The sequence below is a fragment of the Desulfuromonas acetoxidans DSM 684 genome (genome assembly GCF_000167355.1).
Classification (GTDB): Bacteria; Desulfobacterota; Desulfuromonadia; order Desulfuromonadales; family Desulfuromonadaceae; genus Desulfuromonas; species Desulfuromonas acetoxidans.
Genome location: NZ_AAEW02000004.1, coordinates 173015 through 230685 on the forward strand (window position 1 = coordinate 173015; position 57671 = coordinate 230685).

At 53.9% G+C, this 57671-nt stretch carries 51 protein-coding genes (2 of these 51 running past the window's edge); 19 read left to right on the forward strand and 32 right to left on the reverse strand.

Features of this window, described 5'->3' with window-relative positions:
• The 9 genes from topA to DACE_RS04515 all read left to right on the forward strand — a co-directional run.
• Nucleotides 1–295: the end of a type I DNA topoisomerase gene (gene topA / locus DACE_RS04475; RefSeq protein ID WP_005998667.1), read on the forward strand. 2138 nt of this gene lie to the left of the window's left edge; the window shows 295 of its 2433 coding nt (coding positions 2139–2433); its start codon lies beyond the left edge, outside the window; it ends in the stop codon at nt 293–295.
• Nucleotides 296–415: 120 nt separating this feature from the next.
• Nucleotides 416–1759: a methylenetetrahydrofolate--tRNA-(uracil(54)-C(5))-methyltransferase (FADH(2)-oxidizing) TrmFO gene (gene trmFO / locus DACE_RS04480; protein ID WP_040366241.1), complete on the forward strand. Its 1344-nt coding sequence runs from the start codon at nt 416–418 to the stop codon at nt 1757–1759.
• Nucleotides 1749–2363, forward strand: coding sequence for a Maf family protein (locus DACE_RS04485; protein ID WP_005998671.1), 615 nt, complete (start codon nt 1749–1751; stop codon nt 2361–2363). The genes trmFO and DACE_RS04485 overlap by 11 nt, the downstream gene beginning before the upstream one ends.
• A gap of 11 nt (nt 2364–2374) precedes the next feature.
• Entirely contained in the window at nt 2375–3067 is a 693-nt protein-coding gene (locus tag DACE_RS04490) for a YggS family pyridoxal phosphate-dependent enzyme (RefSeq protein ID WP_005998673.1), read from the forward strand.
• Nucleotides 3068–3071: 4 nt separating this feature from the next.
• A complete protein-coding gene (locus DACE_RS04495; RefSeq protein WP_005998675.1) occupies nt 3072–4460 on the forward strand; it encodes a sodium-dependent transporter in 1389 nt (462 codons plus the stop codon).
• A complete protein-coding gene (locus DACE_RS04500; RefSeq protein ID WP_155808989.1) occupies nt 4430–5089 on the forward strand; it encodes an HAD-IA family hydrolase in 660 nt (219 codons plus the stop codon). Before DACE_RS04495 ends, DACE_RS04500 begins: the two co-directional genes overlap by 31 nt.
• Nucleotides 5086–6363, forward strand: a complete 1278-nt coding sequence (locus DACE_RS04505; RefSeq protein ID WP_005998679.1) for a hypothetical protein — start codon at nt 5086–5088, stop codon at nt 6361–6363. Before DACE_RS04500 ends, DACE_RS04505 begins: the two co-directional genes overlap by 4 nt.
• A gap of 196 nt (nt 6364–6559) precedes the next feature.
• Complete coding sequence (locus DACE_RS17025) at nt 6560–9322, forward strand: bifunctional diguanylate cyclase/phosphodiesterase (RefSeq protein WP_005998682.1); 2763 nt, start codon at nt 6560–6562, stop codon at nt 9320–9322.
• A gap of 81 nt (nt 9323–9403) precedes the next feature.
• Nucleotides 9404–10954: a DUF342 domain-containing protein gene (locus DACE_RS04515; RefSeq protein WP_005998684.1), complete on the forward strand. Its 1551-nt coding sequence runs from the start codon at nt 9404–9406 to the stop codon at nt 10952–10954.
• A 1154-nt stretch (nt 10955–12108) separates the two neighbouring features.
• Here the strand turns inward: DACE_RS04515 and proC are convergent.
• On the reverse strand, nt 12109–12915 hold the full coding sequence (gene proC, locus DACE_RS04520) for a pyrroline-5-carboxylate reductase (protein ID WP_005998687.1): 807 nt from the start codon (nt 12913–12915) through the stop codon (nt 12109–12111).
• 238 nt (nt 12916–13153) lie between these two features.
• Between proC and DACE_RS04525 the strand changes: the two genes are divergently transcribed.
• The 3 genes from DACE_RS04525 to speA all read left to right on the forward strand — a co-directional run bounded on the left by DACE_RS04525 (nt 13154) and on the right by speA (nt 16551).
• Entirely contained in the window at nt 13154–13627 is a 474-nt protein-coding gene (locus DACE_RS04525) for a pyruvoyl-dependent arginine decarboxylase (RefSeq protein ID WP_005998689.1), read from the forward strand.
• A gap of 16 nt (nt 13628–13643) precedes the next feature.
• Nucleotides 13644–14486, forward strand: a complete 843-nt coding sequence (gene speE / locus DACE_RS04530) for a polyamine aminopropyltransferase (RefSeq protein WP_005998691.1) — start codon at nt 13644–13646, stop codon at nt 14484–14486.
• A 166-nt stretch (nt 14487–14652) separates the two neighbouring features.
• Entirely contained in the window at nt 14653–16551 is a 1899-nt protein-coding gene (gene speA, locus DACE_RS04535; RefSeq protein ID WP_005998693.1) for a biosynthetic arginine decarboxylase, read from the forward strand.
• 85 nt (nt 16552–16636) lie between these two features.
• On the opposite strand, the gene DACE_RS04540 is transcribed toward speA, so the two are convergent.
• From DACE_RS04540 to DACE_RS04645, 21 genes are all read right to left on the reverse strand, one after another.
• Nucleotides 16637–17845 carry an EAL and HDOD domain-containing protein gene (locus tag DACE_RS04540; RefSeq protein ID WP_005998695.1) on the reverse strand — a complete coding sequence of 403 codons (1209 nt, stop codon included), beginning with the start codon at nt 17843–17845 and terminating at the stop codon, nt 16637–16639.
• Between the two features lie 116 nt (nt 17846–17961).
• Nucleotides 17962–22803, reverse strand: a complete 4842-nt coding sequence (locus DACE_RS04545; protein ID WP_005998697.1) for a DUF6701 domain-containing protein — start codon at nt 22801–22803, stop codon at nt 17962–17964.
• Entirely contained in the window at nt 22796–23188 is a 393-nt protein-coding gene (locus tag DACE_RS04550; RefSeq protein WP_005998699.1) for a hypothetical protein, read from the reverse strand. The genes DACE_RS04545 and DACE_RS04550 overlap by 8 nt, the downstream gene beginning before the upstream one ends.
• A gap of 30 nt (nt 23189–23218) precedes the next feature.
• On the reverse strand, nt 23219–24112 hold the full coding sequence (locus DACE_RS04555) for a PulJ/GspJ family protein (RefSeq protein ID WP_005998701.1): 894 nt from the start codon (nt 24110–24112) through the stop codon (nt 23219–23221).
• Complete coding sequence (locus DACE_RS04560) at nt 24105–24587, reverse strand: prepilin-type N-terminal cleavage/methylation domain-containing protein (RefSeq protein ID WP_005998703.1); 483 nt, start codon at nt 24585–24587, stop codon at nt 24105–24107. The genes DACE_RS04555 and DACE_RS04560 overlap by 8 nt, the downstream gene beginning before the upstream one ends.
• Nucleotides 24572–25039: a pilus assembly FimT family protein gene (locus tag DACE_RS18790; RefSeq protein WP_005998704.1), complete on the reverse strand. Its 468-nt coding sequence runs from the start codon at nt 25037–25039 to the stop codon at nt 24572–24574. Before DACE_RS18790 ends, DACE_RS04560 begins: the two co-directional genes overlap by 16 nt.
• Before the next feature lie 101 nt (nt 25040–25140).
• Nucleotides 25141–25677, reverse strand: coding sequence for a type II secretion system protein (locus tag DACE_RS18795; RefSeq protein ID WP_005998707.1), 537 nt, complete (start codon nt 25675–25677; stop codon nt 25141–25143).
• A gap of 20 nt (nt 25678–25697) precedes the next feature.
• The gene (locus tag DACE_RS17040; protein ID WP_005998709.1) at nt 25698–26207 is read right to left on the reverse strand and encodes a prepilin-type N-terminal cleavage/methylation domain-containing protein; all 510 of its coding nucleotides are present in this window, start codon (nt 26205–26207) and stop codon (nt 25698–25700) included.
• Nucleotides 26208–26319: 112 nt separating this feature from the next.
• Nucleotides 26320–26748 carry a type II secretion system protein gene (locus DACE_RS18800; RefSeq protein ID WP_005998712.1) on the reverse strand — a complete coding sequence of 143 codons (429 nt, stop codon included), beginning with the start codon at nt 26746–26748 and terminating at the stop codon, nt 26320–26322.
• Between the two features lie 151 nt (nt 26749–26899).
• Nucleotides 26900–28132, reverse strand: coding sequence for a type II secretion system F family protein (locus DACE_RS04585; protein ID WP_005998713.1), 1233 nt, complete (start codon nt 28130–28132; stop codon nt 26900–26902).
• 20 nt (nt 28133–28152) lie between these two features.
• Entirely contained in the window at nt 28153–29880 is a 1728-nt protein-coding gene (locus DACE_RS04590) for a GspE/PulE family protein (protein ID WP_005998715.1), read from the reverse strand.
• A gap of 1 nt (nt 29881) precedes the next feature.
• Complete coding sequence (locus DACE_RS04595) at nt 29882–31174, reverse strand: tetratricopeptide repeat protein (protein WP_040366197.1); 1293 nt, start codon at nt 31172–31174, stop codon at nt 29882–29884.
• A complete protein-coding gene (locus DACE_RS04600; RefSeq protein WP_005998720.1) occupies nt 31171–32076 on the reverse strand; it encodes an ExeA family protein in 906 nt (301 codons plus the stop codon). Before DACE_RS04600 ends, DACE_RS04595 begins: the two co-directional genes overlap by 4 nt.
• A 71-nt stretch (nt 32077–32147) precedes the next feature.
• On the reverse strand, nt 32148–33809 hold the full coding sequence (mshL, locus tag DACE_RS04605; protein WP_005998722.1) for a pilus (MSHA type) biogenesis protein MshL: 1662 nt from the start codon (nt 33807–33809) through the stop codon (nt 32148–32150).
• A gap of 5 nt (nt 33810–33814) precedes the next feature.
• The gene (locus tag DACE_RS17050) at nt 33815–34174 is read right to left on the reverse strand and encodes a hypothetical protein (protein WP_005998724.1); all 360 of its coding nucleotides are present in this window, start codon (nt 34172–34174) and stop codon (nt 33815–33817) included.
• Nucleotides 34167–34859 carry a type 4a pilus biogenesis protein PilO gene (gene pilO, locus DACE_RS04620; protein WP_005998726.1) on the reverse strand — a complete coding sequence of 231 codons (693 nt, stop codon included), beginning with the start codon at nt 34857–34859 and terminating at the stop codon, nt 34167–34169. The genes DACE_RS17050 and pilO overlap by 8 nt, the downstream gene beginning before the upstream one ends.
• Nucleotides 34852–35448 (reverse strand): PilN domain-containing protein, encoded by a 597-nt coding sequence (locus DACE_RS04625; RefSeq protein ID WP_005998728.1) that lies wholly within the window; start codon nt 35446–35448, stop codon nt 34852–34854. The genes pilO and DACE_RS04625 overlap by 8 nt, the downstream gene beginning before the upstream one ends.
• A gap of 4 nt (nt 35449–35452) precedes the next feature.
• Entirely contained in the window at nt 35453–36328 is an 876-nt protein-coding gene (locus DACE_RS04630; RefSeq protein ID WP_005998730.1) for a type IV pilus biogenesis protein PilM, read from the reverse strand.
• 223 nt (nt 36329–36551) lie between these two features.
• On the reverse strand, nt 36552–38582 hold the full coding sequence (locus tag DACE_RS04635) for an ATP-dependent helicase (protein ID WP_005998731.1): 2031 nt from the start codon (nt 38580–38582) through the stop codon (nt 36552–36554).
• Between the two features lie 224 nt (nt 38583–38806).
• A complete protein-coding gene (gene mnmL, locus DACE_RS04640) occupies nt 38807–39724 on the reverse strand; it encodes a tRNA modification radical SAM protein MnmL/YtqA (RefSeq protein WP_005998733.1) in 918 nt (305 codons plus the stop codon).
• 74 nt (nt 39725–39798) lie between these two features.
• A complete protein-coding gene (locus DACE_RS04645) occupies nt 39799–40101 on the reverse strand; it encodes an HNH endonuclease (protein WP_005998734.1) in 303 nt (100 codons plus the stop codon).
• A gap of 262 nt (nt 40102–40363) precedes the next feature.
• On the opposite strand from DACE_RS04645, the gene trkA reads away from it, so the two are divergent.
• Nucleotides 40364–41716 carry a Trk system potassium transporter TrkA gene (gene trkA, locus DACE_RS04650; RefSeq protein WP_005998737.1) on the forward strand — a complete coding sequence of 451 codons (1353 nt, stop codon included), beginning with the start codon at nt 40364–40366 and terminating at the stop codon, nt 41714–41716.
• Entirely contained in the window at nt 41717–43159 is a 1443-nt protein-coding gene (locus DACE_RS04655) for a TrkH family potassium uptake protein (RefSeq protein WP_005998739.1), read from the forward strand. It begins immediately after the preceding gene.
• Between the two features lie 165 nt (nt 43160–43324).
• On the opposite strand, the gene pgeF is transcribed toward DACE_RS04655, so the two are convergent.
• The 5 genes from pgeF to DACE_RS04680 all read right to left on the reverse strand — a co-directional run bounded on the left by pgeF (nt 43325) and on the right by DACE_RS04680 (nt 46737).
• Nucleotides 43325–44125, reverse strand: a complete 801-nt coding sequence (gene pgeF, locus DACE_RS04660) for a peptidoglycan editing factor PgeF (RefSeq protein WP_005998741.1) — start codon at nt 44123–44125, stop codon at nt 43325–43327.
• Entirely contained in the window at nt 44115–45167 is a 1053-nt protein-coding gene (locus tag DACE_RS04665) for an RluA family pseudouridine synthase (RefSeq protein ID WP_005998743.1), read from the reverse strand. Before DACE_RS04665 ends, pgeF begins: the two co-directional genes overlap by 11 nt.
• Nucleotides 45168–45437, reverse strand: a complete 270-nt coding sequence (locus DACE_RS04670) for a hypothetical protein (protein ID WP_005998745.1) — start codon at nt 45435–45437, stop codon at nt 45168–45170.
• 156 nt (nt 45438–45593) lie between these two features.
• A complete protein-coding gene (locus tag DACE_RS17055; protein ID WP_005998746.1) occupies nt 45594–46331 on the reverse strand; it encodes an HAD family hydrolase in 738 nt (245 codons plus the stop codon).
• 79 nt (nt 46332–46410) lie between these two features.
• Entirely contained in the window at nt 46411–46737 is a 327-nt protein-coding gene (locus DACE_RS04680; RefSeq protein ID WP_040366198.1) for a cytochrome c3 family protein, read from the reverse strand.
• Nucleotides 46738–47035: 298 nt separating this feature from the next.
• Here DACE_RS04680 and DACE_RS04685 point away from each other — a divergent pair, with 298 nt between their 5' ends.
• The 5 genes from DACE_RS04685 to DACE_RS04705 all read left to right on the forward strand — a co-directional run bounded on the left by DACE_RS04685 (nt 47036) and on the right by DACE_RS04705 (nt 50645).
• Nucleotides 47036–47905, forward strand: coding sequence for a VIT1/CCC1 transporter family protein (locus DACE_RS04685; protein WP_005998750.1), 870 nt, complete (start codon nt 47036–47038; stop codon nt 47903–47905).
• A 12-nt stretch (nt 47906–47917) separates the two neighbouring features.
• The gene (locus DACE_RS04690) at nt 47918–48403 is read left to right on the forward strand and encodes a MaoC family dehydratase (protein ID WP_005998752.1); all 486 of its coding nucleotides are present in this window, start codon (nt 47918–47920) and stop codon (nt 48401–48403) included.
• 20 nt (nt 48404–48423) lie between these two features.
• A complete protein-coding gene (locus tag DACE_RS04695; protein ID WP_005998753.1) occupies nt 48424–49020 on the forward strand; it encodes a helix-turn-helix domain-containing protein in 597 nt (198 codons plus the stop codon).
• Between the two features lie 63 nt (nt 49021–49083).
• Nucleotides 49084–49746 (forward strand): isoprenoid biosynthesis glyoxalase ElbB, encoded by a 663-nt coding sequence (gene elbB, locus DACE_RS04700; RefSeq protein WP_005998755.1) that lies wholly within the window; start codon nt 49084–49086, stop codon nt 49744–49746.
• Nucleotides 49747–50078: 332 nt separating this feature from the next.
• Nucleotides 50079–50645 carry an elongation factor P gene (locus tag DACE_RS04705; RefSeq protein WP_005998758.1) on the forward strand — a complete coding sequence of 189 codons (567 nt, stop codon included), beginning with the start codon at nt 50079–50081 and terminating at the stop codon, nt 50643–50645.
• A gap of 958 nt (nt 50646–51603) precedes the next feature.
• On the opposite strand, the gene DACE_RS04715 is transcribed toward DACE_RS04705, so the two are convergent.
• From DACE_RS04715 to uvrB, 5 genes are all read right to left on the reverse strand, one after another.
• Nucleotides 51604–53730, reverse strand: a complete 2127-nt coding sequence (locus DACE_RS04715; RefSeq protein ID WP_005998762.1) for an amino acid permease — start codon at nt 53728–53730, stop codon at nt 51604–51606.
• 160 nt (nt 53731–53890) lie between these two features.
• Nucleotides 53891–55678: a HAMP domain-containing sensor histidine kinase gene (locus tag DACE_RS04720; protein WP_005998765.1), complete on the reverse strand. Its 1788-nt coding sequence runs from the start codon at nt 55676–55678 to the stop codon at nt 53891–53893.
• Between the two features lie 8 nt (nt 55679–55686).
• Nucleotides 55687–56382 carry a response regulator gene (locus tag DACE_RS04725; protein WP_005998767.1) on the reverse strand — a complete coding sequence of 232 codons (696 nt, stop codon included), beginning with the start codon at nt 56380–56382 and terminating at the stop codon, nt 55687–55689.
• Between the two features lie 189 nt (nt 56383–56571).
• Nucleotides 56572–57447 carry an NAD(P)-dependent oxidoreductase gene (locus tag DACE_RS04730; protein WP_005998768.1) on the reverse strand — a complete coding sequence of 292 codons (876 nt, stop codon included), beginning with the start codon at nt 57445–57447 and terminating at the stop codon, nt 56572–56574.
• Between the two features lie 18 nt (nt 57448–57465).
• Nucleotides 57466–57671: the final stretch of an excinuclease ABC subunit UvrB gene (uvrB, locus tag DACE_RS04735; RefSeq protein ID WP_005998770.1), read on the reverse strand. It continues 1786 nt past the right edge of the window; the window shows 206 of its 1992 coding nt (coding positions 1787–1992); its start codon lies beyond the right edge, outside the window; it ends in the stop codon at nt 57466–57468.

Genomic DNA, 57671 nt, shown 5'->3' on the forward strand with positions numbered 1-57671 from the left:
CTTGTGGGATCAGCCCATGGAAAAGCCCTGTCCCAAATGCGGCTTTGAGCTAACCGTGGAGAAAACCACCAAACGTTACGGCACGGTACACAAATGCCCGCAGGAAAATTGTGACTGGGAAGTGACGGTCATCCCGCCAGAGAAAAAACCAACCAAAGCGGCGGCAAAAAAGAAAACAACCGCCAAAAAGGCGCCCGCTAAAAAGGCACCGGCCAAAAAAACGACCGCTAAAAAAACCACGACAACCGCCAAAAAGAAGGCTCCGGCGAAAAAGACGACTAAAAAAGACACTTAATTCTTTTCCGCATCCCTGTTCAAACGATTCAACGTGTGCCGCTGACCGTCGCCAAGACCTGATGCGGCACACGTTTTTTTGTCAGCCTGCGGCAATAAAGGACAACCCATCATGCCTCTCATGACCAAATCCGTCCAAACTCCACAACTTACCATCATCGGCGGCGGTCTGGCTGGCTGCGAAGCCGCCTGGCAAGCTGCAGAACTCGGCATCGACGTGTGTCTGCTTGAGATGAAACCCATCCAGTTCTCCCCAGCACACCACAGTGAAGGGCTGGCCGAGCTGGTCTGCTCCAACAGCCTGCGCGGCACCGGTATGAACAATGCCGTCGGCTGCTTGAAAGAGGAACTGCGCCGCGCCAACTGCCTGTTCATGCAAGCGGCTGACGCCACTGCTGTCCCGGCCGGTGGTGCGCTGGCCGTGGATCGTGAAGCCTTCAGCGACTGGGTTGGTAACAAAATCGCCGCCCACTCGCACATCACTCTTATGCGCGAAGAGGTGACCACGCTCCCTGAGCAGGGTCCGGTTATCATTGCCAGCGGGCCGCTGACGTCACCCACCCTTGCCACACAAATTGCCCAAATCACCGGCGAAGAGAGCCTTTATTTCTACGATGCCATCGCCCCCATTATCACTGCGGATTCCATTGATTTTTCCGTGGCCTGGCGTGCGTCACGCTACGACAAGGGCGATGCCGACTACGTGAACTGCCCGATGAACAAGGAACAGTATCAGGCGTTTGTCGCCGAACTGATTGCGGCCGACAAGGTTCCGGCCCACAACTTCGAAAAGATGATCCACTTCGAAGGCTGCATGCCCATCGAGGAGATGGCCGAGCGCGGCGAACAGACCTTGGCCTTCGGACCGATGAAGCCGGTGGGCCTGCCCGATCCGCGCACCGGCAAGGAGCCCTATGCGGTGATCCAGCTGCGCCAAGACAACCGCCATGCCACCAGTTACAACATCGTCGGTTTCCAGACTAAACTCACTTACCCAGAGCAGCGACGTATCTTCCGGACCATTCCGGGCCTGGAAAAGGCCGAATTCGAACGCCTCGGCAGTGTCCACCGTAATACCTTTATCAATGCGCCACGTTGCCTCAACGGTCGCCTGCAACTGACCAGCGATCCCCGCCTCTATTTTGCCGGACAAATCACCGGCGTTGAAGGCTATGTCGAATCCGCAGCCTGCGGCTATCTCGCTGGACTGATTGCCGCCAGCGACCTGCTTGGCAAAACTCTGCCGCTACCAGCAGCAGTAACAGCCTGCGGCGCGCTGCTGGGACACTTGCGCGACAGCGATCCGGACCATTTTCAACCACAGAACGTTAACTACGGGTTGTTCCCGCCATTAGAGGGACGCAAGATGAAACGGGCTCTGCGTCGTCTGGCTATGGCCGACCGCGCTCTGGAGGCCTGGGAACAGTGGCTTCAACAGCTCAAAGGAGTGTTCCATGACGCCTGACACGTCCAATATCGTATTGGCCTCTGCTTCACCACGCCGCCGGGAACTGCTCGCCGGTCTTGGCATCGATTTTCAGGTGGTGCCGAGCCAGATTGACGAGGACCGTCTTGAAGGCGAATCCGCCGAAGAGTTTGTCCGCCGCCTCAGCCGCGACAAAGCCCTCGACGTCGCCAACCGCAGCGACATTGACGGCCGCTGGTTTATCGGCAGTGATACCATTGTCGTCTGTGATCAACAGATCCTCGGTAAACCCACCGACCATGACGACGCCCGGCGCATGTTACAGATGCTGTCGGGACGCAGCCACCAGGTGATGTCGGCGTATACCATTCACGACCGTGAAACCGAGGAAGACATTGTACGCTGCGAGATCACCGAGGTCTGGTTCCGGCCATTGACAGGCCGGGAGATTGAGGGGTACATTGCCAGTGGTGAACCGGCAGACAAAGCCGGTTCCTATGCCATTCAGGGGCTGGGTGCCTTTATGGTCACTGCTATCCACGGCAGTTATACCAGTGTCGTCGGTTTGCCCCTGTCTCAAATTATCAGCGATCTGATTCAACTTGGTGCCGTGGCGCTGTTTGCCGACGACACCTCAGCCTGACGGGAAGATCCATGTCTGTTGAAATTGCCCATAATCTTGAAACGATTCAGCAGCGCATCACGGCAGCCTGCCTCCGCTGCGGCCGTGATCCACAGGATATTCAGCTGATTGCCGTATCGAAGAAAAAACCAGTCGAACTGATTGAAGCGGCTCTGAGCGCCGGGCAGACGCTGTTTGGCGAAAGCTATGTTCAGGAATTTATCGACAAACACCAGGTGGTCACTGGCCCGGTGCGCTGGCATTTCATTGGTGCGCTACAGAGCAACAAAGTGAAGTATCTGGCCGGAAAAACCGAATTGATCCATTCGGTAGACCGTTTGTCACTGGCCAAAGAGATCAACAAACAATGGGGCAAAGCCGATGATGTCGCCCGCATTCTGGTTCAGGTCAATGTCGGCGATGAAGCGAGCAAAGCCGGCGTCCCTGTCGATAAGGCCGAGGAACTGGTGCGGCAACTGTCTGAGCTGCCCCATCTGCATGTGGAAGGACTGATGGCTCTGCCGCCGTATGCCGACAACCTGGAACAGGTACGCCCCTGGTTCCGCTTGCTGCGGGAGTTGGCTGAAAAGATTGACACACTCAACCTGCCGAATGTCAGCATGGCCACGCTGTCCATGGGCATGAGTCACGACTTTGAAATTGCCATTGAAGAAGGCGCCACTCTAATCCGGGTCGGCACCGCCATCTTTGGCGCGAGGGAGTAGGAACATGGCTTCAACACCGGCCCAGCGTCCCCAATGGGGCACCCGCATCGGTTTTGTCCTCGCCGCCGCCGGCAGCGCGGTCGGTCTCGGCAACATCTGGAAATTTCCCTACATCGCCGGACAAAATGGCGGTGGCGCATTTGTCCTGGTCTATCTGGTGTGCATCGTGCTGGTGGGATTGCCGATCATGTTGGCCGAGCTAATGGTGGGACGTCACACCAAAAAAGACGCCATCGGCGCGTTTATCGCCCTGGAGCACAAGCGCTCCTGGTGGCAGACACCGGGCTGGATCAGTGTCAGTGCCGCATTTATCATCAGCTCCTACTACTCGGTGGTGGCCGGTTGGACCCTCGACTACGTTTACCGTGCCCTGATGGGTCGCTTTGCCGGAACAGACCCAGCCGTGGTTGAAGGGATGTTCGGCACCCTGATCGCCGACGGCAGTCGCCAGATGGTGTGGCATTTTGTGTTCATGGCGCTGTGTCTGGCCATCGTCATCAGCGGCGTCCAGAAAGGGATTGAGCGCTGGAGCAAGATACTCATGCCGATCCTGTTCCTGCTGCTAACCCTGCTGTTCGTCAACGGTATGATCAGTCCCGGTGCCCGTCAGGGTCTCGAATTCATGTTCAGCCCGGACTTCAACAAGCTTACCCCCGGCTCAGTGCTCGAAGCCCTCGGCCATTCATTCTTCACTTTGTCACTGGGTATGGCGGCCATGATCACCTACGGCTCCTACCTGAAACGGGAGGAGGACCTGTTTGCTGCTGGACTGCGTGTGGTGATTCTCGATACAGTGATTGCCCTGATGGCCGGGCTAGCCATCTTTCCCATCGTCTTTGCCGTGGGCATGGCCCCGGCGGCCGGACCGGGTCTGATCTTCAAAACCATTCCGGTGGTGTTTTCACAAATCCCCGGCGGCGCGATCCTCGCGGTGTTTTTCTTTCTTCTGTTATCTTTTGCCGCTTTGACCAGCAACATCTCATTGCTCGAAGCCCAGGTCGCCTACCTGATTGACGAGCGCGGCTGGGGCCGTAAAACCGCCACCTGCACCATTGCCGCCCTTGCATTCACCGTCGGCATCCCCACAGCCCTGTCGTATAATGTCATGGCTGACTGGACCTTTATCGGAAACCGCTCGTTTTTTGATTCCGCCGACCTGATCGCCTCTAATTACCTGCTGCCGATTGCCGGCCTTCTGATCGCCATCTACGTCGGCTGGTTCTGGGGTGGTGATGAGGAAAAAGAGGAACTGATGGCTGGTGGCGCCGGTTGGGTGTATCCGGTGTGGCACGTGCTGATCCGCTTTGTATCACCCCTGGCCGTGGCCATTGTCCTCTACTACAAAATCGACGAAGCCGGTCTGTGGGCCTGGTTGCACGGTCTGTTGCAGTGATGAAGGAGATCGACGGATTTTTCTTCGACCTGGACGGCACTCTGGTTGATTCAGCGCGCGATCTGGCGGCGGCGGTCAATCGGTTACGCGTCCATCTGGATCTAGAACCAATCGCTGAACAGCTCGCCCTGAGTTATGTCGGTGACGGCGCCACCCGTCTGGTGCAGCGTGCCCTGCCCGAGGGCATGTACCAGCACGAACATCGCGCCACATTTTTACAACTCTACGCCGAACATCTGCTCGATCACAGCTGCATCTATCCAGGCATTGAAGAATTTCTCGCTCGTCACCAGGATAAAGTGCTGGCCGTCGTCTCCAACAAACCCTACACGCTGGCCGTGGATCTGCTGCGCGGTTTGGGCCTGCTGGAGCCATTTGCCCTGGTACTCGGCGGCGACAGCCTCGCTGAAAAAAAGCCCCATCCGTTGCCACTGGCCCATGCCATGGCAACTCTGGATGTCTCCCCCTCCAGAGCCGTGATGATCGGCGACCATCACACCGACCTCTATTGCGCCCAAGCTGCCGGAGTGGCAAGCTGCTTCTGTCAATATGGTTTCGGCATCGCCGCTGAAGCGCCCTACACCTGGAGTGTCCAGCAGCCACACGATCTGCTGACGCTGTTCCTATGATGACAACCGATTCACAACGCCCGATCCTGACCATGAAGGAGATCAGCTGGTTTTTCTTTCCACTGGTGCTCAATGTTCAGTTGATGAGTGTTTCCCACTCCATCATCAACGCAGCTCTGGCACGAGTTGATGATTATGTCATCGCCCTGGCTTCCTTTTCCGTGGCCATGGTAGTCCATTTGCTGTTTGCTTCACCATCGTACCAAAACCACACCATCACCATCGCCATCGTGCGCGGAAAGAGCTCCTTTCGCAGTATGATGCTGTGCGTGATTCTTATTGCCATCTATGTGTCGACCATGCTCAACCTCATCGCCCATACGTTTTTGGGTGACATCCTGCTGCAAACCATCCTCGGCGTTTCACCGTCCGTTGCCGATGGCGCCAAGCGGGTTTTGGCACTGATGGCACTGCTCCCCTTTTTCACCGGTTTTCGTGGCTTTTTTCAGGGCATGGTGATCCGCGCCCGCCACACGAACCTGGTGTCTCTCGCCACCGGCATCCGCATCGGCGCCCTACTCTTCTGGCTGTACATCGGCCAACAATGGTTTAACGGTCCGGAACTGGGCGCATTCGGCCTACTGATGTGCATTGTCGTCGAAACCACTATGATGGGGCTGTTTGCTTGGCGGTGCCATGTCCCGTTCGACAATCGCAATGAAAAATCAACCGGTGAAATTCTCCGTTTTGCCCTGCCGGTAGCATTTTCTTCCGGGTTGCAACAAACTATTCCAGTGGTCATCAATGCCATTATCAGCCGTCTGCCCGATGCCAACCTGGCTCTGGCATCGTTCGGTGTCATACGCGCCCTGCTGTTCATGCTCGCCGGTCCCATGCGCAACCTGCAACAGGTCTATTTGACCCTGATCGAAAAACCGCAGGACTATGCCGTTTTATTGCGGTTCTTCTGGTGGACCAGTCTCGGCATGGGCCTGTTGACTCTCGGCATTGCCGGCCCGGCTAATCAGCTCATTTTTGACAATATTTTCGGCCTTGCTGAACCACTGCGCCAGTACATTATCCTGCCGTTGAGCCTGTGCGCCATCTTCCCTCTGGCCTATGGTGGCACCAACCTGCTGCGTGCCTACTTTACCGCCACCCACCACACCGTCATCCTCGGTCAGGCCACTCTGATCAAATTTGCCTATTTGCTCATTTGCTGGCTGGTCAGCCTGTTCATCCCCCTGCAGATCCCCGGTATTCTGCTGGCCATTTTCCTGCTGATCAGCAGCGAATTGGCTGAAGCCTGGTTTCTGCGCCTGCGTCGTGTCTGAAACTTATCGTGATCACTTGAATTATCGCCCTTTTCTAGGTAGGATTATCCTACCTGTCGATAAATATTATTTTTTAATTTATGAGTCTCTTACAAAAGACCTATAGAGTCCAGAGATGGGCAACAAGAATGGATCGACAGCTTGGCAGCGAAGCCTGAACGGCTTTTTGCACAAACCTATTTTATGAAAGCTGCTCATGGCCTCACCAGCAGACCATCACGATACGGCGCATCACCAACAAAGCAATGGAAAACTCATTCTGCTGCTGGTGTTCTTTTGCCTGACAATGCTGGTCTGTCTTTCTGCCGCAATTTTCTACGATTACCAAAAGAAAACCATCTCGGAAGCGGCCCAAGTCAACCTGACCATGTTGACCAACCTCAAAGCCCGTCAGGTGGGACATTGGCGCCATGAACGGATCATCCATGCCCAACTGCTCACCGCCAACCGTGACCTGCTCGACAGCATTGCATTATTTATCGACCAGCGCACACCGGATCGGGCCAACCACATTATCCAGTCTCTCACCCCGGCACTCAGTGACAGTGAAGACCACGCTATCGTCCTCACAGATGCTTCAGGGCTTCCGATTCTCAGCGTCGGTGACAACATCAACCTGAAAGCTCATATTGATCCTGAACCGCTGGTCACAGCTCTTGATCGTCATGAGGTGATGTTCAGCAAGCTGTTCCACGTTCACAGCAACGCGACAATTCATCATCATGGGCACAGCCATGCTGACGTGCGCACCACCCATGTTCACATGAATCTGATTGCCCCACTGTATCGCCACGGTGATCCCGCCCAAGAAATTCTCGGAGCCTTGATCTTTATTATCAATCCCGAGCACTTTCTCGTCCCACTGATGTCATCGTGGCCGGTCCCCAGCCCCAGCGCCGAATCGGTTCTGGTGCGAAAAGTTGATAACAAGGTGCTCCGCCTGACCCCGACCCGCCATGCGGTTAGCCATGAGATGCTGGTGTCCGTTAAGCCACCCGAAGGTTATGAAACCCCAGGCAGCCGGATTACTGAAGAAAAGGAAGGCGTATTCCTCGGTTATGACTACCGTCGGGTCCCGGTTCTGGCCTCGATTAAAAAAGTGGAGAACAGCCCCTGGTATCTGGTGGCAAAAATCGACAAAAAAGAGGTGATGGCACCCTTGTTTCGCATTGCCACCATTGAAGCTGTCACTGCAATTATGTTCCTCGCAGCAGCGAGTATCATGATGATGTTATGGTGGCGCCGCCAACAGGCTCTCTACCAGGCCAGCTACTACCAACAACAACTTCAACACCAGATGCTCAGCCAGCGCTTTGACAACCTAACCCGCTTTGCCAACGATCTCGTTCTACTGGTTGATGCACAGGGACAGATTATTGATGCCAATGAACGGGCTCTTGATACCTATGGTTATCCGGAAGATGAACTAAAAACCTTTAAACTTAAAGATCTGTGTGATTTGAGCCAACAGGAGTGTGATCTGTTCTGGGAGCAGCTTAAAGTCGAGCAGGGCGTTCGCTTTGAGACCATGCAATTTCGTCAGGACGGCAGCACGTTTCCCGTTGAGATCAATGCCCGGTGGATTGATCTTGACCGCGGCCATCTGGTTCAAGCGATCATTCGCGATATCTCCGAACGCAAGGCTGCAGAAGACCAACTGGTTCATCAGGCTTATCACGATCCTTTAACCGGGCTGCCCAACCGGCTGCTGATCAGTGACCGCCTCAAACTGGCCATTGCAAAAGCCCGCCGTCATAAAACACAGGCCGTTTTGCTGCTGCTGGATCTGGATCGATTTAAAAACATCAACGACACATTGGGCCATGCCGTCGGCGACCGTATCCTTACAACTCTGGCGCAACGGATGCAGGAAACGTTGCGCGATACCGATACCGTAGCCCGTTTCGGCGGCGATGAGTTTCTGGTGCTGCTCGAAGATATCCGCGAGCTGTCGGATGTGGTCTCTCTGGCTCAAAAGCTTTCTGATCTCGTCAGTCAGCCGGTACTTATCGACGGTGAAGAGATGTGCCTGACCACCAGTGTCGGCATCAGTGTCGCCCCGGAAGACAGCATTGAAGTTGACCAACTGATCCGCTTTGCCGATACCGCCATGTATCGGGCCAAAGAAAAAGGACGCAACAATTTTCAGTTTTATACTCCGGATATGAACGCCCATGCCGGTCGCCGCCTGCAACTGGAAAACAATCTGCGCAAAGCCCTGCAACGCCAGGAGATGGTGGTCTACTACCAACCTCAGGTTGAGATGGACAGTGGCCGGATTATCGGCAGCGAGGCCTTGTTGCGTTGGATGCACCCCGAACACGGACTAATCTCCCCCAACGACTTCATTCCTCTGGCTGAAGAAACCGGTGTCATTGAAGAGATTGGTGCCTGGGCATTGGAGCAGGCTTGTCAACAAACCGTGGCATGGCAGAAAAATCATCCGGAATTAAAAATCGCCGTCAATCTGTCGGCGCGCCAGTTCCGCAATGAGAATCTGGTTGACGATATCGAGCAAATTCTTAACAAAACCGGATTAGCGGCTAGGCATCTGGAGATGGAACTGACGGAAAGCCTGCTAATGGAGGATGTTGATGTCGCCATCGACCTGATGAATCGTCTGACCAAACTGGGAATCACTCTGGCCATCGACGACTTTGGTACCGGTTACTCGTCGTTAAGCCATTTAAACCGCTTTCCCATTGATAAATTAAAAATCGACCGTTCTTTTGTCAACAGCATGTCGCTTGATAACAATGGCATCGCCCGCACCATTATCACCCTGGGACGCACTCTCGGTTTATCTATTATCGCCGAAGGTGTTGAAAACAACGAACAACGTCAACTACTGCTGCAGCTCGGCTGCCCCCAAGCCCAAGGCTACTATTTCAGTCGGCCGGTTCATGACAACGCCTTCAGCGAAATGTTGGAAAAACCAACAATTCTTCCAAATTCTTAACATTATTACTAAACTCTCGGCGAACGCAGACCGACAAGGGTAGATAAGCATAGGTTATTGCCCAGCTGCGGATGAGACAGGATGTCTGAAACCACCGAAAATGAAACCAGCCCGTTTGGCGAAGCTCCCGGCAATGTTGTTCACGAAGAACATACCGAGGAGTTCAGTCTGCAGATTATTGTTGCCGATGATGAAATGTCGGCCATGGTCAGTCTGATCCCTGTCGCCGATAAGGACGTTGAAATCCCCCCCCAACAGCTGCTCAGTGCGCTTTCCCAGGCCGGCATTGAAGACGGTGTCGACCTGCCTGCGGTCGAAGCGGTGTGCAACTTTGCCTCAAAAGGCAAAGAGCAACGCCACGTGACCATCGCGTCTACAGAGCTTCCAGAGCCCGGTGCGGATGCCTGGCTGGAAGTGCTGATCCGAACCGGCGCAGACCAAAACATTCAACTCGAAGAAGATGAAGAGGGCAAACTCGACCTCTACACCCTCAATCTGTTTACCAGCGTCGAACCTGACCAGGAGATCGCCATTCTTCACCCGGCGGAATACGGCAAAGGCTCTTCGACAGTCACCGGAAAAGTCCTCGCCCCGGAACAGGGCAAAGAGCTCGACGTCAGACTCGGTGGCGGCGTGCGCGTCGAAGATGGCGGTCAACGGTTTATCGCCGAATTGTGTGGTCGCGTTGATTACTCTGAAAATACCTTATCGGTCTCAGAAGATTACATCATCCACGGTGATGTCGATCTGGAAGTGGGTAACATCAACTTCCCCGGCTATACCCGCGTGCGTGGCGATGTGCTCGACAGTTTCGATATTCGTTCCATCAAAGGGATTGAAATTGGCGGCGCGGTCGGCAACTCCTATCTGATTACTGATGGCGATGTCACCATCGGTAGTATGTCGGGACGCGATGAAGGGTTAATCCGCTGTGGTGGCACCCTGAAAGCTAACTACCTCAACGGCGTCACAGTGGAATGCATGGGCGATGTGGTGATCGCCAACGAGATCCGCAACTGCGTGATCAAATCAGCCGGAGCCATTCTCATCAAAAACGGCGTGATCAGTGGTGGTGAATGTCTTGCACTCAATGGCGTTGAGGCCAAGGATATCGGCGCGACAGCCGGTGTCACCACCCGCCTAACCTCAGGGGTTTACTTCCCTGAAACCGACCGTCTGCAAATGCTCAAAGCCAAGCAGAAGAGTCTCACCATCCAAAACGAATTCATCAACCACTGCCTTGGCCCGCTGAAAAAAAAGGCGGCTAAAGATAAAAGCGATGATTCCGCCACCAAGAAACGCCTGGCCATCCTTCTTGAACGCCTTGAACTGGTAAAAAAAATGCAGGTGGAGGTGAAACAGGAACTCAACGGTTTCGTCTTTGAAGACCATGACGGTAATGCCAAAATCAATGTACAGCGGCGCGTGCGGGAAAAAGTGGTAATCTCATTGGATACTGTCACCGAAGAGGTCCGTTTTGAACAATACGGCCCGTTGTCCATTGTCGCCGACACCCTCAACAGTCGCCTCTACTTCGGCGAATACAGTCCTCTCACGGTTCATGCCGATGACATGGTCATTGAAGAGCCGGAAGAGGAAGAGGCTCCGCAAAATGAAGAGGAAGAAGTCTGACAAAAGTGGTTGAGTCTTCACATATCCTCTATTTCCAGTGGTCTAAATAACCCTACGAATTGCGTTAGCGAACCTCCTTTCATATAATTTGCTACCCACCTGACACGGACTGCCGGGACGAAACCCGGCGACCTTGACCTTGATTTTGATCTTCAGTGGTTCGCAATTCTGGCACGCACGTGACGTGGGCTTCCGCGCCCACACCTCGGGCCACATTTTGCGTCGACAAAAGGGGCGCAAAATCGACTCCCGACCATTGCACCCTACGGGTTCCCTCTCTCCATTCTCTTACACCGCGATGTCGGCAAAACTCGCTAACGCTCAAACAAGTTGCCGACAACCATCGCGCTGACGTTCATTGCGTTCGGTGCTGCTGAACGGGAGAGCTTGGCTGCTAAATAACACACTTCTGTAGGGTGGGCACTGCCCACCCGTTTATTCGGTGCCACGGAAGAGATAGAGCGTTGCGTTAAACTGTTATCAACGTTTTACGCCAGAGATGATGAGTTGCACGATTCGTCGACCTAAAGGGCGGCGGGCCGAATCCGTTAAGCATAACGGAAACAGACACAGTGTAGGTGAATCCAGGTTCAGGAGGTGTTCAAGCTGGTTTTTGCATACTTTTGAGCGGCCAGTCAAAAGGATGTCGGCTGCCGGGACGAGACCCGGCGACCTTGACTTTGATCTTGATCTTCAGTGGTTCGCAATTCGGAACAAATCGCGCTGGCGAACTTCATCCGTTCACAATGGTGGTACGCACATGACGCGGGCTTCCGCGCCCGCACGTCGGGCCCCTTTTGCGTCGACAAAAGAGGCGTAAAATCGACTCCCGTCATTGCACCCTGCGGGTTCCCTCTCTCCATTCTCTTACATCGCGATGTCGGCAAAATTCGCTAGCGCTCAAACAGGTTGCCGACGACCATCGCGCTGACGTTCATTGCGTTCGGTGCTGCTGAACGGGAGAGCTTGGCTGCTAAATATCACTCTGAAGAAGGGTGGGCACTGCCCACCCGTTTATTCGGTGCCACGGAAGAAATAGAGGACGGCTTAACCAATGAACTACCCCGCCGCAAGCAGCGGGGTATCAACAGCCTGCAATCTTTGCTCAATCACGCAGTGAACTGCGGGGTATTGAGCCCAAATTGCGAATAAACCTAATCCGCTAACTCCCGCGACCGCTGGCTGGCCCGCGTAACAGCACCCATCAATGTAGCGCGCAATTTCCCCTTCTCCAGCGTATCCACAGCAGCAATGGTTGTCCCGCCCGGACTGCACACCCGATCACGCAGTACCGCCGGATGTTCGCCGGTATCCAGCACCATTTGCGCAGCCCCGGCAACGGTCTTGGCGGCCAGATTCAAAGCCACATCGCGTGGCAGACCTTCCAAGACACCGCCATCAGCCAACGCTTCGATAATGGTGTACACATAGGCCGGCCCGGAACCGGACAACCCGGTAACAGCATCAAGGAGTTTTTCAGCCACCACCTCAACAACACCGACCGAGGCAAACAACTGCCGAGCCAGTTCAACATCATCATTCTGAACATAACGGCCACCACTAAGCGCCGCCGCACCGGTACCGATCAGCGCCGGAGTATTGGGCATAACCCGAACAATCCGTGGTGAACCACCCAGAATCGCCTCAATGCGTGACGTTTTAACCCCAGCCAGAATTGAGATCATGCAATGATCATCGCTGAATGCCTCACTGAGCGGCATCAGAGCAGCATCCAGAGCCTGTGGTTTGACTGCCAGCAGAATGACTTTTTTCTCAGCCACAACCTGACTGCTGTCAGCTGTGGTTTCAATGCCATACGTCTGTTCAAGAAACTGGCGGCGTTCCGGCATCAGCTCGGCAACAAGAATCGCTTTGCTGTCCATACCAGATGCAATCAATCCCTTGATCAACGCTTCAGCCATATTTCCACCACCAATAAACCCCAGTGCTATCAAACCCATCGAGTCATCCTTTCCGTTGCTATAACCAAAAACCGGTTTACTCCTATGACAGAGCTTACCCATTTCATTGTTGTTGACGGCCTGAAAAAATGCCAAACAAACCAAAGCGTGGCAAGCACCTCATAGAGGTGTCCTAAGTAGATAAAAGGTTGTGATTTGCGCTATTTTACGGCATAAGTTGACATGAAGACAGTGTAGATTTTACCTGACGGCATTTTGCGGTAAAAAAGGAGAACCGATGGCAAATAACACTGTGCCACAACATTACTTCACCTGTGCCTGCGGGCAAGGCGAATCGCCTGTTTCGGCCCATTATCTGGCATTGGCCGAAGCCGGATTAGCCGATCGCATTCTTCTGGAAGCCAGAGGGTTTCTTCCGCCCGGCAGCGCGCTGCAGACACCGGAAAAGTGCACAACAAAGGCAGAACAACGCCTGTTCATGGCCCGGATCGAATCTGCCACTGTCGGGGAAGTGATCAGTGCGGCCATCGCTGTTGCCTACCCGGAAAATCCGCACCATGGTGCACCGGTGATTCCCGTTGCGTCCACCGGCCATAAAGAAGATATAGAAGCTATGGCACGCAGTCAGGCGCAGAGCGCCGTGGAGCAGCGTGGCGATACTGTAAAAGAAATTCAATCGTTGGCGGTACAGGTGAAAGTCTCTCAGCCTTCCTGTGCCCTGGCCTGCGTCGTTTTGACACCCTCTATTTAAGGAACAGGAAGCCATTATGGAGATGTGGTACACCGAGAAACACTCGGAAAATGTCGGGATTACCATGAAAGTGACGGAGACATTGTTCTCCGGCAAGAGTGAATTTCAGCAACTGGACATTGTCCAGACACTTGAATACGGCAAAATGATGCTGCTTGATGGTCTGGTCATGGTTACCGAGCGTGATGAGTTCGTTTACCACGACATGATTGCCCACCCGGCGCTGTTCACCCACCCCGCCCCGAAAAACGTACTGGTAATCGGCGGCGGTGACGGCGGCAGCATCCGCGAGATCATGAAGCACCCCGGTGTTGAGCAAGCGACCCTGTGCGAAATTGACGGTCTGGTGATTGAGAAGTCCATCGAACTGCTGCCCTCCATGGCCTGTGAAATCGACGGCAGCAACTCACGCGTCAAACTGCATGTCGATGACGGCCTGGCCTATATTCGTGACCACCAGAACGAATTCGACGTCATCCTTGTCGACTCCACCGATCCCATCGGTCCGGCCGTCGGCCTGTTCGAAGAGGATTTTTACCGTCTGGTTCACGGTGCTCTGAAAGAGGACGGCATCATGGTCGCCCAGAGCGAATCGCCGTTTTACCATGCCGACATCCAGAAGGCCATGTACGGCAACCTGCGCAACGTGTTCCCGATTGTCGAGATGTATCAGGCGTTCATCCCCACCTACCCCAGCGGTCTGTGGAGTTTCGCCTTTGCCAGCAAGAAATATCATCCGGTCAATGATTTCGACCAGCAGCGCGCTGCCAACCGCGGCTTTCATACCCGCTACTACAACGAGCAACTGCACCTCGGCGCGTTCATGCTGCCGACGTTTGCCCGCGAAAACATTGCTTGATGAGGTTCTTGCAAAAAGCCATCCGTGCTTTTTGCCAACAAGCTTTTGAAAAATGTCATTTTCAAAAGCGTACAAAATCGCCGATTTGTAAACGAACCCGACGATTTTGGTCGCCCATCCATGGGCTCCAATACATACCAATAACCACTGACGGGAGTCTGGTGAGATGACGCAGGACCTGAGCAACTGGACCATTGACGATTCGGCGCAACTGTACGGCATACCCGACTGGGGACGCGGTTTCTTCGGCGTCAACAGCGCCGGAGAGATGACGGTGGAGATCGACGGGACTAAGGGTCCGGTTCAGGTCTCGCTGATGGAGATCGTCGCCGGCCTGGAACAGCGCGGCTACGACATGCCGATTGTGCTGCGCATCGAAAACCTGCTGCAGTCACGCATTGTCTATCTCAACGAGACTTTTCGCGGCGCCATTGCCGCCGCCGGTTATCAGGGCCGTTACCGCGGTGTGTTTCCGGTCAAGGTCAATCAGCAGTGCCAGATCATCGAAGAGATCTGCCGCTTCGGCGCGCCCTATCAGCACGGTCTTGAAGCGGGCAGCAAGGCGGAACTGGTGCTGGCCCTGGCCAACCTGACACCGGGCGGCCTGCTGGTGCTCAACGGCTACAAAGATCGGGAGTTTATCGATCTCGGCCTGTGGGCGCACAAACTCGGTCATCCGTGTTTCTTTGTTATTGAGTCCCCGGCGGAGCTGGAACTGCTCATTGAACGCAGCCATCAGCTCAACGTGCGCCCGCATATCGGGGCGCGGATTAAAATCTCCACCCAGGTCAGTGGTATGTGGACAGAAACCAGTGGCGACCGCAGCAGTTTTGGTTTAAGCAGCACCCAGCTACTGGCCATGGTCGAAACCCTTCAGGCTGCCGAGATGATCGACTGCCTGGAGATGCTCCACTGCCACCTCGGCTCACAGATCCCCTGTCTGGAGGACATCGGCCGCGGTGTTGAAGAGGCGTGTCGCTACTACATCAATCTGTGCCGCGAAGGCGCGCCTATGGGTTACCTCGACCTCGGCGGCGGCCTTGCCGTGGACTACAGTGGCCGCTGCAGCGGCGACGGCCACTCGCGCAACTACAGCCTGGAGGACTACTGCCAGGCCATTGTCACCACCATTGCGGCAACGCTCGACAACACCGGCATTGCTCACCCCCACATCGTCACCGAATCGGGTCGCGCTACCGTGGCTTATTCGTCGATGCTGCTGTTCAACATCCTTGATGTGATGCATTTTGAAGCAGACCCGTTGCCGCAACCGTTTCCTGCGAACGAAGCTGAAATCCTGCAGGAGCAACACCGCTTTTTCACCACCCTCAACGGCCATGATTACCACCAGGCGGTTATCCTGCGTGACCGTATGCGTCAGCAGTTTCGTGACGGGCAACTCTCTCTACGCCAACGCACCTTGGGCGAGAATCTGTTTTTGGCAACGGCACAGAAAGTTGTCGCCACAGCCCGCCAATCCGGCCTGTCGTCACCTCAAATCAGCGAACTACAGGATGCCCTTGCCGACATCTATTACGGCAACTTCAGCGTCTTTCAATCGCTTCCCGACACCTGGGCCATCGACCAGCTACTGCCCGTCGCTCCGTTGCACCGTCATGACCAACGGCCGACACGTGAAGCAATCCTCTCGGATCTGACCTGCGACTGCGACGGCAAGCTCGACCAGTTCATTGTCGGCGGCGAACTGCGCAAAACATTGCCGCTGCATGCGTTTAGCCCGGGTGAAAACTACTATGTCGGAGCCTTTTTGATGGGAGCGTATCAGGAGACATTGGGCGATCTGCACAACCTGTTTGGTGATACCCATGTTGCAAGCGTGCGCATCAATGAGGAAGGTGGTTATGATCTCATTGAAGAGATCTCCGGTGACACCATTGGTGAGATTCTCAGCTATGTGGAATACAGTCCGTCGGTGCTGTTTGATCGAATGCGCAAAGAGGCCGAACAGGCCGTACGCGAACAACGGCTGACGGTGACAGAGCGCCAGCAATTTCTGACATTGTTCGGTGATAACCTGAGCGGTTACCCCTATTATCGAGGCTAAAATACGCTCTAATTTGTCCGCACCAACTATAAAAACGCCCCATTGTCTCTTTTAGATAATGGGGCGTTGCTTTTTCTATCCTGAATTAATCGTTCAAACTGGCTTTGATCTTCTCCACCCAGGGAACGGCTTCCCAATAGGCATTGGCCAGGTCATCGCTACTATGACTGGAGCCTTCAAGGTCCGCCCAGTTGGCCTGCTCGTAACACTGCACATCGTGCAAAGTCGCACCTGCTTCACCACCATGATCGAGCAAAGCATCATTGATCTCATCCGACAATGGCAAACTATCGAGGATATGGCTCATCGGCGCATCAAGGATGCTATCGAGCAATGAAAACAGTCCAACGGTAAAGAACACCTGCTGACGGCCATGATCAGAATCCGGAGCCAGCAACTCACACATTTTTGCCCGGATCAATGCCATGCCCAGCAGCTCCTGCGGCTTATCACTCACGCCACCAAGCATCAGCACACAAGCCCAGGTACGAATATGGTTGAGGCCGATACAGACAATGGCCTGACGAATCGATGTTACCTCATTGATCAGGTTGTAATAACTTGAGTTGATCTGGCGCAGCAATTTGACACTGAGGTAAACATCGGCTTCAATAATCTTTTCCACTTCGCCGATGCTGACATCGGGATTTTGCAGCTCACTGAGCAGACGGATCATGGCCATGCGCGCCGGTGGCAGCTTCTTACCCGAGACAATCTTCGGCTTACTGAAGAAATAGCCCTGAAAATAATCAAATCCCAGCTCGCGACACTGCTGGAAAATGTCGTTGGTTTCCACCTTTTCGGCAACAAATTTCAACGCTTTGATCTCGCGCAACATGGTCAGCTGCTCAGCCACTTGATCCATGCTCAGTTCCATGACATCCAGCTTAACAATATCGGCCCGCTCAACCAACGGACGCAGCTCTGGACGATAGACAAAGTCGTCCAGGGCGATCAAATGCCCCTGCTCTGAGAAATAGTCCATGGCTTCAAGAATCTTCGGTTCCGGCTCAACATGCTCCAGGACTTCAATCACCAGCCGATCGGCAACAAAGGAGAGATCATCCCGTTGCAGCAGAAAACCACGGGCAAAGTTGCAAAAGGCTTTGTGGGGGCCGACAATGGCTTCCAGGCCGATCTCAAGCAGAGCGTTGGCCATCACATCGCTACTGGCGGCATCCTGATCATGGATTTCCGCATAATTGACATACGCGTGTCGATATAACAGTTCATAGGCATAGACCTTGATATTGCGATCAAAAATGGGTTGTCTGCCGACAAAGATATCCTGCATATCACAGCCTCCATTAAGCGGATCATAACTTCATGAGCGAAACCGTCTACATGAACGAATGTAGCATAGATTGACGGCATTGGACTAAAATTTACCCATTTACGCTCAATGCGTTCCTAAAACCAGGTTGTTTCGCGCAGATAGATGATCCGTTCACTGCCCTTGTAGATACCAAAGGTTGCCCGAGCCGCAGGAGGATCATCTTCGCTGCCGTCACCATCCCAATCGTATTGCAACCAATACGGTCCGGTGGATAAGTCCACCTTCACATCGACAAATCCAACCGGATAGGCCGGGCTGGTCCAGTCAAGCGAGCCCCGGCCGTTGGCAACGTCCGTAAGGCTGTCAACATTGGCAAGAGCCGCTGGCGATGGAGGATCAAAGGCAAACTGGCTCAACACCAGCGTAGTGCAATTATCCGCATCATTGACGACAAAGTTGGTTCCGTCAAAATACTCAACGGTTATCGGCATGGATAACGGCAACAGTTCCGAGCCATGAGTATTGCTCAACACCAGTCGCCCATGACGAACTTCATTGGCTGCCGCAGGATCAAAGGTGATGTCAAGGCTGTAGGGATTACCATCCTCATAAAGGGCATCTCCGTCATCGATAGCGAACTGCAGCGACAGGTCCGCGTTGAACGGAGCAACATTGAGGCCCACCGGCTTCTGATACGCCAGCGGCCCCGTGAAGTCGACGACAATCTCTCCGGGGGATGTCGTCGATGAACCCGATGTGGCCGGACTATGCCCAGCCAGAGAATCATCGATGGTCACGCTGGCCGTCGCAGCGTTCGCATCAACATAGCTCTCATCGATATCACCAAGATGCCACCAACTGCCGGTGTAATTCCTGGTCACACCACCTGCGCTATTACGTGCTGAAATGGTTAACTGCGGTTTATCCGCATAGTCCAATGGTTGTCCAAGATAACTGAACGTCGTACAGCCGGGGCTGAGTGTCGGTGCGTTGGCTGCCACGCTAAAATGATGAGGATGGAAGCGGCCGATAATCTCGCTGGTTCCACTGATCTCCATACCGCTACCCAGATAGTCTTCGGCCAGTGCCTGCAACGTAATATTCCCAACTTCGCTGTAACTGAGATCATTCGGCGCTGCCACACCATCCTCAAACTCGGTGGCCAAAAGGCTGCCGTTGGATAAAACTCCCGCCGATGTCGGTTTCGAATCATCTATCGTCAGATTAGTCGGCCAGGCAAAGTTTTCCGTGACGGTACCGTCACCACACACCGCCTGGACGGTCACATCAAAGGTATCTCCGGCCGCAATCTTCGGTGTCCCAGTGGTGGTACTGTTGTTCAGACTGCTGGTGACAACAAAGTGGTCAGGGGCAACAACAAACGGTGCGCTGGTGCTGCCGGTCATCACCAGCCCAGCCTCATCACCGCTACCATCATAACGTGCCGACAGGGTCAGGCTTCCGGCATCACGATAACTCAGGTTGAAAGCGGCCTGGGCATTGGCGTCAAACGCCAGATCGATCGCGGTTCCGGGACTGTCCTGGTCCAACTCCTCCCCTTCAAGCCACGGCACCACATTACCGTTGTCCGGTTGTTGATAGTCAAACCAGAAACCAACAGTGCGGTTGGTTTCTGCAAAGCTGTCCATACCGACGCATTGCTCCGAAGTCTCATCACTACGCACCGCCTGGATGGTCCCGGCAAGATCGCTACAGGAGCGGCCATCACCGACATCAATCAGAAACCCGCTGTCGTAGAAGGTCAGGTCACAACTGCCTGGGCTACCGCCGGTGCATTGCGTTACCGAGGAGGCGTCCGGGGTCGAGACAATCACACCGAGCGACACGGTTTCGGCGGTGGTATGTTTCAGTTTCAACGTGACCTGGCCACTCTCGTCGAAGGTCAGCGTCTGAATCGTTCCGTCCTGCCAGCCAAGGTCCGGCAGTTGCACCTGAATATCACCGGTATAAACTTGTGAGCAATCACTGTTGGCACAGGCGATTAGCGTCACCATCTCCGCCGCACAGGTCAAACCCTGGCCATCATGCTTAAACAGGAAATGGTCGATTTCCCCCTCGCCGATGGTGCCGCAGTAGAAAGCATTCATTGCAAAATCATCGATTGAGTGGATATTGTCTGATGCACCGGTCGATGCGGTAAAACTGACTCGAAAATTTTCCGGTGCCGGTGAGGTCTGGGTCACATCTGTCCAATCAATTTCCGTTGAATAACCGCTGCCGGTATCCCGTTCCACTTTAAGCAGGGTGCGATCGTTGCGGGTATCAATACTGAATCGATAACGATAGCTTGGAGCCGGCGACGAAGAGGACGGGTTATCAATGCCAGGATTCAATGAGCTGGTTCCGGTGATATATTGATAATCATTCTGGGTATCGCCATGGCCACGTACGGCAATGGCATCGCGGATCCGTCCAGATCCGCCGTTACGCCCTTCCGTCGGGTTGGAAAAGTTGCCGAACTCATCCAGACCAAAGCCCAACCAGCCGCCGGAAAAGCCATCTTCTCCGGTGCGATTGGCATAGCCCAGTGAACCACCGTAGGCACCGGCAACCGGCACAACCGAGGCATCGGAGAGCACCAGCACCACACCATCAGCGCCATTGCCGCCATAGGCATTGTGCTCGAATTCGATCTCCACATAGTTATCTTGCGACGGGTACGAGCCTTTCAAGGTGACGCCGCTGGAGATATAACCTTGAGAGCTGGTCAGAATCAGCTTGCCGTTACTGACCTGAGGCGTGAAGTTGTCCTGTTTGATAATCGTCCAGCTATCACCGAGGCTGTCGCGGTCAAAGTTGTCGGAAAAACAGAACTCCTGGCAGGAGGAACAGCTACGCTCGCTGCCGTCCCAGCTGAGACCACTGACGTAATTATCGTAGATCCCCCTGATGTCATTTGCGGACAAGACCGAAGAAAAGATCTGCAGCTCATCAATATCGGCATTCAGGTAATGCAGATCCTGAGAAGAATTGGTGTTTTCTACCCGTCCCAAACTGGAAAAACTATGGCCAATAGTTCCTTGCGGCAGCGTACCGGAGGCGTCCAGGTCTCCATCGATATAAACCTGCACCTGCCCGGTACCGGCATTACGCGTCAGGGTGACCAGATGATAGACATCGTCATTGATCGCGGTGGATGATGTGATGGCATCGTTGCCGACCCCGATACCAATCCGTCCGTATCTGTTGAGTACCCCCCAGAACACATCATCCTCGCCACCATTTTCTTCAATACCGGTCAACGCTGGAGAGCTGTAATCATTGCTGCTGCCAGACACCTGCGTGGTACGAATCCAGAACGACAGCGTTGCAGTCCCCTGAAGGACGGCCAGCCCGTCCTCTACGGTCAGGTAGTCACCGTTGCCATCAAAAGTGATACCGCGGCACAGCACCGCGCTGCCCTCATCCACCACCACATCACCAGCCGAGATCGCATCGTGACCATTGCCTGAGACATCGCTGATGCCGATGGACAGATCGCATTCATCAAACGGATAGTCGAGGTAGGCGGACAAGCTGCTGCTCCCACCACCGCAACTCAAACCACAGGAGGATTGGGGAGAGGCATCCGTGACATTGCCAACGGAATACGTGGTGCCGACGAATCCATCCCAATAGTTGCCACTAAAATCGTGGCTATCGGTCCAGGCATAGGCGATATGATTTGTATCCAGCGCATAAAAACAGTTGTTCGTGACCTGAGATGCGGCGGTCCACCCCCAGTGATAAGGATTTACATTGAGATACAGGGCGTAAGAACCTGCATTTAGAGTCGTCATACAGGACGAATCAAGCGTCAGCACGGTATAGGAGATATTGTTGGCACTTAACGCATGATTGGAATGGCTGAGCAGGTTACACCCCGTCATCTGGGTCATGCCCTGTGCGTTATACGCCATATAAAGCGCTTCCTGATCCGCCTCAATGGCAACATTCGTCAGCGTCAATCCCGCATCATAAAGATCCTTCAGCACCTCCAAACCTCGGGCGCTCGATGAGGTCAGCGCACTGTCCGTCACAACCACGCCACCGGAAATATCGGCATCGATCGAGATACTGCTGTCAACCGAATCAATGGTGAGTCCACTGAACCTTATAGTCGAAGAATCTGTCGGGATTGCAATGCCAACATCGTGACTGACGATGTTGATATCCTCAAGAGAAAAACCAGTGACATACGAGGTTGAATTAACAGACACAGCGGCATTGTTGGCTGTTTGTTGCAAGGTCAGGCTGTTGAGGGACACACCGTCGCCCCTAACTGTGACGACAGGAGCTGTGGTGCTGTTGGTCACGATGACGGAATCGACTTGTCCACTTTGAGATTGAATGGTGATGCCTGCCGTATCGATAACCAGATTTTCCTGATACGTGCCGCTGCATACATTAATTGTCTCACCACTGGCCGCTGCAACGAGGGCATCACCGATCGTTGTATAGCACGCATCCGGACAATCAATGCCGTCATCATCCACCAACAGATTGTCGCAATGAGACAAGGCGATTTGGTAATCAAGCGTGCCATTAGCTTTGGGTTCAACCAGAATGTAATAGTCGGTACCCTCTTCCATCGGGATTGACATGGAAATGTCTGTTCCTTGCTGTTGCGCCACCTGGGTATCGTAGCAATAGTATTTCCAGACGGTCACACGCACCGTCTTATCCGCCGTAATGGTTAAGGTTGTCTGCCGAAACGTTCCTGAATTGAACCAGAAATAGTCACGCTGGTCTCTGCGGAAATTGTTATTGGACCCATTGCCGGTCTCATGCAGCGATTCAGATACCACCTGTCCGAAGTTAAGCCGGTCTGCTTGATAGCAAAAATTATTGTCTTCGGCGAAAACAGTGGGAACAGTGCATAGCGATACGAGCAATACACCCATCACAATCCGCCACCACAGATTGTGAAGAAAACATCCCGTGAATTTCCTGTTTTCAGTGCTCCACTTAATCATGAATCGTCACCTGCAAAGTTCGTGACACATAGTCGGGGCTGGCTAGGTTGGCAAAGGTGGCCGTTGAGGTCAGCTGATAGACCTGATAGCTGGTCGCCCCTTCCGTGTAGCCACCAACGACCTGGCAGCTCACCGCCACAGGGACCTGATCAACAGCAAAAGTGTTATTGGCAAAGCAGGCGGAAGTATCGACCACCTGCTGAATGCCCCATTCGAGGCCGGAGCGCGATGCCTGATACACTTGGGCCTGCAGATAGGCCTGGGTGGTGGTGGCCTGCTGCACGGTGCTGAGCGAGACCATGTAGACGCCGAGCATCCCCAGCACCACCAGAATAAAGATGGCCTGAACCAGGGTAAATCCGTCTTGATTGGTCACGCTCTTCATCGTGTTTGTTCCCCAGTGTCCATCCATGAGTTAAGGCGCATTGTTAACGTGCACCTGGTGCATCAAAGTGATCCGTTCGCCTTCTTGCTCCAGCGCCAGCCGCAGGGTCACCAAACCGCTGTGGCTGGGAGTCCCCGGATCATAGGTGAAAGGATCAACCGGCGTGCCACCCGCATCGACAACCGTGACCAGATCGGTTGTCACCAGATCATAATTATCACCGGTAGCGGGCCCTGGTACTTGATTGATGGTGTACCCGGCATAGCGCCGTAATTGTCCCCCTGTAATCACATAGCTCACAGCTTGATCAATGACGAAAAACCGTTGCTGCGGTGATGACAATGGGAAAAAGGTGGCAGTGGCCAAGCGGATGAATCGCCGTGTGCCGCTGGTTTCTACGGCCTGAATTGCGGCTGTATTTGTTGCTGCATAGGCATTACACAGATTCGTACCACTGTCAGCGGTGAGATTGTAAATAGCGCACAAACAATTGGCCGCAGTATATTCCGTCGTATCCAGCGGACCGAGCACCTCAAAATAATCATCTGCCACATCAAAGCGCAGAATCGAATTGGCCACCAAGGTCAGATCGGTTTCCGCAGGATCGCTGGTCACACGGTAACGCCCGCCATCCACCACATGGAGAAATTCAATGCCGTTACCGCCGTTGAACACCCGCACACTGTTGGGCAGCGCGGCACGCAAATCGCGCTGCATACGGCGTAACGCCTGATCCGCCTGTCCAACCAACTGAGTTCGTCGATCTAGATCAATATAGCTCTGAATGGGTTGGCTGATAAACATGCCGCCCAATGACACCAGAATGCCGATAATAACGATGGTGACAACCAGTTCCACCAGGGTGAAGCCTGCCTGTGAATATCGGCCGGAAAAGCTCTGTGCGGTAAGAGTCCGATCAGTCATAGGCCGTCCGATACCCTGTTAAACTCAGGTTGACACCACTGTTGTGCTGCACGGTGACTGTAACTCTCTTCGCCGGAAGGGTCTGTCCAACCGGGCCGAAAGCCGCGACGTTGCTGACGGCAACGCTGACATCGTAGTTTTCCAGCCCGACAATTGAGGCTCCTTGTTGATCCTTGGCTCCACTGTCATTCAGGCCATTGTAATCATCAACATCATCGTAATCACTTCGACCGGCTTCAACACCACCACCGGGATCACTGTACGACTGAAGTAATATTTCTTCCAGATATGCTTCGCCAACAGCCACGGCCTGATACTCGATCATCGGATCGGCACTATGGCTAGTGGTGTAATTCATCACCAGCAACACGCCGCTCAACGCCACGGAGATAATAACGATGGATACAATCAACTCCACCAGCGTCACGCCCTGTTGGTTGCCCAGTAGCTGTTTTTTTCTCATCGCGTAACGCATCCGGTTTCTCCTACAACGGTGAGGCCGAGACCGGCCACATCAGCGAAATCCGTCACAGCATAAGCTGCATTTCGGGCGCGCCCCAAAGCATCAAACACAATGGTGGCTCCGGTCAGGGCAGTCGGTGAACTCTCGGTATAGAGATCGCCATCCGGGTGGGTTAACACGGTTGTCGTCGCCGGAACGCTGCCACAGGAGGCTGGTGTACTATGGCGATAAAGGGAAAAACCACTGCTGGTAATCTCAGCGCGAACATCACAGCCACTGGCCACGGCCCGGCTGTGGGCATACACCAGCGCCGTCGCCAACTGATCACGAAAGGCGCGCTCCTGATAATCACTTTGATCAAAAAAACGCGGGGCCATAACGGCCGATAGGATGCCGAGAATCACGATCACAACCACCAGTTCAACCAGTGTAAATCCATTCTGTGACGTGATGGTTCTGTTCATAGTTCCCGGCTTTCTAAGAAGGGAGTGGAGGCTGCCTCTCAGACAAACAAGGACAGCCTCCACATAACAAAACGACCAATGTTCTTACGACTTAGGCTGGCTTAGTATTCCCAATCAAAATCAGCATCGTTACTGCTGTCGGTATCGGCGTCAATGATGTTGGTATTGTCGTATTTTTCAAACACCAGGCCGACATCTTCCATCGTGCCGTCACCATCAATATCTTCCTGCACCACTTCAATCTCAAAGCGCAGGTAATCGGCGGTGGTCGGATCATTGACAATGTCGCCATTGCGCAACGTGTAATACAGATCGTGAGAGCCGTTGCCCTCATACCACACGCCTTTATCAGCAGGCACACTGTCGCCACGCCCTTCGTAAGGTTCCGGTACGGTGGACAGCAACGACATGGGGTACAAATTATCGGCCAGATCCTGCAGATCTTCCCCGGACACCAATGCCCGTGCCACGCGAATACCAAGCGCACTGCGGATGTTGCCCACCACCCCTTTGACGGAAGCGGCTTCGGCCTGCTTTTGCAGATCGAGAAATTTCGGCACGGCAACCGCAGCCAGCAAGGCCAGGATGACCATGACCACGACCAGTTCGATCAGTGTAAAACCCTTCTGGTTTCTCATTCAACGTTCTCCTGCTTTAGTTAATCCGTCAGCCAGCGTGTTGCCGAAGACGGTTGCAGCACCAGCCCGATCAACGTGTCCTGCTCTCCGGCAGACAACGGGCCACGAATCACCCGGATTTTCCAGCGCAATGTGGCTGGAGTTTCGGAACCACCGACAACCAGTTCATCGTCACGCAACACATACACCAGTTCGTGGCTATTTTTATCATCATACCAGCAACCACGGCGGTCGCTAGCACTCAGCACCCCCAAATAAGTTTCCGGGGGATCGAGCAATAGGTCGTGCATGGGATAAAGCGGTCGTGATCCATCAGCAGCCCACGCCGCCAGATCGTCGCCACGATACAATCCGCGCGACATCTGCAAACTCAAGGCACTGCGCATCTGGCCAATCATTCCTTGCACTGCAGACACTTCGGCCTGCTGCATCAGACCAACAAATTTCGGCAACACAACACTGGCAAGAATGATCACGATGGCGATCACCACGATCAGTTCCAGTAATGTGAAACCGCGTTGTCTGTGCATGCTGACCTTTTAACTTGTAAGGGCATCGGGTGGACAACATCCACCCGATTTGGTCCATAGAAACTTCAACATGAAGAGTGGGCACTGTCCACCCTACATGAAATTCCAACGGCTATAAAGCTGCCGGATCAGAAATCGTCGGAACACCATTAGCAACGGCCTCAGTATAGGTGAAGCTGAAACCATCATTGGAAATGGTCATCTCTGCAGGGTCACCATTGTCATCTGCTATTGTGAAACCATCAAGTCCTGCCATATCTTCAATTGAGCCATCATCTGCATCATCCGCACTGGGATAACCATTGACCATAGTAATGGTCTGACCTTCTGCAGTAATTGTCGCGGGTTGTCCCTGAACCAACCACTGTGCGTGAGCTAGAGCTGCGGCAGAACGAACAGATCCCAATGCACCATCAATAGCAGACCGCTGTGCCTCACCTTGCATATCCACAAACTTGGGCACGGCCACGGCAGACAAAATGCCGAGAATAACAATAACGACAATCAGTTCGATCAGGGTAAAACCTTTTTGGTTGTTCATGGTACTCTCCTGTTTGGTTGTGATTTGAAGCGGCAGCAAACCAGCGTGACCACTTCAGCTAATAGGTTATTTTCATTACGCTAAATAGTAACATTAATAGACATCTTAACGCAGAGTTTTTCTTTAATTTTTTGTAAAGCCCGCACCATGATCACCGCATCAAGCTGCTCAAGTTCCACATCGGCAGGAACACGCCTAGGGCCAGCACCAGCACCATGGCGCCAATGATGACGATCAGGATCGGCTCAATGGCACTGGTGAGGTTTTTCAGATCGTATTCCACCTCGCGCTCGTAGAACCCTGCCACTTCGAGCAACATGCTGTCCACGGAACCGCTCTCTTCACCGACGGCCAGCATCTGCAACACCAGCGGGGTAAAAATTTTCAGGTTGGCGGCACTGCGCGTCAGGGTGTCGCCACGCTCCAGTTGGTTGCGCATTTCGTTGAGTTTTTCACCCAGGTAACTGTTTTCAATGGCGCGGGCCGTATAGCCCAACGCCTGCACCAGCGGCACGCCACTGCCGTAGCCCATGGCAAATGCGCGGGCAAAACGGGCAAGCGTGGCCCGCATCAGAATCGAGCCGACCACAGGCAGCTTCAACTTATAGCGATCCCAGCGGTAAGTCCCCTTTTCAGTGCGCAGATAACTGCGCAGCAGATAAAACGCCGCAACGGCCGCCACAAGCAGATAGGGCCAGTAAGCAACGGAGAAATGGGAGATTCCCATGATAATCTTCGTCGGTAACGGCAGATCCGCACCCAGTCCGGCAAACACCTTTTCAAAGGTGGGGATGACAAACAGGCTGAGAATGGTCATGGCCACGCCGATGGCAATAATGACAAACGTCGGATAGCGTAATGCGGCCTTGATCTGCTCCCGGGTCAGTTTTTCAAACTCCAGGTATTCGCCCAACTGGCGAAACGATTCCTCCAAATTACCACTGCTTTCCCCCACCTGAACCATGCGTGTCATCAGGTTGGGAAACACCTCGGGAAATGCGGCCATGGCCCCGGACAGATCGCGCCCGGATTCAAGATTTTCAATCACGCCGCGCAAGGCTTGCTGCATGGTCGGATTTTGTGACGACTCGATCAGGCCGTACAGCGAGCGCATCATCGGCACACCGGAGCGGGTCAGCGAATACATCTGGCGGCAAAACAGAATCAGATCATCCAAACGCACCTTTTTCGGCCGCCGCTTCAACGACAGGGAAAAGGCTTTTTTCTCGCGTGGTGCCGCGCTCTCGCGCCCCTCTTCAATGCGAATCGGGATGAGACCGTTTTCCGACAACTGACTGGCCACGGCTGCGGCGGTTGCCAGCTCCAGCTCACCGGAGACCTGCTCACCGCCGGGGCGACGGGCGACATAGTGAAACATCGGCATGTGTCACGTCCTCCCGTTGATCACAGGGTTTCCTCCACCGGCTCCAACTCATCGACCTGGCCGGCCACGCGTACCACCTCTTCCATGGTGGTGATGCCTTGACGGGCATATTCCAGAGCACAGTCCGCCAAGGAGATAAAATGCTCCTGCCCTTGGGCTGTGCGGGCGAATCCGGCACTGTCGTTGCGCCGCAGGGCATCGGCCAGGGCGGTATCGATTTCCAGCAATTCAAAGACACCAATCCGGCCATGATAGCCGGTGTTGCCACACTGACTGCAACCACGCCCTTTTTTGAAGCCCGGAGGAATCTCTTCTGTTCCGAGTGCCTCCTTCAACCAACTGCGTTGCTGGGCATCCAGCGGATCTACTTCACTGCAACTGGTACACACACGGCGCACAAGACGTTGAGCGAGCACCGCCTGTAACGAACTGGCCACCACATAACCTTCCGCGCCCATATCGAGCAGGCGCAGTGCCGTGCTGATGGAATCGTTGGTATGCAGGGTCGACAACACCAGGTGGCCGGTCATGGCAGCACGCAGACCGATTTCAGCGGTTTCCTTGTCACGCATCTCACCCACCATGACCACATCCGGGTCCTGACGCAGGGCGGTACGCAACACGCTGGCAAAGGTCAGCCCCACCTTGGTATTGACCTGCACCTGATTGATCCGCGGCAATCGATATTCCACCGGATCTTCAACCGTAATAATCTTCTTCTCCGGTTGATTCATCTCATTGAGCGCCCCGTACAGCGTGGTGGTCTTACCGCTACCGGTGGGACCGGTGACCAACACAATGCCGTGCGGTTGGTGAATAAAACGGCGAAAACGTGCCAGAATATGCGGCGGCATGCCGATATGATCCAGGCGCAACAAACCGCCCGACTGATCCAGCAGGCGCATGACCACCGACTCGCCGTATTGCAGCGGCATGGTCGACAGACGGATGTCGATGCTTTTACCTTTAACGCGGATGTTAAAGCGACCATCCTGCGGCAAACGCCGCTCGGAAATATCGAGACCACTCATCAGCTTCAGGCGCGAGACCAAAGCGGCGGCAATGCGTTTTTCCTTCATCACCTGCTCGTGGAGCACGCCGTCGATCCGCTGGCGAATTCGCAGCACGGTTTCATCGGGTTCAATATGAATATCCGACGCCCCCACCTGCACGGCATCCTCAAACAGGGTCTGCAGCAAACGAACAACCGGCGCATCTTCGAGCTGACTGTCCGGCAGCAACTCGGCGAGGTTGAAATCGGTCTGGGCCAGCTCTTCACCGAGCTCTTCAGCAATATTTTCAATTTCATCGGTACGCCGATACACGGTATCGAGCGAACGCAGCAAGTCAGACTCACGCACAACCGCCGGCTCCACCGGCTGGTTGAGCAGGGAGGTCAATTTATCCAGGGCGAAAATATCGGTGGGATCGGCCATGCCGACCAGCAGATGGTTGGCTTCGCGGGTCAGAGCGACCACGCGAAAACGCCGCGCCAGGGTTTCCGGAATCAGTTTGACCAACTCGCCATCGAATTTAAACAGGCGCAGATCGACCAAGGGCACCTGCAACTGGCGCGACAAAAATTCCAGCAAACGATCCTCGGTGATATAGTCGAGGTCAATCAGCGTGCGCCCCAGCTTACCACCACTGCTTTTCTGCGTCTGCAGCGCCGTCATCAGTTGATCTTCACTGATAATTCCTTCGGAAACCAGCAGGTCGCCAATCCGTATTTTTTTCCGTACCACCATATTAGTTGCCGTCCCCTAAACGTTGCAGCTGTTGCGTGGCATACTGTTGCAATTGCGTCTCCAACCCGGGCAGAGCCAAAGCCTGCCTGAAACTGTCACGCGCCTGCTGCTGATCACCAACCTGATCGGCGGTGACCGCACGACCAAACCACCACTGCGGCTGTTGTGGAAAGGCTCCGCACAGGAGTTGATAAATCGGTAGCGCATCCTGGTAGCGGGTGGCCTTCTGCAGCAACGCGGCTTTCAGGGCATAAAATTCCGGACTTTGACTGACCGCAGGAGCGGGGTCCACATCCAGAGCGTAAAGTGCTTCTGCCAACTGATCCGTCTCTGCCAGTAAACGGGCTTTGAGAATCAACCACAACGGTTCATCCGGCTGCTGCTGATGGCCGCTATCTGCCACCTGCAACGCCTGCTCAGCATTGCGTTGCTGCAGCAACACCTTGATCAATTCGAAACGCCCGTCCCGGTCATCGGGAACCAATTCCACCAATTCGCTCAACAAACGGGTCGCTTCAGACAGATCGCTCTGTTGCCGGGCCTGCTGTGCGCCGCTCCACAGTTGTTCACGGGGTGTTACCTGTTTTTTCAGGGTTCCCGTCGCACGTTGTGTTGTGGGTGCCGGTTGCGGCTTGGGGGCAACGGGTTGTGCCACCGGCTGCGGTGCCGGGGCAGCTTCCTGCATATAGGATGATGAGGTCACGTTTTCTACAACACGGCCCTGAATCACCAGGCGCCAGCCGTGTTGACTGTCACTGGCCAGATTGAACACGTTCCAGGTCATCTCACCGGACGCCGAAAAAATCAGCTCATAACTGTCGTCTGTTTTGACCTGCCGCCAATGATCAAGCCAGTGCAGCGCCCCGGCATTGAGCGTGGCATGAACGGCCAGCGGCACAGCAACGGCAATAGAACGCGGATCGGAACGGACAACGGTCCAGTCAACCGGTTGGCGCAACTCCACAACAATGCGCAACTCCTGATCTGTTTCACTGGCCTGCAGGGAAAGTACTGCATTGGCCGGCGGCTCAACAACCGCTTGTGGCACAGCGACCACCGGTACGGTTGTGTCTGCGGGGCTCACCAGTGCCGACTGCGGTTCAACCGAGTCCGGCGACGAGGACAAATTGCTCATCAGGGCAACCCCACCACCTGCAATCAACGCCACCCCGGCAACAAACCATGGCCAACGGCGCTTGCGTACTACATTCACTGCAGTGACATTGGTATTGCTTGAGACCTCTTTTTTGCGGCGCTCCTCAAGATCGCGCAACATTTGATTGATCAAACTCATACCGCCCACCTGTTCATCACATATCCGGCAAAGAAACACAGCAGACCCAAGGCCACAATACCGACAGTCCACACCCAGAGCCGATACGTTGGTGCCACGGCTTCGGTATCGGCAATGGCGGCGCGGATCACAGCCGGACGAATGTAGGTCTCCCCCCGACCATACGCCGCCAGCAGGGCTTTATGGGCGAGGATATTGATCAGCCGTGGAATACCCTGAGCAGATCGATACAGCACTTTGAGCGCCTGGGGACTAAACAATGGCTTACCCAGATAACCGGCCTTATGCAGGCGATGGTCGATATAGCCGATACAACCGGCATAGTCCAACGGCTGCAATCGATATGAAAAACTGATCCGTTGGCGTAATTGACGCAGTTCGCGCTCGGCCAGACGCTCATCAAGCTCCGGCTGTCCAAACAGAACAATCTGCAGCAGCTTGCTTTTTTCGGTTTCTACATTGCTCAACAAACGCAATGCCTCCAGAGTTGCAGTGGGCATAGTTTGCGCCTCATCGACACACACCACCACTTGGAACCCTTCGTTGCTTAAGGCGATCAGATGACGGTTCAGCCGTTCGAGCAAATCGTTAAGCGCACTTCCCGACGCCATGTTGAGATCCAGCTCCTGAGCAACGGCCTGATACAACTGCTGCGGCTCCATCAACGGATTGGGCAGATACACGGTAATCATGTGTGCCGGCAGATCATTGAGTAACTTGCGGCACATTACGGTTTTGCCGGTCCCCACTTCGCCGACGATTTTGACGATCCCCTCGCCCTGCTGCAGAGCCACCTGGACGACGTTAAACGCTTCACGACTGGTCTCGGCATCGAAATAAAAATCCGTGTCCGGCGTCAGTGAAAATGGGGGGTCGGTTAACCTGAAATGCTCCAGGTACATAACATCCTCAGCAATAAAGCAATCAATCTGAATCAATTGAAACAACCAAAAAAGTCGGACATCCCCTCGGCTTAAAACAAGCTGTTCATCCGCTGGCGCGCCGCTTCAATGTCATTATTCCAGTCTGTATCGCGTTCCACCACCAGCGGTTTGAGCAGGATGATCAGCTCACTTTTGCTGGTACTGTTTTTCTGATGTCGGAACAGATGACCCAGCCCCGGAATATCACCAAGGAGCGGCACACCGGCCCCTTCGCGGGTATCGGAATTTTTCATCAGGCCACCGATCACCACCACCTGGCCACTGCGTGCTTCTACAATGGTGTCAGACTCCCGCACACTGCTGAATGCCAGCGGCAATGACTGTGCCTGTCCAGCAACGGTGATCACCTTGGTCTGATCCACCACCTCACTGACGGTCGGATGCACATGCAGCGTCACCCGCCCCTGACCACTAATTTGCGGCGTCACATCGAGAGCAATGCCGGAGAAAAACGGTGTCAGGGTAATATCCGGCGTGGTGGTCGTTGTCGTGCCGGTGACAGTATCGCTGGAGATATCGGTGACGAAGAACTCGTCGGTCCCAACCTTGATCACCGCCTTCTGATTATTGAGCGTGGAGATGCGCGGACTGGACAACACCTGAACATCGCCCTGGCTTTTCACCGCCTCAATAAACGCTTCAAAGTCATCAAACTGCAACGTGGTGGAAAACACCCCGCCAAACGCCGACGTGACCAGACCATTCACCAGCGGATTGGTGCCGGCAATCTCACTGACACCGTCACTGAGATAGGTCCCACCACCCACCTGACCAATGGTTGCGGTGTTGTTGCCGTTGTGAATCAGTCCCGCCCAGTTGATGCCGGTTTGGTAGCCGTCATTGAGTTCAACTTCAATAATTTTCGCTTCAAGGATCACCTGACGTTGCAGGGTGACCTGGGTTTTATTGAGGTAATCGGTGACAATCTGAAGCTCCTGAGGCAGAGCGCGCACCACCACCAAACCTGCCTGAGGCTGGACTATCACCGCGCGGCCATTTTCACGCCCGACCAGTGACTGCAGGGCCTGTTGCAAGCCGGTCCAGAAATCACTTTCCGACACGGTGGTAATTCGGCTGCCGGAACTGCTGGTGGTTCCGTTTGACGATGAGTTGTTGTCATTGTCGTTGCCGTTATCATCATCGTTGCTCACGGCACTGACCTGCCCGGAATTCACCCGAGTCAGCGAGTGGCCACTGCGCTTCAGGGTCAGGTAATCTACTTCAAAGATCTGCGTCTGCATGTTATTGGGCAGAATTTGGTAGCCCCCGGCGATGGTACGATAGTGAAAACCATAGACATCGCGGACGATCGACAGCACCTCTTGAAGGGTGACATTTTTCAGATGGAGGGTGATGGCCCCCTGCACATCGGGATGCACCACCAGATTGGTCGGCGTATCGGTGACCAGACCGGCAAAAAAGGCGCGCGCGTCGACCTGTTCGGCCACCACATCAAAACGGGGCTGTGTCGCCGGAAGATCACCCAGCACCAACGGCGGCATCATGGCCTGCTGGACTGCAACCGGAACCGGCGCGGCAGCAGCGGGCTGAGCAGAAGATTCAGGAAAGGAATTTAACGCCGCTGACGGCGTAGCAGGCTCTGCGGTCATAACCGGACTGCACCCGGCCAGTAAAACAATCGCGGCCAGCAGGGTGACAGAGGCCTGAATCAGGGCTTTCGTTCTCATCATGAACCTTACTCCGTTATCTTTCGTTTAACCGATGGCGCCTGTTGCTGTGCCGCCAAGTGCAATCGGTGATGTTTGGTGCCTTTTTCAAGTTCAACTTGACGATCAGTAATGCTTACCACCCGGTAGCCGTTAATCCGGTCGCCCTCGGTAATAACCCGACCATTGACAATCGCCACGCGACGTTGCTGGGCCATGAGAATACTGGTCAGGCTCAACGGTGTCTCAGGCTCACTTTTCAATGCCGCAGCCCCATCGCCTTGCGGGCGCATGGGGTCATACCAGGCCAGCGCTGATGTCGCCGAGAGCGTCAGGAACAAACCGCTAACAACCAGCAAGGTGCGTTGTCTGACAAAGCAATTAACCACTGATCCACCCTTTCTCAAGACTCAAGGTATAAACATCAACCTGAATACGGGCCTGAGGATAGCCTTCGCCCATCTCAATGTGCAGACCATGCCAGAACACACGTTGCGGTAATTTTCGTACATCCTGCAGATAGGCCAGCACATCCAGATAACGCCCTTGCAATTCCAGATGCAGTGGATGCCGGTACAGCACCACCTCAGGCAGAGCCGTGCGTTCTTTGGCTTCGCCCTGTTGGGGCATGGGCGCAAGACTGATCGCCTGGGGCTGAGCGTTTTCCATGGAGATCAGTGTCAGACCAGCGCGCTGTTTGAGCATCGACCGGAGTAATCCAGGCATTTGCGCCGGAGCCACCAAACCCGACAGGTTTTCCTGCAGCCGCTGGTCAAACCGGGCAATCTCCTGCTGGAGCTGTTCAAGTTTTTTGCGGTTGTCAGCGTCAGGATCTTTTTCGGCCAGTAACGACATCTCAAGCACCTGACTCTGCAGAATGGTGTTATCCTGCTCCAGTTGGTGAACCTGGCGCTCCAACGCTGTCTGTTCGGTAAGGCCGGGCAAAAAGATCAACTGGATAAACACAAACAGTGGCGCACCAAACAGCGTCCCGACAATCAGACGCTGCTCACGTTTATTCAGTGCGGCGAACCAGCCTTTAACCTTGTCCAGCAAGGATACTGCGTCACTCATTCTCGCCTCCTTGCCGGGTACTCAGATCAAAACTGTACCCGCCACTGCTCTGGCGTTCCAGGCGGGCAAAGGCAAAATGGCGTCCGGAGAAAACCGGCTGTTGGGCCAGCTCTTCCACCAGTTGCGGCAATCGCTCAGCTTGCAGGGCCACGCCACCCAACATCATTTCGTCACCACCGTCAGCGAACTCAACCGTTGTCAACCAGGCGCTGGGTAACGGCTGCAAGGCCAGAGCTTCAAGACTGTCGATCACCAGCTCTTTTTTGGCACTGAGCCGTTCCACCTGATGCAGCACCGGTTTCCGCAAATCAAGTTGGTGGCGGGTCTCGATCAATTTCTGCGCCAGCAAAGCACTGGGCTGGAGAGTTGCCACTTTATCACCCAATGCCGTCAGATCAGCTTGTAAGCTGTTCTGACGTTGACGTTCGGCAGCCTGCCGTTGTTGCCATTGATCACGTTGACGTCCCTGCCACCAGTTCAGCAGCACCATGACAACAATCATCGCCACAAAGGCCGTGGTAAGAATCGTCCCGAGTTGAGAGCGCCGTTGCGGCTTGAATTGGTCCTGATAGAGATTGATCTGTTGCATGATCTCAGCTCCACTCCGTGCGCAGGGCAGCCCCGATGGCTGACAGGCAATGGGATAATTCAGTATCCGGCACCGTACAGTCCGCCAGCAAATCACCAACCTGTAACGGCTTGATTTCCGGAGCGAGATAGCTATCGAGATACGATTGTAAACCGGGAATAGGATCGCTCAACGGTGCGATGTAGACCGTGGAAACCGATTGGCGCGAAACACTGCTTTCGTAATAATCGAGGGAGCGCTGAATCTCAAGGATCACCGCATCAAGGATATTCTGCTGGGCTTCGGAAATTTCCACCCCGTCAATCTCGCCCGCCGGATCAGCCGCGGCAACCAACTCCTGAACACCGAGATTAATGCGGCGTGCCATGCATAACTCGCCATTGCGAACAATGGTAATCAGGCCGCTGTCCCTCCACAAACTCAGCAAAGCCAGGCCACGTCCATCATCGGGCAACAACGACATCAATGAGCGCAAGGCCAGTTCAGGGATATCGATAGCGCCGGTATCCAGTTCAGCATCACGCAGAGTATGCACCACTTGCCACACCTGTTCCTGCGATGCTGCTACGGCAAAGGAGAGCGTCTGGTTTTCAGACGCTTCTGAACTGAAGGTATCGACCACCGCCTGTTCCGCAGGAAAATCGAGCAGATCCTTGATCTGCCAACGCACGGCCTCGCGAAACTCCCCTTCCGGGACATCCGGTGGATCAATCTGGATCAGATTGTAGCTCCCTCGTGCCATGACCGCCACGGTTCGACTGTGGGCTAAGTCATGTTTTTCAACAAGCTTGTGCAGAGCTTCGGAGGTTTGACCGGCAGGACAATACACGCACTCGGCGAACACCAGTTTGGGGTGCAGCTCTTCCTGAACCAGATGCACCAGTGAGACTCCTTCAGAAAAAAAGGAGACCCCTGTCACACCCTGGTGGCGGGATGATTTTTTCTTGAACAGTTTCAGCTTGTCCTCCTGTCATCGGCCGGGGGGGGAAAAGACACCGTGGTAGACTTCTGAGACTGTCGGTTATTTAACCAAAAAAATTAAAAGCACACAAGAACATTAAAACGTGAGCGTTTATAATAAATATCTAAGATTGTGGTCCGGCCTATTTAAGCATGTCCTGAATATTGCTGAAAAAATCGCTAGCCATGGCCTCTTGCTGCTCAGGAGGAGCCGCCTGCCGGTCACCCTTTTCATGAAAAATTAGACTTTCAGGGATTTCACTGAGAAAGCGACTCACCTCGCGTGGCTGCAACCGGCCGTATTTCTTACGTCGCGCAGCACCAAGCAGTGTCAATTGCTGGCGAGCCCGCGTGATGCCGACGTAACAGAGACGCCGTTCTTCACTGACATCCTGGGTTTCCTCAATGGTTTTATTGTGCGGCAGACTACCCTCCTCCATGCCAACCAGAAACACACAGGGGAATTCCAATCCCTTGCTGGAGTGAAGGCTCATCAGCACCACCGCATCTTGCTTCAGTTTCTCCTCTTTGCTGCCACGCGGCGGCTCATCGCGATCAAGCAGGGAGACTTTTTCCAAAAAGCTTTCGAGAGTGGCAATGGCTTCACGTTCTTCATAGGAGGACACCGCATTCACCACTTCATGGAGATTCTCCACCCGACGCCGGGCCTTCTTGGGATCATCAGCCTGGCGATAGAGTTCCTCCTCCAACTGCAGTTCACGGAACAGCTCCTGAGTGGTTGTCACCAACTGACCCGGCTGGCGATAGCGGCGCTGGTAGCGCTCCATTAAAGCGATAAAGTTTTGGATCGCTTCGCCCGCCTTCTCGCCAATTCCTTCGATCCCGGCGCTATGATGAAGGACATCCCATAGGGAACACTCTCCAACCACCGAGGCCTGAATCAATCGTTCCGCCGTGGTTTCACCGATTCCACGTTTGGGATAATTGAGAATCCGCAGCAGATTGACTTCATCCAGCGGGTTGGCCATCACTTTAAGATAGGCCAGAGCATCCTTGACTTCTTTACGGTCAAAAAACTGTTGGCCACCGATTAGCACATAGGGAATATTTTCATAACGTAGCTGCTCCTCAAAGGCACGCGACTGCCCATTGGTCCGGTAAAGGATGGCAAAGTCACGGTATTGGTACTGATGGCGAAACCGCTCGCGGTGAATAACTTCCACCACGGCCATGGCTTCATCCTCTCCATCATCACAGCAGCGATATACCACATCGGCCCCAGCGTCTCCCGCCGTCCACAATTTTTTCCCGTGACGATCCTGGTTATGAACGATCAGCGCGTTGGCCGCTGCGAGGATATTGCCGGTGGAGCGGTAGTTCTGTTCGAGTTTGATCACCCGAGCACCGGGAAAATCCTTGCCAAAATCAAGGATATTGCCGGGTTTGGCCCCACGCCAGCCATAAATGGATTGATCGTCATCGCCGACCACGCAGAGGTTGTGGTGAGCGGAACTGAGCAAACGCAGCATATGGTATTGGACATGGTTGGTGTCTTGATATTCATCGACCATGATGTAACGAAATTGCTGCCGATATCGATCCAGCACATCAGCAAAACGTTCAAACAGGCGGATGGTCAACAGCAAGATGTCATCAAAATCGATGGCGTTACAGGCTTTGAGTGACTTCTGGTAGCGTGGATAGATCTCGGCGGTGAGCACTTCGTATTCATCGCGCGGATTGGCCGTGTAATCATTGGCTTCAACCAGCTCGTTTTTCGCTGCAGAAATCAGCCATAAAATTCGATCCGGATCCACATTGCCACCCGACGGCAACTGGCGCCCCTGAACCATGTCGCGCACCAGGCGCAATTGATCCGAAGTGGGATAGATAGAGAAATTTTTCTTATAGCCGAGCTGTTCGATCTCCTGGCGCAGAATACGCACACCCAGCGAATGAAATGTCGAGATGGTCAGGCCCTTCGCTTTACCGCGACCAACCTGCTCCACCACCCGATCACGCATCTCCCGTGCCGCCTTATTGGTAAAGGTTAAGGCGACAATCTGTTCTGCCGGAACACGCTCAAGCAGATGGCCAATCCGGCAGGTGATCACGCGGGTCTTGCCGGAACCGGCACCAGCCAAAACCAGCAGGGCACCTTCCGTGTGAAGGACCGCCTGACGTTGCGGCTCATTGAGCTGCATTAAATCCATGAAATTACCCTAACAATAAATTGGCCAAGCAACGCTTGATTTCTATATCGCGCTTCGTGTATCTTATCCGCCATGTCACGAATCATCATTCTTCTCATCAGCCTGCTCTGGGCCTCACTGGTCTTTATTTCGTGGGATGGCGTTGCTAAAACAGCACCATTGCCAAACGATTCGTCGCCGTACACCTACAACCAGTAATCCCCCGCCGCTCTGCCTGCGGCACACTACAGAAAACGACACGCCGCGCCCTGACGACTACCACGTCGTTCGAACTCTTCGTCGACGGCATTAAGTACTTCCCATTTTTTCAGCGACCAGCGTGGTGCGAGTAAAATATCGCGTGGACCATCACCGGTCAGCCGTTGAATCATGGTGTCCGGATGCAACCGCTCAATAAAGTCAACCACGGTCTGCACATAGCTGGTCTGGTCAAACAGGGTAAAAGCCCCCTGTTCGTAAAGATCACCTAACGCCGTATCCTTGAGAACATGCAGCAGATGGACTTTTATGCCGTCCACCTTAAGGCGTGCCATCTCATCGGCGGTAGCCATCATCTCTTTATGCGACTCCCCTGGCAAGCCGAGGATAACATGCACACACACCCGCAAACCACGCTGCTTAGCGCGGTTATAGGCATCGACAAAACAGCCGTAATCGTGACCACGCCGCAAAAAATTTAACGTCTTGTCGTGGCAACTCTGTACTCCGAGTTCTAACCAGAAATAGGTGCGCTGGTGATACTCCTGCAACAGGTCGAGAACATCATCGCCCAGACAATCAGGCCGAGTGCCAACAGCCAGCCCAACAACATCCTTTACCGACAAGGCTTCGTCATAAAGAGCTCGCAACACCTCAACCGGAGCATAGGTATTGGAAAACGGTTGAAAGTAAGCCATAAAATGCTTGGCCTTGTACTTACGCACCATGATCTCTTTACCATGCTCCACCTGTTCGGCAACACTGAGACGGCGGGCAATACCAAACGACCCGGAACCATTGGGCTCACAGAACAAACAGCCCGGAGACTGACGATCCGTGCCGCGATTGGGACAGGAGAAACCAGCGTCGATGGAGATCTTATGCACCCGGCCACCGAAACGCTGCTTGAGGTATTGGGAATAAACGCGATAGGCTTTGGACATGGCCTGACTATGCCACCGCCCGGGTCGTGGTGCAAGGATTTTGCCGAACCTCTGGCGTGCATGTTGAAAACAGGTTATTCATGGTCTTTGTGGCTCAAGGTCTGCAGGTATTCTTCCCATTCGCTGGGCAGCAGATCTTTCTTTTTTGAGTTACACGCTTTGCAGGCTGCGACACAATTGCCCTTGGTTGTCTTGCCACCACGCACCAGCGGCACAACGTGGTCGAGGGTCAGCTCTTTGGGGGGAAAATGTTCCCCACAATAATAGCAGCGACCTTCGGCAATCCGGTTTTTCCACCAGCTGGTTTTACGCAATTCACGTGCCTTGGCGCGCTCTTTACGCAACTGCTCTTCTGGAACATCCATATAAAATGTCATGTCGAATTGACCTTTTCGCAAACAGTTGCAGCTAAGCAACTGAATTCATTAAAATATTTACCAGCCTCTTGCAGATTACCCCGAACTGTGCGATGAATAGCCCTGCCGGAAAAAACAGCGATTCGGAACACAACAGAGCACCAGCCGAATCTACCACTCCGGCAGCGCGGGAAACAAGGGGAGAACTCCAATTCTTTCCCCTGCGCCGGATCAGTGGCCTTAAGATGTTTCAGACATCTGCTAAAGGAGAGCTTCACGGTTTATGAAGATACTTATTGTCGGAGCAGGACAGGTTGGCTACTTCCTCTGTGAGCGTCTGGCCATGGAGGGACACGAAGTCACCTTGATTGATCGGGATGAAGTGCATCTGCGTCAAGCCCAGGACCGCCTTAATGTCATGGGCCTCAGCGGCAACGGAGCCAGTGCTGAAATCCTTGAACAGGCCGACATCAAACACACTGACATCTTTATCGCCGTTACCGACCTTGACGAGGTCAACATTCTCGCCTGTCTTCTCGCCCGCGAATATGAGGTTCAGACCCGCATTGCCCGAGTCAAAAGCATCGAGTACCGCAGTCACGGCGCCATTTTATCCAAAGAGAAACTCGGCATTGATCTGTTGATCAACCCTGCCGACGAGGTTGCCGACGAGATTGTCAAAATCACCCGGCGCAGTGGCGCATTTGATGTGGCGGAATTCGTCGAGGGGAAAATTCAATTTCTCGGCTACCGCATCGTTGATGAAAGCCCGCTGTGCGGCATGAGCTTGCGCGAACTCGGCGAACTGCGCGGCATGTATCGGTTTGTCGTTACGGCGATCAGCAGAGCGGACAAAACCATCATCCCTCGCGGAGAAGACCTCATCCAGTCCGGCGACAGTATTTTCCTGTTCGCCCACCAGAACGATTTGCCTGCCATTCAATATATGCTGCAACCCGGTGAAAAGAAAAAGCGCAAAATGCCACGCGTTTTTATCCTCGGCGGCAGCAACATCGGCATCCGCATCGCTTCACAACTGGAGAAACTCCATTACGATGTGCGCTTAATCGACGCCAACGAGCAACGCTGTGTCAAAGTCTCGGCCAAACTGAAAAAAACCATGGTCATCCAGGCTGAGGGTACGGATATCCACGCCCTGGAAGAGGAGGGCATTGCCAGCGCCGATACCTTTATTGCCGTCACCGGCAAGGATGAAACCAACATCCTCTGTTCATTACTGTGCAAACAGCACGGCGTCAAACGCACTCTGGCCCTGATCAACAAGCCGGAACTACTCAGCCTGGCTCCGACCCTGGGCATTGACGCCTGCGTGTCACCGCGTCTGTCAGCCGCCGGTGCCATTCTCAAATATGTGCGCCGCGGCGGGGTTATCTCCCTGGCCACCATTGAGGGCAGCAACTCCGAAGTCCTCGAATTTGAGGTGAATGCCGACAGCACGTTCGTCAACACCCCTCTCAAAGATCTTAATTTTCCGGCCGGAGCGATTATCGGCGCCATCGTTCAAGATGACCGCTATGAAATTGCCACCGGCGATTCAACCCTGGCCATCGGCGACCGGGTGGTGGTGTTTGCCTTACCGGAAGCCCTGCCCAAAGTGGAAAAGTTTTTTGAATAAATGAGCATCCTGTTTGTTTTCCATATTCTCGGTGCCCTGTTGACCTGTCTGGCCCTGACCCTGCTGTTGCCGATCCCGTTTTCCTATTACTATCACGACGGCAGCGCCACCGCGTTTATCTGGGCCGCATCCATCTGTCTGGCGGTTGGCATGGCTCTGATGAAACTGTTTAAAAACAAAAAGGAACTCTCTGTACGCGAAGGCTTTGCCGTGGTCACTTTCGGCTGGCTCGTCTTTGCGCTGTTCGGCGCCCTACCCTACCTGTTTTCCGGGGCGATCACCTCGCCGCTGGATGCGGTCTTTGAAACCATGAGCGGTTTCACCACCACCGGCTCCACCATCCTGACTGAAATTGAAGGGCTACCGCAAAGCATTCTGTTCTGGCGGGCACTGACGCACTGGCTGGGCGGCATGGGAATCATCGTTTTGAGTCTGGCCATCCTGCCGATGCTGGGTGTCGGCGGCATGCAGCTGTTTCAAGCGGAAGTGCCCGGCCCAACAGCAGACCGCCTCAAACCACGGATTCAGGACACCGCCAAACTGCTGTGGGGCGTCTATGTCATCCTGACAGCGATAGAAACCTTGCTGCTGATGGGCGGCGGCATGACCTTTTATGATGCGGTTTGCCACGCTTTCGCCACATTAGCTACGGGCGGCTTCTCAACGCGTAACGCCTCGGTCGCCGCCTACGACAGTGCCTATATTGACTGGGTCATTACCCTGTTTATGTTTCTGGCCGGGGTTAACTTTTCACTGCACTATTACGCCCTCAAAGGGCGTATCGGCGAATATTTTCGAAACGAGGAGTTTCGCTTTTATCTGACCATCACCGTCAGCGTCACTCTGCTGCTGGTGTTCCTCAACCAGGGAACGGTCTACACCTCATGGATCGATAATCTGCGCTACAGCGCCTTCCAAACCACGTCCATCCTGACGACAACCGGTTTCGGCACCGCCGATTTCGAACTGTGGCCGGTACTGGCCCAATACCTGTTGGTGTTCATGATGTTTATCGGTGGCTGCGCCGGGTCAACCGGCGGCGGCATGAAAGTGGCTCGACTGCTGCTGTTGTTTAAACATGGCACCGTGCAGCTCTACCGCCTGATCCACCCCCGCGCCATCCGCCTGGTGAAACTGGGCGACCAACCGGTGGCACCGGATGTCATGCAGTCCATCCTCGGCTTTTTCGCCCTGTTTATGGGTGTTTTTGTCACTGCCTCCTTCCTGATGGCGGCCAGTGGCATGGATCTGATCTCTGCGGCTGCGGCGGTTATCGCCACCCTCGGCAACATCGGCCCCGGCCTCGGCTCCGTCGGCCCGGTAGACAATTTCGCGGCTGTTCCCGAGTTTGGCAAAGGCGTGCTGATTCTCTGTATGTTGCTGGGCCGCTTGGAGCTGTTTACCGTTCTGGTGTTGTTCCTACCATCGTTCTGGCGTAAGTAGCTGATCTCTTCTCGCCTGACGTCTAAAGCACAAAACGCCAACATCACAGTCAACCCATCCGGGTCTCAACAACTCCGTGGTGAGAAATCCAATAAAAAAAGACAGGCTGCATCACCAACCTGTCTTTTCAGAAATTTATCAATCTTACGAGGATTTCGGTCGGACCTATTCGTCTCGAAACAGCACAAACCCCATCTGGCGTCCGGTTTTACCACCATCACGACGATACGAGAAAAACAGTTCACGCTGATTCCAGGTACAGGCATCCGCACAATCGATATTTTTCTTTTTAATCCCAACCTGGTCCAACTGCAGCAGACAGCTTTTCAGCAGATCCACCTGCCATTTTCCCAAGTCAACTTCCGTGGCAATCTCACCCCAGTGACCGGTGCCGTTGCGGAACCCTTCACGCACTTCCTTACCAACCTCGTAATGCTCGGCGCTGATACCGGGGCCGACCGCTACCAGCAGCTCTTCTGCGATGCTGTTGAACTCTTCGCGCATGGCGTCAAGGACTTTGCCGATCAGACCATTGGCCGCGCCGCGCCAGCCTACATGGATCACAGCGGCAACACGTTGTTTGGGATCAAAAACAATCAGCGGATAACAGTCAGCGACAGTGACACCCAGCATCAAACCAGGCTGGTTGGTAATAATGGCATCGGCTTCGACATCCTGAAAATGGCTGACATCGTAATTCTTTTTATCCACAACAACAATGTCACTACCATGGACCTGATTCACCAGCAAAAGATGATGCAGCGGCAACTCAAAGGCGTGCAGAAATGTAGAACGGTTGCCCTCAACATTATAGGCGGCATCCTCGGTGTTGCTCCCTAAATTAAGAGAGTTATAGGGCGGACGGCTGACACCACCGTTACGTGTGGTTACACCGGCAAACAGGGTCTTTCCGTCACACCAATCTGCCTGCAGACAGCTGATTTTTCCATATTTTTCAAGGTTCATGGGTCATGCTCCCTTCTGTGTTCTCATCGACATCAATCCCGACCGGATCATAGGCCTCGGACAGGGACGACTGTTCTACACCATATTTGTCGTCGAGAAAAGCCACAATTGATGCCAAGTCTCCAGGAAGATCACTGGTGAACTCGAGATAGTCACCGGTTCGCGGGTGAATGAACCCGAGTAAGCGGGCATGCAGAGCCTGTCGATGCAGAGCATGGACTCGATTGCGCACTTCCAGATCGTTGATGCCATTGGCCCGCGTCCGGTTACCATAGAGCGGATCACCGACCAGAGGCAAATTCATCTCCGAAAGATGAACCCTGATCTGGTGGGTTCGTCCTGTTTCAAGACGCATCTCCAGCAAGCTGAGCCGATCGGCATCGTAACGCCGCAGCACTTTCCAATGGGTCACTGCCCGTCGACCACCGCGCCCCTTTGAGGTCATTTTTTTACGGTGGGTGGGATGACGGCCAATGGGAGCATCAATGGTGCCACGAGCATTTTGAACCTGACCGTGAACCAGAGCCACATAGCGACGCTGAATCGAATGATCTTTGAACTGGGCTGCGAGATGATTGTGGGTGACATCATTTTTCGTTGCCACCATGACACCGGATGTGTCCTTGTCAAGACGGTGGACAATTCCCGGCCGCAGTTCCCCCCCGACACCACTGAGGTCGTGGCAATGATACAACAGGGCATTGACCAGGGTTCCCGAGCTGTGTCCGGCGGCAGGATGCACCACCATACCGGCCGCTTTATTGATCACAATCAGATCGGAATCTTCATAGAGGACAGTAAGCGGCAGATCTTCCGGGAGGGTTTCGACAGATTGGGCTTGCGGCAGAGTCACACAGACCGTTTCTCCACCACGCAATTTAGCTCCGGCCTTGACCGTCTGATCATTGACACGCACCAGACCGTCATCAACCAATTTCTTCAATTGGGAGCGCGTCAGCTCAGGAAGCTGGCGCGTCAAAAACCGGTCCAAGCGTTCCGCAGCCTGGCCCGGTTCGATGTAAAACGTCAAATTTTCATTCATTTACCAGATCGAGCTTTCTATTTTCCCGGCTTGTTTGATCATGACATCGACAATCGCCCGATCAAACAACTGATCCCGGTTTTCCAATGTTTCCGAGACCCGTTCGGCAAAATGCTCCCGCCCTTCCTGCAGCTCTTCGGCGAGAAGATCAAAAATATTGTCGTTCTTGATCCCCTCTTCCACTTTATCTGGATTGTACAAGGCAATATCCGACACGATGGCTCGTGCCAGACGAAACGCCAGTTCAGGATCTTCTACACGTCGCGCCATCAACTTCTCCTGTCTGTGTCAAGATATATGCGCCGAAATGGGGGGAGGTCGCTACGACCTGTCAACAGTCCAGAAAGATTAACTAAAAAGCCAGGGGTTGTCAAACTTAGCAATCTAATTGAATAATTTGGCACCCATTAATTTTTCTCCACGCCATCAGGAGAGGGCCGGAAGCTGTCCGAGAAAGCGGAACAGATCCAGGTGACTACCGCGAAAATCGGCAACAAATTGTGGACTACGATCAATCAGCCAGGTATCGACCAAAAAGGTAGTCATCCCCAGATGGCTGGCCGACAGATCGTGTTCCGTATCGTTGCCAACCATCAGACACTGCTCGGCCGAGCATGTCAGTTGCGCGAGAATATCTTCAAAATAGTGGGGATTGGGCTTGCAGTAACGACTGTTTTCAAAGCTGGTGATCAAGCTGAAATCCTCTGTTTTCATTCCGCCCCAGTTCAAGCGAGCTTCCACCAAAGCTCGAGGAAACACCGGATTTGTGGCCAGCACAAGCTCCAAACCCTTCTCCCTGCAACGCTGAATCAGCTTGGCGGCCAGAGGCAACGGTTGCACCAGCGGACTGAGCAATTCCATGTTGTAGCGAAAAAAATGGTCCAAACCATCGCGGAACTGCTGGGCGGGAATCCCCAAGTCCTGTTCAATCACCTGCCAATAAAACTGTTCATTGGTCTGGCGTCCGTCATCGCTGTCCAGCAATTCAATGGTGCGACGAATCATCTGGTCGATAAACGGGCGTGGCGGCATCTGCGGATCAATGCAGCTCGCCAGATGTTCCAGATAAGCGGGAACAAACTTGTGCATATCAACATTGATCAGCGTACCGTCGAGATCGAACAGCACTGTAGTGATTTCCTGAGGTATTGTCTTTGCCGTCATGAAACTCCAGACACCAATTCAACAAAAAAAGGAGACAGCACAGGCCGTCTCCTTTTCGTAAACTAACTTCCGGTTCGGATTACTTGCTGTGACAGAACGTACAGGAAGCCATATCCTCAACCTGCTCGTGACACCCGCCACACAGCCCGTGACCGGCAGACATGCTGGAAACATCGATCTTCGCAGGCTCACCTTCGTGGCAACTGCTACAGTCGTTGTCCATCATTTCCTTATGCATGTTGTGATCAAACGTGATAACGCCTTTAGTGGCACCTTCGTACTTGTAAACCCCTTCCGGCAGTACCTCGACTTTTACAATCGGTGCCGTGGTTCCGTCCTGCTGAGCCAGGAAAACCGGCACACATGCAAATACTACAGCGAGTACCGCAAACAACAAATTCTTCATCCACTCAACTCCTTTTTTCGGACTACCATAACAATTCATTGAAACTACCAGCTCCCTTTTCTACCTCGAACCCGAGATGATGTCAATTCAGATTTCAGCATAATCAGCCAAAAATCGTCTAAAAACATCTATTTATTCCCCGCGTTCTGTATACGATAATGCTTTTTCAAACTTTCATCTTGCCGTGACTACCGCTATACTGTTGAATTTATATGTCACATTGAACCAATTTGATTCCAATCAACAGTTTTGAGGAGGGCCTTGCCGGGAAAACCCCTGACGTGCAGGCATATCATCCATGAACGAAAAAACACGCAACTATCTTATTTCTCTACAGAAAAACGAAATAACCGAATATCACATCTACACTAAATTGGCCAAATCGATCCGCAGTAAAGACAATGCAGCCATCCTGCAGCGGGTTGGTGACGAGGAACGCCGTCACTATGAGATCTGGAAAAACCACACCAAAACCGACGTGGCACCCGATCGCGTTAAAGTCTGGCTGTATTATCTGATCAGTCTGATTTTCGGCTTCACCTTCGGCATGAAGTTGATGGAACGGGGCGAAGTGGGCGCCCAAACTAACTACAAATTGCTCAGTGAAGAATTTCCCGAGGCCGCCCAAATTGCTGCCGAGGAAAAAGAGCATGAGATGGAATTGCTCGCTCTTCTCGACGAGGAGCGGCTGCACTACACCGGTTCCATCGTTCTCGGACTCAACGATGCCCTGGTCGAACTTACCGGTGTGCTGGCCGGTCTGACTCTGGCCTTGCAAAACACCCGGCTCATCGCTCTGGCCGGACTGATCACCGGCATTGCCGCGTCACTGTCCATGGCCTGTTCTGAATATCTGTCGATGAAAAACAGTAACGGTGAAGAGAAACACCCGGTCAAAGGCGCTGCCTACACCGGCATTGCCTATGTCTCAACGGTGTTCCTGCTGATTCTGCCATTTCTGGTGTTTGAACACTATTTTGTCTGCCTGTTCTTCAGCCTGGTCGCAGCCGTCGCCATTATTGCCGGCTTCAACTATTATATTTCCGTTGCTGAAGACCTGACATTCAAAGACCGCTTTCGCGAGATGGCCGTGCTCAGCCTTGGTGTTGCCGGACTGAGCTTCCTTATCGGCTATGTGGTGCGCGTTTTTCTCGGTGTTGACATCTAGCAGGAGATTGCCATGGACGCGACTCGGGCTATTGGCCAATTGATCGACTTTATGACGCCGAAATTCGGCACTCTCATCCACACGGGTCCCTGGTTGACCATCGATCAACAGCGCATTGATGCTTTTGCCGACGTCACCGGCGATGAACAGTGGATTCACACCGATCCGCAACGCGCCAAAGAGCAATCCCCCTATGGCACAACCATCGCTCATGGCTATCTGACCCTTTCGCTGCTGCCCTTTTTGACCCAGAGCAACCATCCGGATTATTTTTCTGACAACTATCCGGGAATGCGGTTGCGGGTCAACTACGGACTGAACAAGGTCAGGTTTCCGTCTCCGGTAAAAGTGGATTCGGCGCTGCGCGCCCATACCACGCTGGCTTCAGCCCGCGCCTTGGATGACTGTGTCGAAGTTATTTATTCAATAACAGTTGAGATTCAGGGGGAAGAAAAGCCCGCCTGTGTCGCTGAATTTGTTGCCCGGCTTTATCCCTGAGCCGGTACGGGACAGGACTGATGATGGAAAATATTCGCGAAGAGGTCAAAGAGTTGCAAATCGGCATGAAAGTGCGCAACCTGCGCCAGGAACGACGCATGACGCTGCAGGATCTGGCCAACATGACCCGGCTCTCCAAGCCGTTACTGTCACAGATTGAAAACAATCAGGTCATTCCACCGCTGTCGACGCTATTGCGCATTGCCAAAGCCTTTGAGGTCAGCCTCAACTGTTTTTTTGAAGACGAGCGGGACAATACCCAGTGTGTTGTCGTGCGCGCCGGTGAGCAGCACATTCGCCAACTGCGTGCCGCCCAGACCCACGGCAGCCAATCGTACACCTACAACTCCCGAGCATTCGGAAAAACCCGTCATAACATGGAACCGTTTGATGTGGAATTTTTTGCCCGTGAATGGAGTGATGACCTTCTGGTGCGCCATGAGGGGGAGGAGTTTCTTTACGTTCTTGAAGGGCAACTTGAATTCCGCCATGGGGACCAGACTGTCCTCCTCAATCCCGGTGATTCGGTGTACTACGACTCCACAGAACCACACGGCTACATTGCCCGCAGCGAAACCCAGCCGCGCGCGATTGCTGTGCTATACTCAAAAAACTAAACAGGAGGAAACATCAAAGTCCTCCCCTTTTATGAAATCTGACGACAACAAGGAGAGAACGCTATGGCAAAAGTTGGTGTTGTATTAGCGGGCTGCGGCGTCTACGACGGCAGCGAAATTCATGAATCCGTGATCACCCTGCTGGCCCTCGATCGGGCCGATGCAGAGATCGTCTGCATGGCGCCCAACGCCGAGCAACTGCATGTGGTCAACCATCTGACCGGTGAGGTTGCCGAAGGGGAAAGCCGTAACATTCTCGTCGAATCGGCCCGCATTGCTCGTGGCAACATCAAAGATATCGCCACAGTGTCCGCAGCAGACCTTGACGCTCTGGTGATCCCCGGCGGTTTTGGCGCCGCCAAAAACCTGTGTGACTTTGCCGTCAACGGCCCTGACTGCCAAGTAAACCCTGAGGTCAGTCGTCTGGTTATGGAAGTGGTTGATGCCAAAAAACCACTGGCTGCCATCTGCATCTCCCCTGCCGTCATCGCCCGCATTCTCGGCCAGGCCGGCAAATCCCCGCAAGTCACCATCGGTAACGATAGCGGCACCGCTGAGGCGATCAATGCCATGGGAGCCCAGCATGTTAATAAAGCGGTGGAAGAGTTTGTTGTGGATGAAAATCTCAACATCCTGACCACTCCGGCATACATGCTGGCAGGCTCCATCAAGGAAGCCGCCGACGGCATTGAAGCCACCATCACAGCATTGATGGCGCGTCTCTAACACCTTTTTTACGACTGACTCTTTCCATTTAAACGGCCAGGCCCCTTGTGCCCCTGGCCGTTTGTTTATTCCCCATCATAAAAGTGCAGTTGCCCAGATCGCTCGCCTGCGGTATAAAAACGCCATCCCTAGCCCGTTTGGTTAGTTGTTTGTATGAATTTTCTGCTGTCAAGGCGTGCCGCCGCTGGCCTGGCCTAAGCCAAGCCGAGAAGGCAGAACGCAGACAGCGGTAAAAAGGGCCAGAATTGGACTCTGGAACTAACCGCACGGGACACTAGTTATTTTTTGACCTCTTCACGGTGGGCGACGCCCCCGAACCAGGAGTTTTCTCTATGATCCTCGCTTCCGATCTTAAACGCGGCATGGTGCCTCTGCTTGATGATGCCCCGTGTACTATTCTCGACGTCAGTTTTCAATCGCCCACAGCACGTGGCGGTAACACTCTGGTCAAAACCAAATACCGCAACCTGCTGACCGGACAAGTGCTGAATAAAACCTTCAAATCCGGTGACAAGCTCGACGAAGCCGACTTTGCCCGCCGTAAAGGGCAATATCTGTATGCCGCCGGTGACGACAGTGGCGTGTTTATGGATATGGAGAGTTATGAGCAATTTGAGATCACCGGTGAGATGTTCGCCGAGATCAAAGGTTATCTGACCGACGGCCTTGAAGTGACACTCGGTGTCTTCAATGAGATGGTGGTTCTGGTGGAGTTGCCGATGACCGTCGAGTTAACGGTAGAGGAAACCGCACCTTCGATCAAAAACGCCACAGCCACAGCCCAGACCAAGGAAGCGATCCTCGAAACCGGCATGGCCATTCAGGTGCCGGGCTATCTGGAAAGTGGTGAGCGGATCAAAGTGGATACACGGGAGAATCGCTTTATCTCCCGCTGTTAATCATAGCGCTATCAACCATCGCAAGGCAGCCGAAAATCATCTTTTCGGCTGCCTTCATTCCTCACCAACACCTATAAAAGGTTCACGCGCCTAGGCAGGGTGGGCATTGCCCACCCGTTTTACCCAAAGATGATGCGCTGCACGATTCGTCGACCTAAAGGCCGGCGAGCCGAATCTGCGAAGCATAACGGAAACAGACTCATTGACTTTGATCTTGAGCTTCAGTGGTTTGCAACTTGAAACGAGTCGCACCAGCGAACTTCATCCGTTCTCATAGTTGGTGCCCACGTGACGCGGGCTTCCGCGCCCGCACGTCGGGGCACTTTTGCGTCGACAAAAGTACCGCAAAATCGACTCCCGTCATTGCACCCTTACGGGTTCCCTCTCTCCATTCTCTTACATCGCAATGTCGGCAAAACTCGCTGACGCTCAAACAGGTTGCCGACAACCATTGCGCTGACGTTCATTGCGTTCGGTGCTACTGAACGGGAGGGCTTGGCTGCTGAATAACACACGACTGCAGGGTGGGCACCGTCCCACCCATTTGATCGGTACCACACCAGAGATAGAGCGCGACTGAAGATTGTTATCAACGTTTTACGCCAAAGCTGATGAGACGCACGATTCGCCGACCTAAAGGGCGGCGAGCCGAATCTGTGACGCATCACGGAAACAGACTCAGTGTCGGTGGATCCAGGTTCAGGAGGTGTTCAAGCCGGTTTTTGCATCCTTTTGAGCGGCCAGTCAAAAGGATGTCGGCTGCCGGGGCGAAACCCGGCGGTTTTGGTTTTGGTTTTGGTTTTGGTTTTGGTCCTGGTCCTGGTCCTGGTCCTGGTCTTGGTTCTGGTCCTGGTCCTGGTCTTGGTTCTGGTCCTGGTCCTGGTCTTGGTTCTGGTCCTGGTCTTGGTCTTGGTCTTGGTCTTGGTCTTGGTCTTGGTCTTGGTCAGGAAGACTCAAATTATTCTTCCAAACTTTGCTCCGTAGAACACGTCGCCCCATCCGGCTGATAACGACGCCGAATATCATTGAGTGCCGTCTCATCACCAATCACTGTCAGACGATCTCCCTCAAGCAACAAGGTCCGCCCGTTGGGAACAAAGGTTTTCCCCCGCCGGGTCAGAAACGCCACCAGGCACCCTTCACCAAACACCACATCGTACAGAGGTCGACCGATCAACTCATGGGCCGGAGTCTCATCGTCCAGACACAACAACAGAAAACGATCACTTTGCAGCAGCGCCTCTTTAAGCGCGTTTCGCTGCTGCGCCCCCAGCCATTGATCAGCAAAGCTCTCTTCATCAACCCGTTCAGCAATGCGCGCCAGAATGCGCAAATGCTGCGAAGGGTTACTGTCGGGACTGACAAGAAAAAACAGCGCCTTGACCCTCTGGCTGCCCTCCTCTTCGAGGGTTTGCGGATTGTAGCGGGCCATGCGCACACCATTGCGGGCACGCATCAGCACCATTTCCGATTGACTGATGGCTGTGGAGCGAAAATGGGGCAAGGCCACCCCACGCGTCACCGGTGTCGCACCAATGCGGGTGCCAACCATAATCTGCTCGACAATCTCGTCACTGGTCAATGGAATCACCTTTTCCAGCTTGTGGGCGGCGATGGTCAAGGCGGCCTCAAACGAGCACTCCTCTTCAAGGTCAATCACCTGACTGCGCAGCAGAATCTCATCAAACGGATCATCATCACGCAGCCCCTTCTCTTTAAGAATGCCACGCAACTCCGTGTCAAGCCCCTGGTAACGCAGATGTCCCAACCGCTCAAACACATGGAAGATCGCTCCAGTGCGTGCGACACGCGGTTTGCCATAGGAAAGGTACCAGACGACGGACACCAGAATCAGGGCAAGTGAAAACACGATCGACACGGTTCCCATTTCAACGATAAGAATCATCGGAAAAACAATGCCGGCAATCTGCATCCACGGGTAAAAGGGCGATTTGTAGCCGGGATCGTATGAATCGATACGGCTTTCGCGCATCACAATAACCGCGGCACACACCAAAGCAAACATCAGCAACTGAAAAGCACTGGCCAGCTTGGCAATCTTTACCGGATCAAAGAAGACAATGGTCGCCACAAGGACCAGTAAGGTCACTAGAATGGCATTGGTGGGTGAACCGAACCGGCCGAGGCGACGGAAAACCGACGGCAACAGATGGTCTCGACTCATGGCCAACGGATACCGCGACGCACTCATCATCCCGGCATTGGCGACGGAAATAAACGCCAGCAGTGCGGCAATGGACAGCAGCAGCTTACCGGTCTCCCCCAGCGCATAATCAGCCGCGACAGCAACAGGCGTCAGACTGCCCTGCAGCTCGGCCTGAGGAACCAGACCGACAATAATAGTGGTGCCAACCAGATAAACGCCCACGGCCGTTGTCAAGGCAAGGATCACTCCCCGTGGCAGATTGCGTTCCGGGTCTTTGACCTCTTCGGACAAACTGGCAACTTTTGTCACACCGACATAGCTGATGTAAACCAATCCGGCCGTGGACAGGATCGCGTCCACTCCTGAGGCGAGAAAACCTTCAAAGTGAGCAGGCTGTAGCTGCATCCCACCAGCACCAAAGAACACGACCAGCAACACCAGCAAACCGATCACCAAGAGGATCTGCAGGCGCCCCCCTTTTCCGGCCCCAAACAGGCTGAGGCCACCAAGGGCCAGAGCGGTGATCACTGCGACGGGAACAATGTGCAGTTCCGGCATATACAGGGCAATGTACGCCCCCATGCCGACCAGGGCGAAGGCCACTTTGAGAATCAGAGCCAGCCAGGTGCCCAATCCGCCAATGGTTCCCCAGGCCGGACCAAGTGCTCGATCGAGAAAATAATAAACGCCACCGGCACGCGGCATGGCCGTGGCCAACTCGAGAATACTGAACATGGCGGGGAACAGGGGCAATGCAGCAATGGCATAAGCGAGAATCAGGGCAGGACCGGCTTGCTGTGCCGCTAATCCCGGCAACAGAAAAAAACCGGCACTGAGTGTTGCGCCTGTGGCAATGGCATAGACATCGAGCAGACGCAGTTCTTTTTTTAACCGTTTGTGCTTGATGGGGTCCGCCATAGTGCTCCTTTTGCGAGAGAGGCAATGCTGTTTACAGCATATCAATGATGCCGAGCAAAAAAAGGCGGGTCAACCGTTTTCGAACACATGGCAACGAAAAGAGCCACAGGCATCCGCGAAGGACACACTGTGGCTCGTATTCTTTTATCGACAAGCAGGATCAGGAAACCAGCGGCAAACTGATGATAAAATCACTGCCCTTGCCGGGGGTACTTTCCACCTCAACCCGACCATGGTGGATCTGAACAATATGCTTGACAATGGCCAAGCCCAGCCCGCTGCCACCGGCCTGACGGCTGCGTGCCTTGTCGACCCGGTAAAACCGTTCAAACAGGCGCGGCAGATGCTCGGCCTCAATCCCGCAGCCCTCATCACACACGCGAACAATCGCCCGGCCATCTTCCTCATAACAGCGGATGGTGACCGTGCTGTCAGTGGAGCTGTATTTGATGGCGTTTTCAAGCAGATTGGTCAGCGCCTGTTCCAGCAGCGGTGCGTTGAGTGGCGACGTGAGATCTTGATCCAGCTCCTGCTTGAGAGTGATGCCAAGACCTTCCGCCAACACAGTGCAATCGTTAACCGACTCGGAGATCACTTCGGCCAATTTCTCCGGTTCGAGATCAAAGCGCTCGTGTTCTTCGCCCTGCTCGATACGCGACAAACTCATCAGGTCTTCGATAATCACACTGAGTCGTTCCACCTGTCGTTCAACAATCTTGAGAAACTGCTCCGACTCATCGCGGCTATCCAGAGCACCATCGAGTAGGGTTTCGACAAATCCCTTGATGGCGGTGATGGGTGTTTTCAGCTCGTGGGACACATTGGCGACAAAATCACGACGCATGGTTTCCAGACGGCGCTGACGCGTCAGATCGTTAAACACCACCAGGGCACCGATACTCTCTTCGCCCATGCCGCGCAACATCGTGCCATGAGCCTGAAGACACAGCTCCTCTTCGCCGCGAAACAGCAGGACATCTTTTTCGATGGTACGTTCGCTATCCATGGCGGCGGTAATAAACGAAAGCAGTTCTGCTTTACGCACCACTTCTTGAACCGGACGTCCGACGACGTTATCGGGATCAATTTCGAGCAGATGAGCCGCCGCTGGATTCATGCGCAAAACATTTTGGCGTGAATCAATGGCGATGACCCCTTCCACCATACTGCTGAGAACCGCATCCTGTTCGCGGCGCTGCTTGTCAATGGTGGAAATCCGTTCGTTGAGCTGTGCAGCCATTTCATTCATGGTTTGCCCCAAAGCGACGATTTCACTTGAACCACTGATACGCAACCGATGATCCAGCTGACCGGAAGCATAGCGCTCCGCTTCCTGCTTAATCTGCTCAAGAGGTCGTGTAATCCGTCGGGAGATAAACAAACTGAGGATGGAGACCAGGACAATGGCGACCACACCTCCAACCGCCAATTGCTTGCGTAACGCGACAAGACGGGAATTAACTTCATCGACGGCCATGGCGGTGCGCACCACTCCGCTGATACGACTGTCGGCGATTACCGGCACAGCCAGATACATCATATCTTTTTGCAAGGTCCGGCTAAAACGTTGCGACTTGCCGACTCCCCCTTCCAGGGCCGCCAGAACTTCGGGGCGGCTGCCGTGATTCTCCATCCGTTTCGGATCTTCACGGGTATCACCAAGCACCTCACCGCTGGGCAGCATAATGGTGATACGCGTCTCGGTACGCACACCGGCCTGACGGCACAGGTCGTTGATAAACTCCTGCTGGGAGGGCTCAAGATGTTCCCTGATCTGCAAAGCAATCAGTTCCGCACGGGCACGCAGCGATTCAACACTGTCCTGATCATGAAATTGTTTGAGAACCGTGGAGAAATACCAGCCAATTGCCACCACCGCCAGAATAATGGCGAGAACAAGCAGCGGATAGATCTGCCACAGCAGTCGCCGTGAACGCATTTTTTCCATGAAAGTGATTAATCCTTAAAACGATAGCCGACACCGCGAACGGTCTCGATACAGTGGCCGAAATTACCCAGCTTCCTGCGCAGGCCGACAATCTGCACATCCACCGCCCGATCCGTCACCGAATAGTCTTCCCCGCGCACGGCATTGACAATCTGGTACCGGGTAAATACCCAGCCGGGACGGCTGGCAAGAAAATGCAGCACCCTGAATTCGGTGTAGGTCAGATCGACACTGCGGCCATCCACCAGAACTTCGTTACGTCCTGGGTGAATCACCAGTCCATGGCGTTCAATCACCGCATCGGTTGGCACATGCTCGGTCTCATCGCCCTGCTCGTAACGTCGCAGTACCGCTTTGACCCGTGCCAGCAACACCTTGGGACTGAACGGTTTGGTGACATAATCCGCTGCGCCCATCTCCAGTCCTTTGACGATATCAGACTCTTCGCCTTTGGCCGTGAGCATGACAATCGGAATATCACGCAACTCCCGATCTTTTTTCAGCGTCTCACACACCTCCAGGCCGTCCATACCGGGCAACATCAGGTCGAGAATCATCAGATCCGGGTGTTCTTTACGGGCCTGTTCAACGCCATCCTCTCCCGTGGTTGCCGTCGTCACCTCAAAGCCATCGCGACTCAGGTTGTAGTGAACCAGGGCGAGAATATCCTCTTCGTCTTCAACAATCAGAATATTTTTATTCATCGGTTCCATCATCCTTTTTGCGCGATTTAATCCTTGCTATGTCAGGAAACGGTTAGCAACAGGTTAGACTTGCGTATGATTGTGCTTTTACTGTGATTGTTTCGCGCCATCGGGTGTGTTTCACATCAAAAATTGACAAAACCCGATCGCTGCAACCACCGTGGCTCACACTTCTAACACACCCTGCCCTTACTTCTTCTGTGGGCTCTGAACGGTTTTAATCAGGGCGCACATATCTTCGTCGGCAAACCCCATCTGGCAACCCCGTTTGGCCATCTCGTTACTTGCTGCGGCATTGGCCAACGGAACACGATGGTGATCACCAAGCTGTACCGCCAATCGCAGATCCTTCTGCAAATGTTTCAGAGGAAAATTCGCGGTAAAATTTTCTGCCAGCATGGCCGCGCCTTTGCCTTTGAACATCGGACAGGCCAACGCACCGGCGCTGAGAACATCGAGCAGGGCTTCCCCCTCCAGGCCACTGGCCTGCGCCAGGGTCAATCCTTCACTCAAAGCGGCAATCATGCTGCCCATCATCATATTGACTGTTAGTTTCATACTGGCAGCGGCACCGATCTCACCGAGAAATACGGTCTTTTTGCCCATGGCGTCAAAGCCGGGTTGAGCTTTTTCCAACAACGCCTCATCTCCTGCGGCCATGATGACCAGTTCGCCATCGCGTGCCGGTTGCACCGTGCCGGAGACCGGAGCTTCCAGATATTCACCACCGCGCGCCTGAACCGAGATGCCGATCTTTTCAGCCGTCTGCGGGTCCACCGTCGACATATCAACATACCCTTTACCGGGGCCAACCCCTTGGATCACACCGTGCGGGGAAAAGCACACCGCCATGGCCGCCTCGGGATCAGCGACCATGCAAAACGTCACATCCGCAGCAGCAACAACTTCCAGCGGGGTGCTGACCTGGGTAGCGCCAGCCTCAATCAGGTTCTGACATTTGCTCGCATCGCGGTTGTACACCGTGAGCTGGTGCCCCGCCTTGATCAGGTTCATGGCCATGGGGTTGCCCATCAGGCCGCTACCGATAAATCCGTAATTTGCCATCTCTTTTCCTTTTTTATTTTAGGATAATCCCAATTCCTGTTTTTCCAGTTTCAACAATTGATCCCGCAGTTCTGCCGCCTGCTCAAAATTAAGTTCAGCGGCGGCAGCAAGCATCTCTTTGCGGACGGCGTTGATTTTCTTGCGTAACTCTGCCGGGCTGTGCCAGTCGGCCAGCTCTTCGGCCACCTGAGCAACCTCTGCGCTAACCCCTTTGAGATCTTCGA

Excerpts from the sequence above, each read along its gene's own strand:
- speE (WP_005998691.1), top strand. The coding sequence starts at position 13,644 with ATGGAGATGTGGTACACCGAGAAACACTCGGAAAATGTCGGGATTACC.
- DACE_RS04670 (WP_005998745.1), bottom strand. The coding sequence starts at position 45,437 with ATGGCGCGACGTGTAGAAGATCCTGAACTGGCGTTTCGTCTGGCACGA.
- DACE_RS04665 (WP_005998743.1), bottom strand. The coding sequence starts at position 45,167 with ATGAATGAAAATTTGACGTTTTACATCGAACCGGGCCAGGCTGCGGAA.
- DACE_RS04545 (WP_005998697.1), bottom strand. The coding sequence starts at position 22,803 with ATGATTAAGTGGAGCACTGAAAACAGGAAATTCACGGGATGTTTTCTT.
- DACE_RS04720 (WP_005998765.1), bottom strand. The coding sequence starts at position 55,678 with ATGGAAAAAATGCGTTCACGGCGACTGCTGTGGCAGATCTATCCGCTG.
- DACE_RS17025 (WP_005998682.1), top strand. The coding sequence starts at position 6,560 with ATGGCCTCACCAGCAGACCATCACGATACGGCGCATCACCAACAAAGC.
- DACE_RS04685 (WP_005998750.1), top strand. The coding sequence starts at position 47,036 with ATGAACGAAAAAACACGCAACTATCTTATTTCTCTACAGAAAAACGAA.
- DACE_RS04495 (WP_005998675.1), top strand. The coding sequence starts at position 3,072 with ATGGCTTCAACACCGGCCCAGCGTCCCCAATGGGGCACCCGCATCGGT.
- pgeF (WP_005998741.1), bottom strand. The coding sequence starts at position 44,125 with ATGAACCTTGAAAAATATGGAAAAATCAGCTGTCTGCAGGCAGATTGG.
- DACE_RS04490 (WP_005998673.1), top strand. The coding sequence starts at position 2,375 with ATGTCTGTTGAAATTGCCCATAATCTTGAAACGATTCAGCAGCGCATC.
- mshL (WP_005998722.1), bottom strand. The coding sequence starts at position 33,809 with ATGATGAGAACGAAAGCCCTGATTCAGGCCTCTGTCACCCTGCTGGCC.
- DACE_RS04595 (WP_040366197.1), bottom strand. The coding sequence starts at position 31,174 with ATGAGTTTGATCAATCAAATGTTGCGCGATCTTGAGGAGCGCCGCAAA.
- DACE_RS04680 (WP_040366198.1), bottom strand. The coding sequence starts at position 46,737 with ATGAAGAATTTGTTGTTTGCGGTACTCGCTGTAGTATTTGCATGTGTG.
- proC (WP_005998687.1), bottom strand. The coding sequence starts at position 12,915 with ATGGGTTTGATAGCACTGGGGTTTATTGGTGGTGGAAATATGGCTGAA.
- DACE_RS04725 (WP_005998767.1), bottom strand. The coding sequence starts at position 56,382 with ATGAATAAAAATATTCTGATTGTTGAAGACGAAGAGGATATTCTCGCC.
- DACE_RS04695 (WP_005998753.1), top strand. The coding sequence starts at position 48,424 with ATGATGGAAAATATTCGCGAAGAGGTCAAAGAGTTGCAAATCGGCATG.
- DACE_RS17055 (WP_005998746.1), bottom strand. The coding sequence starts at position 46,331 with ATGACGGCAAAGACAATACCTCAGGAAATCACTACAGTGCTGTTCGAT.
- speA (WP_005998693.1), top strand. The coding sequence starts at position 14,653 with ATGACGCAGGACCTGAGCAACTGGACCATTGACGATTCGGCGCAACTG.
- DACE_RS18800 (WP_005998712.1), bottom strand. The coding sequence starts at position 26,748 with ATGAACAACCAAAAAGGTTTTACCCTGATCGAACTGATTGTCGTTATT.
- DACE_RS18790 (WP_005998704.1), bottom strand. The coding sequence starts at position 25,039 with ATGAACAGAACCATCACGTCACAGAATGGATTTACACTGGTTGAACTG.
- trmFO (WP_040366241.1), top strand. The coding sequence starts at position 416 with ATGACCAAATCCGTCCAAACTCCACAACTTACCATCATCGGCGGCGGT.
- DACE_RS04705 (WP_005998758.1), top strand. The coding sequence starts at position 50,079 with ATGATCCTCGCTTCCGATCTTAAACGCGGCATGGTGCCTCTGCTTGAT.
- DACE_RS04715 (WP_005998762.1), bottom strand. The coding sequence starts at position 53,730 with ATGGCGGACCCCATCAAGCACAAACGGTTAAAAAAAGAACTGCGTCTG.
- DACE_RS04600 (WP_005998720.1), bottom strand. The coding sequence starts at position 32,076 with ATGTACCTGGAGCATTTCAGGTTAACCGACCCCCCATTTTCACTGACG.
- DACE_RS04590 (WP_005998715.1), bottom strand. The coding sequence starts at position 29,880 with ATGGTGGTACGGAAAAAAATACGGATTGGCGACCTGCTGGTTTCCGAA.
- DACE_RS04555 (WP_005998701.1), bottom strand. The coding sequence starts at position 24,112 with ATGACTGATCGGACTCTTACCGCACAGAGCTTTTCCGGCCGATATTCA.
- DACE_RS04730 (WP_005998768.1), bottom strand. The coding sequence starts at position 57,447 with ATGGCAAATTACGGATTTATCGGTAGCGGCCTGATGGGCAACCCCATG.
- DACE_RS04550 (WP_005998699.1), bottom strand. The coding sequence starts at position 23,188 with ATGAAGAGCGTGACCAATCAAGACGGATTTACCCTGGTTCAGGCCATC.
- DACE_RS04690 (WP_005998752.1), top strand. The coding sequence starts at position 47,918 with ATGGACGCGACTCGGGCTATTGGCCAATTGATCGACTTTATGACGCCG.
- DACE_RS04560 (WP_005998703.1), bottom strand. The coding sequence starts at position 24,587 with ATGCGTTACGCGATGAGAAAAAAACAGCTACTGGGCAACCAACAGGGC.
- DACE_RS04585 (WP_005998713.1), bottom strand. The coding sequence starts at position 28,132 with ATGCCGATGTTTCACTATGTCGCCCGTCGCCCCGGCGGTGAGCAGGTC.
- DACE_RS04525 (WP_005998689.1), top strand. The coding sequence starts at position 13,154 with ATGGCAAATAACACTGTGCCACAACATTACTTCACCTGTGCCTGCGGG.
- DACE_RS04645 (WP_005998734.1), bottom strand. The coding sequence starts at position 40,101 with ATGACATTTTATATGGATGTTCCAGAAGAGCAGTTGCGTAAAGAGCGC.
- DACE_RS04625 (WP_005998728.1), bottom strand. The coding sequence starts at position 35,448 with ATGCAACAGATCAATCTCTATCAGGACCAATTCAAGCCGCAACGGCGC.
- pilO (WP_005998726.1), bottom strand. The coding sequence starts at position 34,859 with ATGAGTGACGCAGTATCCTTGCTGGACAAGGTTAAAGGCTGGTTCGCC.
- DACE_RS04540 (WP_005998695.1), bottom strand. The coding sequence starts at position 17,845 with ATGCAGGATATCTTTGTCGGCAGACAACCCATTTTTGATCGCAATATC.
- DACE_RS04515 (WP_005998684.1), top strand. The coding sequence starts at position 9,404 with ATGTCTGAAACCACCGAAAATGAAACCAGCCCGTTTGGCGAAGCTCCC.
- DACE_RS04655 (WP_005998739.1), top strand. The coding sequence starts at position 41,717 with ATGAGCATCCTGTTTGTTTTCCATATTCTCGGTGCCCTGTTGACCTGT.
- DACE_RS04505 (WP_005998679.1), top strand. The coding sequence starts at position 5,086 with ATGATGACAACCGATTCACAACGCCCGATCCTGACCATGAAGGAGATC.
- mnmL (WP_005998733.1), bottom strand. The coding sequence starts at position 39,724 with ATGTCCAAAGCCTATCGCGTTTATTCCCAATACCTCAAGCAGCGTTTC.
- DACE_RS17040 (WP_005998709.1), bottom strand. The coding sequence starts at position 26,207 with ATGCACAGACAACGCGGTTTCACATTACTGGAACTGATCGTGGTGATC.
- DACE_RS18795 (WP_005998707.1), bottom strand. The coding sequence starts at position 25,677 with ATGAGAAACCAGAAGGGTTTTACACTGATCGAACTGGTCGTGGTCATG.
- DACE_RS04635 (WP_005998731.1), bottom strand. The coding sequence starts at position 38,582 with ATGGATTTAATGCAGCTCAATGAGCCGCAACGTCAGGCGGTCCTTCAC.
- DACE_RS04485 (WP_005998671.1), top strand. The coding sequence starts at position 1,749 with ATGACGCCTGACACGTCCAATATCGTATTGGCCTCTGCTTCACCACGC.
- elbB (WP_005998755.1), top strand. The coding sequence starts at position 49,084 with ATGGCAAAAGTTGGTGTTGTATTAGCGGGCTGCGGCGTCTACGACGGC.
- trkA (WP_005998737.1), top strand. The coding sequence starts at position 40,364 with ATGAAGATACTTATTGTCGGAGCAGGACAGGTTGGCTACTTCCTCTGT.